This window comes from Streptomyces sp. NPDC046215, from assembly GCF_040646215.1.
In the GTDB taxonomy this organism is placed as follows: domain Bacteria; phylum Actinomycetota; class Actinomycetes; order Streptomycetales; family Streptomycetaceae; genus Streptomyces; species Streptomyces stramineus.
Genome location: NZ_JBEYZW010000011.1, coordinates 68,629 through 124,575, shown reverse-complemented (window position 1 = coordinate 124,575; position 55,947 = coordinate 68,629). Strand labels below are relative to the sequence as shown.

Sequence of the window (55,947 nt, the reverse complement as noted above, 5' to 3'; positions counted from 1 at the left end):
TGGCAGGAATGCGGCGGACCAGGGACATGGACCTCACTGCGGGGTTCGGGCCGCGCGTTCCCCCGACTGCGGCCCGTACTTGGAGGCCGTGTCCTCGCCGGGGGAAGCGGCTCTCCCCCCGACGCCGCTTCCCCCGACCTGCATCCCACGCCGCGGCCCGGTCCGACCGTCACGTCCGTCCCGCCCGACGCGCCCCGCGCGCCTCCCGCACCGCCCGCGCACACCACATGGCTCCGCGACGCGCCTGTGCCCCTCAGTGCCTCAGCGGCCCGCTCCCACCCCGTCCGCGCAGGCGGAGATGCGATCACAGCTTTGCGTCGAAGGTGAGATTCGGGTACTGCCGGGGCACCAGAAAGGCATACCGGCATATGCGGGCGTGGGAGGTCGGTGAGAGACCTATGGGAGTGGACGAGCCCGCCTTCGCCATGCGGGAGCGTGTGGCGTTCGGCGCGATCATCATTGAACTGCACGGAGAAATAGACATCTTGGCGGAGCAGCGGCTCCGGCCGCGGGTCGATGCCCTCACGGAGAGATTCCGGGCCGACATCGTGATCGACCTCCGGCGGGTGACCTTCCTGGACGCGAGCGGCTTACGGCTGCTGCTGAGGGCGCGGCACCGGATGATCTGCCGGGGCGGGCGGCTCCGGCTGGTGCGGGGCGTGCCGCAGGTGTCGAAGGTGATGCGGATCGCGGGGGTCGACGGCGGGTTCACCTTCGTGGACACCTTGCCCTCCGCCGCTTCCGCAGCCTCCGCTGCCTCCGCCGCTGCCGCGCGGGCCGAGGAGGCCGGGCCGCGGGACGGGAGCGTGCCGGCCTGAGCGCTCCGCCGGACGCCGGGCGCGTCAACCGGGGTGCGTCGTGGCTGGTCGCGCGGTTCCCCGCGCCCCTTCGGGGCCGGCTGAACCGCACAGGACTTCGCCGAGCACGCTCAGTCGGGCTGGGGCTGCGGCTCGGGCAAGGGGATGTCGTCGAGGCTGCGGTACAGCGGCATGACCTCGCGAAGCCCCGTGAGGGCGAAGACCTTCCTGGTCAAGGGGGCCGGGGCGACCACGTACAGCGCCATTCCGCAGTCCTGTGCGAGCAGCCTGGCCTCCACGAGGACCGACAGCGTGGTCGCCGTCGCGAAACGGGAAGCGGAGAGATCGGCGATCAGGGCGTGACAGGTGGGCCCGTGGGCCTGGATGATGCCGCGCAGGGCGTGCCTCATGCCGGGCGCGTTCTCGATGTCGACCACATCGGGAAACGTCACCACGCAGTGCACGGCCATGATGCGTGTGGGCACCTTCATGAGGTCCTCTTCAGGGAACTGCGAGCTGACCCGGAGAAGGTCGCTGTTCGACCCGCTTCTCGATCCGAGGAAATTCCACCACAAGCGCTGTCGGCCTGAAGCAAAAGCGAGGAGACAAGGCGGAAAGACGTGCCATAGGGGTAGAATTCCCGCCCGCATGTGGGACGTTGGGGCGGTGAGGTTGACCGCGCCGCCGGGATCGCCGTCCGTGCCTCGCCGGGATCGCGGGGATCGCCGTCCGCGCCGGGAGGGGCTTCCGGCGCGCCGGGCGCGCAAAAAACCGCCCCCGACCTGCTCGCGCAGACCGGGGGCGGTTCCATGGCGGTAGCGGTGGGATTTGAACCCACGGTGGAGTTGCCCCCACACACGCTTTCGAGGCGTGCTCCTTAGGCCGCTCGGACACGCTACCGAGAGAGAGCTTAGCGGACGTTTGGCCGTGCCCTGAAATCGGTTCCCGCGAGGAGGGCGCAGGGGGCCTGAGCGGGGCCTCGGCGGGACCTCAGCGGGTACGGAAGAAGTCCGTGAGCAGCGCCGCGCACTCCTCGGCCAGGACGCCGTGGACGACCTCGGGGCGGTGGTTGAGGCGGCGGTCGCGGAGGACGTCGAAGAGGGAGCCGGCCGCGCCCGCCTTCTCGTCGACCGCCCCGTAGACGACGCGGTCCACCCGGGAGAGCACGATCGCGCCCGCGCACATCGTGCACGGCTCCAGCGTCACCACCAGGGTGCAGCCGGTCAGCCGCCACTCGCCCACGGCCCGCGCGGCCTCGCGGATCGCCAGGACCTCGGCATGGCCCGTCGGATCGCCCGTGGCCTCGCGTTCGTTGCGGCCACGGCCGATGACGGAGCCGTCCGGGCCGAGCACCACGGCACCGACCGGCACGTCTCCGGTCCCGGGGGCCGAGGCGGCCTCGGCCAGGGCGGCCCGCATGGGGCCGCGCCACGGGTCGCGCACGGGGTCGGGGCTGCGGTCGGGGGCGGCGTCGCTCATCGCACCAGTGTGCGGGTCAGCGGACGGCCTCCAGGACCTCGGTGCAGCCGAGCATGTCCGCGATCTCGCCGAGGGCGTCCTCGCTGAGGGCGGCCAGCTCCCGCTCGCTCATGCCGAGGTCGGCCAGGATCTGGGCGTCGCCCAGCGGCCCGGCCGGGGCCGGCGGCGAGGCGTCCGCGGTGTCCGCGACGGCCCCGTCCTCCTCCGGCTCGCCGTCCTCCGTGCCGTCGAGGTCGACCAGGCTGTCCAGATCGCCCTCCGGCTCCTCGCGGCCGAGGAGCTCGTCGGCGAGCAGCGCCCCGTACGAGCTGCGGCGGGCGGCCGCGGCGTTGGAGAGATAGACGCGGGGGTCCTCCTCGCCGTCCACCCGGACGACGCCGAACCAGGCGTCCTCCTGCTCGATGAACACCAGGACCGTGTCGTCGTCGACGGAGGCGTCCCGGGCCAGGTCGGCGAAGTCGGACAGGGTTTCCACGTTGTCGAGGTCTGTGTCGCTCGCTTGCCACCCGTCTTCGGTGCGCGCGAGCAGTGCGGCGAAGTACACCGTGACTCTCCCACTGGTCATAGGCGGTGCCGGGCCGGACGGGGACCACCCCGCCCACTCGGAATCGTGGCAGAAACCTCGCCGATGCGAGAGGTCTTCCGCGCTGCGTCGTGCAGCAGTCCGAGAGATGTGGCTCACCCGGGGCCCGGACGGGCATCTTCCGGGCGGGCGTGTCACCAGCGGAAGGTGCGCATCCGCATCTGCTGCCGCATCCGGGCGGCCCGGGCCCGGCGGGGCTGCACCCGGTCGCGGAGCTCCTTGGCCTCGTTCAGTTCGCGGAGGAACTGGGCGCGTCTGCGCCGGCGCTCCATGTCGCTCTCCTCCCGGCTGCCGCCGGGCGCGCCCGGCGGCTCCGCCGCGGGCACCGTGTCGGTCGTGCGGGTGTTCTCCTGGATGTCCCGGTCAGCCATGGGCTGCACCACCTCGCGCCGAGGTCCTCGCCCGGAGTAGCAGGCCGGGCGTACGTGCCCACTTTCCCCCTAAGTGGTGGTTTGATGCCAGTGCGGCGACAGACTGTCGAAGGCACCCTTTCGAGGGCGCTCCCGGCGACCGCGCGGGAGCTGGCGCCCGAAAGCTCGGTTAATGTCGTTGTCATGCGGATCCACGTCGTCGACCACCCGCTGGTGGCGCACAAACTCACCACGCTGCGCGACAAGCGCACGGACTCCCCCACCTTCCGGCGTCTCGCCGACGAGCTGGTCACCCTGCTCGCGTACGAGGCGACGCGCGACGTGCGCACGGAGCAGGTGGACATCGAGTCCCCGGTCACGGCGACCACCGGCGTCAAGCTGTCCCACCCGCGGCCCCTGGTCGTGCCGATCCTGCGCGCCGGGCTCGGCATGCTCGACGGCATGGTCCGGCTGCTGCCGACGGCCGAGGTCGGCTTCCTCGGCATGATCCGCAACGAGGAGACCCTCAAGGCGGAGACCTACGCGACGCGGATGCCGGAGGACCTCTCGGGTCGCCAGGTCTACGTCCTGGACCCGATGCTCGCCACCGGCGGCACGCTCGTCGCGGCGATCAACGAGCTGATCGAGCGCGGCGCGGACGACGTCACCGCCATCACGCTGCTGGCCGCGCCCGAGGGCGTCGAGGTCATGGAGCGCGAGCTCGCGGGCGCCCCGGTCACCGTGGTGACGGCCTCCGTGGACGAGCGCCTCAACGAGGACGGCTACATCGTCCCGGGCCTCGGCGACGCGGGCGACCGCATGTACGGCACCGCGGGCTGACCCGCACCGGGAACTGACGCCTACGGGCCGGCCACCGGCCGGCCCGTAGGTCGTTCCACCCCGCCGCGACCGTTCAGCACTCCGCGGCCGGAGCCGGCCGCGAAGGCGTCGGGGCGGGCTTGTCCCCCGGCTTCTCCGGGTGCGGCTGTCCGCCGATCTCCGTCAGGGCGCGGTCGGCGTCCTGCTTCGCGGCCAGCTCCTTGAACTCCGCGCCGAGGATCAGATCGACGTCACCCCCGGTGCGCGCGTCGTTCTTGACCTGCGTCCCGGCGAGCTGGGTGCCGAGCACCTTCAGGGCCCCTTCGGCGGCTTCCGGGGGGCCGAGCAGCAGCCCGGTGTTGGCGACCTTCTTGTCGTACAGGGGCGGGGCGTTCCCCACCTTGCCGATCTTGAAGCCGCGCTTGGCGAGCTCGTCCGCGGTGATCTTGGCGAGGCCGCCGCGCGGTGTGGCGTTGTAGACGTTGACGGTGATGGTGTCGGGCTTGGGCAGTGCTTTCGGCGCCGCCTTGCAGTCGCCTTTTCCGGCCTTCTCGGCCTTCGCACCCTTGCCGTGGGCCTGCTGCGACGTGTCGTCGGCGCTGCCGCCGGTGAACACGTCGACGAGCTGGAGCGTTCCCCACCCGGCCAGGCCGAGGGCGACGGTCGCGGAGGCCACGGCGAGCACGATCCTGCGGCGGTTTCTGGGGCGGCGCATGTGCGGGAAGCGATTGCCCGTGATGCGATATTTTCCGCCCATGCCGGGAGGGGTGAGCATGCTCATGGGCGCAGCGTAGTGCGGGCCGGGGCCGCTGCCTACTAAATGATCAATGGGTTCGCCCGGCCCAACCCGAAAGGCCGAACAACGGCCGGAAACGGCCCCCGGATCAGTCCAGTTCGAGCACGCGGGCGTGCAGCACCTGGCGCTGCTGGAGGGCCGCGCGCACCGCGCGGTGCAGGCCGTCCTCCAGATAGAGATCGCCCTGCCACTTCACGACGTGGGCGAAGAGGTCGCCGTAGAACGTCGAGTCCTCCGCGAGCAGGGTCTCCAGATCGAGCTGCCGCTTGGTGGTCACCAACTGGTCGAGACGCACCGGGCGGGGGGCGACGTCCGCCCACTGCCGGGTGCTCTCCCGGCCGTGGTCGGGGTACGGCCGCCCGTTTCCGATGCGCTTGAAGATCACACGGAAAGCCTACCGGGCAACCGGCCACGGGCGCAGCCACGGCACGGGAGTGCGAAGGCGACAATCGGCCGCATACCAGGAGCGATGTCCGGTGCCCGGTCCTTTTATTTACCGGCCACTCGGCCTGCGTACCGAGGTTATGCACAGCCTGTGGAGGAAAACCGCCCGCACCTGCGGGCGGTCGGCGGCTAGCGCCCGGCGCCCGCGTTCGGCGGTACGAGCACCACGCCGGTGTACTCGGCGAGCGACGGGCCGCGGTTGGCGTAGGAGTGCGGGTGGTCCCCCGCCATCCGCAGGCCGTGCCCGGCCGGAACCTCCGCCTCCTGCCCGCCGACCGTGACGGTGAGGGCACCCCGGAGCACGTGGATCAGCTCCACCGTCCCCGCGACGTGCGCCTCGCTGTGGTGCTCCTCGCCGGGGGCGAGCCGCCAGTGCCACAGCTCGGCGCCCGCCGGCTGCGTGGCGCCCGTCACCAGCCGGCCCGCGCCGCCGTCCGGGCCCGCCCACAGCTCCGGCTGGTGCTCCGGCGGCGACGGCTGGAGCAGCGGCGCCGCGGGCTGCCGGAGCAGGTCCGTCAGGGGGACGGCGAAGGCGTCGCAGAGGCGGACGAGGGTGGCGAGGTTGGGGTTGGAGCGGCCGTTCTCCAGGGCGACGAGCATGCCCTTGCTGACGCGGGCGCGGGCGGCCAGCGCGTCGAGGCTCCAGCCGCGCTCCTTGCGCAGGGCCCGGGCCCGCGCGGCGACGGCCTCCATGACGGACCGGTCGTCCATGGCCGCGGGCCCGACCTCCTGCCGGTCCGCCTTCGCCGTGCCGTCGCTCATCCCGTCCGCCCGCCTCTTTCCGCCGCTCGCTTGTGTCGGTCGTTCGATGCTACCGTCCATCGCACTTGAATGACCGACCGAGTGACCGACCGAAGTGACCGACTGAACGACGACTGCGCGGGAGCGTGACGGCATGGTGCCTCTGTCCATGGAACTCGACGCGGTGGCCGCGAGCGTACGAGTGGACGACGCCGTACGCGAGCTGCGCCCCGACTTCGCCGTCCTGGTGATCGCCGCGGAGGGCCTGCCCACCGGCCCCACCGACGCCTGGTCGCGCGGCCTGCTCAAGGAAGCCGCCGCGAGCGCGGCCGGCCTGGACGCCACCGCCGAACCGCACATCGCCGCCTGGCGCGAGGCGTACACCGCCTTCGGCGCCAAGCCCGGCCGCACCCGCAACAGCGCCGAGGCCCTCGTCCGCCGGGCCGCCGCGGGCCTGCCCGAGGTCAACCTCCTCGTCGACGTCTACAACGCCGTCTCCGTCGCCCACCGGCTCCCCGTGGGCGGTGAGGACCTCGACGCCTACGCGGGCGCGCCCCGGCTGATCCGCGCGACCGGCGCCGAGCCGTTCGACACCGTCGCGAGCGGTGCGGCCGCGGTCGAACACCCGGAGCCGGGTGAGGTCGTGTGGCGTGACGACCTCGGGGTCACCTGCCGCCGCTGGAACCACCGTCAGTGCGTCCGCACCCGCATCACCGAGGAGACGACCCGCGCGCTGTTCCTGTTCGAACGGCTCGCGCCCATGCCGCTCGACGCCCTCGACGCGGCCGCCGGCGACCTGCTCGCCCGGCTGCGCGAACGCGCCCCCGGCCTGCGCTCCGCCTCCCGCCTGGTGCGGTGACCCCCGGCGGATCCGCTCAGCCCTTCTTCGCGGCCGCGGCCGCCTTCGCGGCCCGCTTCGCCTCCTGCTTGTGGGCCCGCACCTCGGCGAGGGATTCCGGCCCGGTGATGTCGGCCACCGAACGCCGGGAGCCGTCCTCGCCGTAGGCGCCGGCCGCCTCCCGCCATCCCGCGGGCCGCACGCCGAGCTGCTTGCCCAGCAGCGCCAGGAAGATCCTGGCCTTCTGCTCGCCGAACCCGGGCAGCGCCTTCAGCCGGTCCAGCAGCTCCTTCCCGGAGCCGGCGTCGCTCCACACGGCGCTCGCGTCACCGCCGTAGTGCTCGACGAGGTACTGGCACAGCTGCTGGATCCGCTTGGCCATCGACCCCGGGTAGCGGTGCACGGCGGGCTTCTCGGACAGCAGAGCGGCGAACGCCTCCGGGTCGTGGGAGGCGATCTCCTCCGCGTCGAGATCGTCGCGGCCCATCCGCTGCGCGATCGTGTACGGGCCGGCGAACGCCCACTCCATGGGGATCTGCTGATCGAGCAACATGCCGACGAGAGCGGCGAGCGGACTGCGCCCGAGCAACTCGTCGGCGTCGGGCTGCTGGGCGAGGCGAAGGGTGTGGTCCATGCCTCGATGATCACCTGCCGGCGGCGGAGGGGACGCGCGGCACGCCTTGGGCCTCCGGCCGGGGGTGTGGGGTTGTGGGTGCCGTTTGCCTGGGCGCCCCGCCCCGGGGCTCCTGCCTGGGCGCCGTGCCCCGGGGCCCCTGCCCCGAGGCCCCCCCGCCTGGGGTTAGGTGTCTGGCGCCGCCGGCTGGGGCCGGTGCCCGGGGCAACCGCCTGGGGTTGGTGCCTGGGGCCCCCGCCCGGGCCCCCGCCCGGGGCCAGCGCCTGGGGGCCCGCCTGGGTCGGTGCCTGGGGCCCGCCTGGGGTCGGCGCCTGGAACGCCCGTCTGGGCCTTCGCCCGGGGCCAGCGCCTGGGACCCACCTGGGGTTGGTGCCTAGGGCCGGTGCCCGGCGCACCCGCCTGGGGACGGCGCCAACAGGTCACCGCCCGGGGCCGGCGCCGGGCGGGGGCGGGTCTCTGTCGGTGACGGTGAGCCCGCCGTTTCAGGGGGCCGTCGCCCCCGCGCCGGAAGCGGTACGCCTGGCGGCCATGTACACCCGGGGTGCGCGCGCCCTCGGTCGGGACGCGTGGCGCCGCCGCGGTGACGGCGAACCCGGCCGTCACCGCGGCGGCGGGCGGTAACCGAAGCGGTGCGCCTGCTGTTCGGTCGGTGGCCGGTGGCCGGTGGCCGGTGGCCGGTGGCCGGTGGCCGGTGGCCGGTGGCCGGTGGCCGGTGGCCGGTGGCCGTGGGGCGCCCGGCGCGCGGTCCCGTCGCCTCAACCGGCCGTCACCGTGACCACGCCCCCGTCGCCGCCGTGCGCGTCACGTACTCCTCGAAACCCGACGGCTCACGGCCCAGGACCCTCTGAACGCCGTCGGCGGGGGCCGACGTGTGGCCCGCCCGGTGGAGGGCGAACATCGTGTCCAGGGCGATCACGAACGGCTCGGGCACCGCCGCCGCGCGCAGTTCCGCGCGGTACTCCTCCGGGGTCAGCTCCACGTACTCCACCGGGCGGCCCGCCGCCTTCGCCACGGCGTCCGTGACGCCGGCGAAGGTCACCCCGCGCGGCCCGGACACGTCGTAGACCCGGCCGGCGTGCCCGTCCCGGGTGAGCAGGGCCGCGGCGACCTCCGCGACGTCCTCGACGTCGACGAACGGCTCGGGGACGTCCCCGAGCGGCAGGGCGAGGCGGCCCTCGCGGAGCGGCTGCCGCCACAGGTCCTCGTCGAAGTTCTGGCTGAAGTGGTTGGCGCGGATGATCGACCACTGTGCCCCGGAGGCCCGGACGGCCCGCTCGGCGGCGGCCATGCCCGGCCCGAAGCCCTCGCCGACCAGGTCCATGCCGCGGCCGGACAGGACCACGAAGCGGCGCGCGCCCGCGGCGACCGCCTGCTCGGTGAACGGCGCCACCGCGTCCGCGTGTTCGTCGGACGCGATCAGGTACACGGCCGCGACCCCGCCCGCCAGCGCCCCCTCCCACGTCTGCGGCGCGGCCCAGTCGAAGCGGACCTCGCCGGAGCGGGACGCGGCCCGCACGGGCACGCCCGCCTCCCGCAGGCGCCGCACCACGCGGCGCCCGGTCTTGCCCGTCGCCCCCAGCACGAGCACGTCGCGGGGGGCGGTGCGGGCCTGGACTGCTGTCTGTGTCGTCGTCATGTCCCCAGTCAATCCACGGGCGGAGCCGGCGACCATGGGCACCCGTCCGGCCGACATGTCCGTGCGTACAAGCGGCCCTCGGGGCCCGCATATCGTGGCGCCATGGACCCGTTCGACGATCTGTTGCGAGGCGTGCGCGCGAGCGGCGCCGTCTTCAGCGAGTCGGTGCTGTCGGCGCCCTGGGCGCTGCGGTTCGCCGGCGACGCCTTCCTGACCCTGTGCATACCCCTGCGGGGCGAGGGGTGGATCGTCCAGGGCGAGGGGCGGCCGCGGCGCGTCCGGGAGGGCGACGCGGCGATCGTGCGCGGTCCCGAGCCGTTCTGGTTCACGGACGAGCCCGCGTCGGCCGGGCGGCCCGGGCTCGCGCGCGAGGCCCGCTGCGGAGCCGTGGACCCGGTCCCGCCGCCGGAGGCCACCGAGGCCGGCCGCACGGTGCTGGTGGCCGGCGCGTACCGGCTCCGCGGCGAGATCCCGCAGCGGCTGCTGCGGGTGCTGCCGCCCGTCCTCGTCGTCACCGACGGCGAGGACTGCTCGGGGATGCGCGACTACCTGGAATCGCAGCTGTGCAAGGCCGTCCCCGGCCGGCAGATCGTCGTGGACCGGCTGCTGGACTGGCTGCTCGTCTGCACCCTGCGGGAGTGGTTCGACCACCCCGAGGCCGCACCGCCCGCCTGGTACCAGGCGCTCGGCGACGACGTCGTCGGCCCCGTCCTGCGCGCCATGCACCAGGCGCCGGCCGAGCCCTGGACCCTCGCCTCGCTGGCCGCCGAGGCCGACGTCTCCCGCTCCACCCTGGCCAAGCGCTTCACCGACCTGGTGGGCGAGCCCCCGCTCGGCTACCTCACCGACTGGCGCATGGCCCTGGCCGCGGACCTGCTCACCGAGCCCGGCGCGACGATCGCGGGCGTCGCGCGCCGGGTCGGGTACGCGGACGCGTTCGGTTTCAGCGCGGCCTTCAAACGCGTCCGCGGCGTGAGCCCGAGCGCCCACCGGGCGACGGTGACGCTGCCCCAGCCGGCCGGCTCCTCGTCAGGAACGCGCCCCTGACGAGGAGCAGACGCTCACGTGCCGGCCGCCCCGGCCGCCCCGGCCGCACGGGGCCGCAGCCGTCCCGTGCGGTGCAGGCCCAGGACGGCCAGGGCGCAACCGCCCCCGACCCCGGCCAGAACGGCCCAGGGCAGGGCCGGGGCCCCCGCCGACCGGGCGGCGTCCAGAGCCGCGCCGGTGAGGAGATTGCCGACGGTGATACCGATGCCGCAGATGGTGTTGTAGAGGCCGTAGTGCGTGGCCACGTACCGGTTCCCGGCCAGGGCGACGATGGTGTCCATCTCGAACGGGTAGGCCAGCATCGTGCCCAGCGCCAGCAGGAGCGCCGACGCCAGCGGCGGACCGACCGCCAGCGCCCACAGGCCCGGCCCCCCGGCGGGCACCGGCACCGCCGTCGCCGCCAGCAGGGGCAGGAACGCGGCCCCGAGCGCGGCCATCCCCGCCACCAGCGACGGCCCGGCGCCGAGCCGCCGCGCGCACCAGGCCGTCAGCCGCGTCTGGCCCGCGATCGCGGCCAGCCCGGACGCTGCGAACAGCAGCCCCACCCCCACCGTGCCGACGGGCCCCTCGCCCCCGGAGAGGCGGCGGACCTCCAGCGGCAGGGCGAGGTAGACCTGGAACGACAGGGCGTACGAGCCGATCATCGCGAGGGAGAACAGCAGGAAGGGCCGGTTGGAGACCACGGTGCGCCACTGCGAGAGCACCGAGGCCACCGACTCCCCGCCCTCGCCCCGCGGCCTCCCCCGGGCGGGCAGCGCCCGGATCTGGACGAGGGACAGGACGGCGAAGACCCCCGCGGCGACCAGGCACGTCAGCCGGAAGCTCACCCCCGTCAGCAGGACGCCCACGAGGGGGCCGAGCAGGATCCCCGCCTGGTAGAAGACGTTGAACAGGGCGAACGCCTCGACCCGGCGGTCTCCCGCGTCGTGCGCAAGACAGGCCCGGACCGCCGGGTTGAACAGGGCCCCCGCCAGCCCCGTGGCCGCCGACGCGGCCAGCAGCGCCGGCAGGGTGTCGACGAGCCCCAGGACGGCGAAGCCGGCGACGCGCAGGACCAGCCCGGCGATGATCAGCGGTTTGTAACCGAAGCGGTCGGCGAGGGTGCCGCCCACGAAGAACATGCCCTGCTGGCTGAAGTTGCGGACGCCCAGGATCAGCCCGACGGTCCAGGCGGCCAGCCCCAGGGTGCCCGCCAGGTGCTGCGCCAGGTAGGGCATGAGCATGTAGAAGCCGAGGTTGATGCTGAACTGATTGATCATCAGCAACTGGACGCTGCGGTCGAACGTACGCGCCCGGGCCAGCGGGCCGAGCGGGTTCAGCCGCCTCACGGAGGTCGTCACGGCCGGGCGGCCTCGCTCTCCGGCACGGCGGCACTGCTCTCCGGCGCGGCGGCGGGCGCGGCGGCCGGCACGGCGGGCGTCCGTCTCACGGCCATCGGGTCGACCACCGTCGCGCACCGGGTCCACCGGGTGATCTCCCGCTCGTCGGGCCTGGCCACCTCGTCCGGCTCGGCGGCCGGGGGAGCGCCGCACAGGCCGTGCGCGGCGCAGTAGTCGTCGTCGAAGACCGTCGTGAGGTAGCGCTGCGGGCCGTCGGGGAAGATCGCCACGATCCGGGTGCCGGCCGGCCGGGTGCGCGCCAGCCAGCCCGCGACCAGCGCGACCGCGCCGACGCTCCACCCGCCGGTCGCGTAGTGCGAGGCGGCGAGCTGCCGCGACGCCCACACGGCCTCGGCCGGGGCGACCCAGTGCACCTCGGCGAAGCTGCCGTAGGCGACGTTGCGGGGGTAGATGCTGGAGCCGAGACCGCGCATCAGCCGGGTGCGGGCGGGCTGCCCGAAGATGGTGGAGCCGATGGTGTCCACCCCCACCAGCCGCAGGTCGGGGTAGAGCTGGCGCAGCACGCGGGAGACGCCCGCCGAGTGGCCCCCGGTGCCCACGCTGCACACCAGGACGTCGATGTGGCCGAGCTGCGCGGCCAGTTCGAGGGCCAGCGGGGTGTAGGCGGCGACGTTGTCGGGGTTGTTGTACTGGTCGGGCACCCAGGACCCGGGATGGTCATCGCGCAGCCGGGCCACCCGGTCGCAGCGGGCCTGCTGCCAGCCGCCCGACGGGTGCGGTTCGGGGACGATGTCGACCCGGGCGCCGTAGGCGGTCAGCAGCCGGGTCATGGGCGGTTCGAGGCCGGGGTCGGTGACGAGGGTGACGGGGTGGCCGTGGACCATGCCGGCCAGCGCCAGGCCCAGGCCGAGCGTGCCGCTGGTCGACTCGATGATCATGTCGCCGGGGCGCAGCTCGCCACGGGCGCGGGCCCGTTCGACCATGTGCAGCCCCGGACGGTCCTTGATGCCGCCGGGGTTGAACCCTTCGAGCTTCGCCCAGAAGCCCTGCCCGGCCGGGGTCAGGGGCTCGGAGCGGATGTGCAGGACGGGGGTGTCGCCCACCAGGCCGGACAGGCTGGGGCGCTCAGGGGTGACGGGAGACATCGGTGCCTCTCAGGTGAAGAAGAGTGGTGGGGGGTTCGCGGGCGTGGCGGGGCGCGCGGGCAGGGGAAAGTCGGCCCGGCGGGTGGTGACGAGGTGTCAGCGGTAGGTTCGGGACGCGGAAAGCCCGCTGTGGCGCCCGTCGGCGTCCCCAACCCACCGCTGGCGGACTCCGGCGGCTAGATGCGCAGGGCCGGGGTGACCGGGCAGGGCAGGGTGGTCGGGCCGTGGTTCCTCAGGCGGGCCGCTGCCCAGGGGGAAACCGACAGGGGCGGCACGGCCCGCGTGGCGGTGTCGCCGTGGGCCGGCAGGTCCGTACCGTCCTTGAGGGCGCCGGACAGGCAGTCCTGGGCCGCGTCGGCGGAGTGGTGACTGCTGTGGTCGTGGTGAGCGTCGTGCGGGTCCGCCGCGGGCATCACCACGGCGGCCGGGTGGGCCAGATTGGCCGGGCCGCTCTCCGTCGTCATGCCGTGGCTCGCGAGCAGTGCGAGCAGGAGCGTCCCCAGCAGAGAAAGGCACCGGGAGCCCGCCCGGGAAAGGCGGGCTCTGAGCACGCCGACAGTCGGCGGAGCCGTGGCCATGCCGTCATCGTGCCGTACCGGAATGCCCTCTGGGAACTCCCTGGGCTCAACCGACTCGCTGAACCTCTTTCACCGCGCGGAGTCCCGGGGGACTGGTCTAGCGTGAGAAAAGGGCCGTCCACGCCGCATGCCGTGCGGGTGCTCCGGCCGGGACGCCCGCCGGGGGCCCCGGCCGGGGACCGTCGCGCGGGCGGCCGGCCGGGAACACATCTGGAAGGAGCCGGGCCATGGCCGTGCAACCAGAGGGCACACCGTGCTGGGCCGACGCGATGTTCACCGATCTCGACGGCGCGAAGTCCTTCTACGGGGACGTACTGGGCTGGACCTTCGGGGAGAGCTCGACCGAATACGGCAATTACACGGAGGCGTACGCGGACGGCAAGGCCGTGGCGGCGGTCGTCCCGCCGATGCCCGGCCAGGAGACCGTCTCGGCCTGGTGCCTGTACTTCGCCTCGCCGGACGCGGACGCCACCGCGAAGAGGATCCGCGAGAACGGCGGCGAGGTCCTGATGGGCCCGATGCAGGTCGGCGACTTCGGCACGATGGTGCTGGCGCGCGACCCCAGCGGCGTCGCGTTCGGCGTCTGGGAGGCGGGCTCCCACGAGGGGTTCGGCGCCATGGCGGTGCCCGGCGCCTACTGCTGGAGCGAGGTCTTCACCCGCGAACCCGAGAAGTCCGACACCTTCTTCACCGCGGTCTTCCCCTACAGCGCGCAGCGCATGGAGGGCGAGGACATGGACTTCAAGATCTTCAACGTCGGCGGTGAGACCGTCCTGGGCCGGATGGCGATGACGGAGGACTTCCCCGCCGACGTGCCGCCGCACATCAACGTCTACTTCGCCGTGACGGACTGCGACGCGGCCTGCGAGAAGGCCGCCGAGCGCGGCGGCGAGGTGAAGCTCGGCCCCACGGACACCCCGTTCGGGCGGCTCGCGACACTGCTCGACCCGCAGGGCGCCGTGTTCTCCGTCATCGATCTCCAGGCGGCGAAGGGCGAGATGCCGCAGTGGTCGGACGTGTGACGTGTGACGTGTGACGTGGACTCGGGGGAGGGGGCGGGCAGGAGTCCGGCGCGCTCGCTCCCGTGATGCCCCCCCCGCCGCTGCTGGGCGTCCGGCCGGCCCGGCGCTACTCGGCGATCTCCGTCCGCTCCCACCACTGGTAGACGGCCAGCCGCCCCTCCGGGGTCTCCTGGTGCCGTGACGTGGCCTTGAAGTGCTCGTATCCGCCACGGAACGGGATCTTCAGCTCGATTCCGGGCGGGGTGATCGGGACGACCCGGTCGGTCAGGTCGTCCGGGCCGCCCTCAAGGAATGCTTTGGCAGAACTACTCATGCGCAGAGTCTCCCCATAGACCGCCGCATCCCCGGCCTCCGGCGCGCCGGAGGCGCCCGCCCCGTCCGTGGCCCGGCCGGGCCCCGCCTTGACGAGCGCGGGGCGGGCCGGTGTCCCCGCCGCCCCGGTCGGCGGCCTCGCGGTCAGACCCCCTCCAGCCGGTTCGGCGACGGGCGCAGGTAGACCGCCCACGTCAGGGCCAGGCACAGCGCGTACGTGGCGAGGAAGGCGAGGTAGGCGGCGTCGCCGTTGTGGGCGCCGGCGAAGGACTGGCGGAAGGCCACGTTCACCAGCACCCCGCCGAACGCCCCGACCGCCCCCGCGACCCCGATCAGGGCCGAGGACCGGCGCCGGGCCTCCCGCTCCGCCGCCGCCTCGTCCGCCCCGGCCGCGACCGCCGCCCGGGCCCTGGCCCGGAAGATCGCCGGGATCATCTTGTACGTCGAGCCGTTGCCGACGCCGCTGAAGACGAACAGGGCGACGAACCCGGCCAGGAACAGCGGCAGCGAGCCCTGGCGGGACGCGGCCAGGACCACCGCGGCGCCCGCGGCCATGGCCCCGTAATTCCATAGGGTCACCCGTGCCCCGCCCCACCGGTCGGCCAGCAGCCCGCCGACCGGCCGGACCAGCGACCCCAGGAGCGGGCCGAGGAAGGTGAGCGAGGCGGCCTTGGCGGGGGTGTCGAACGTGTCGTGGAACTGCACCTGCAACACCTGGCCGAACGCGAAGCCGAAGCCGATGAATGAACCGAACGTGCCGAGGTACAGCAGCGACATCACCCAGGTGTGCGGCTCCCGGCAGATGTCGCGCACGGCCCGCTTGTCGTTCCGCAGCGCCGTGAGGTTGTCCATCCGCAGCGCCGCGCCGAGCGCCACCAGGACGATCAGGGGCAGGTACACCAGCGGCAGCAGCCGGGGGTGGGCGCTGCCCGCGACGGCCAGGACCAGCAGGCCCAGGAGCTGCACGGCGGGCACGCCCAGATTGCCGCCGCCGGCGTTGACGCCCAGGGCCCAGCCCTTGAGGCGCTGCGGGTAGAAGGCGTTGATGTTGGCCATGGACGACGCGAAGTTGCCGCCGCCGACCCCGGCGACGCACGCCACCGTCAGCAAGGTGGTGTAGGAGACGCCGGGTTCGAGGACGGCGCCGGCCAAGGCGGTGGGCACCAGCAGCAGGAGTGCGCTGAACACCGTCCAGTTGCGGCCGCCGAACTTCGCGACGGCGAAGGTGTACGGCAGGCGGAGCACCGCGCCCAGGGCCGTCGGCAGGGCGGTGAGCAGGAACTTCCCCGCCGCGTCGATGCCGTACTCGGGGCCGAGGAAGAGCACCAGGACCGACCACAGGCTCCACACCGAGAACCCGATGTGCTCGCAGAGCACGGAGAACAGCAGGTTGCGGCGGGCGACCGCGGCGCCGGTCTCCCGCCAGAAGACGGGGTCCTCCGGCCGCCAGTCGTCGATGTCCCGCCCCGGCCGGGCGGACGGGCCGGAGGGGCCTGGTGGTTCCGGTGGGCCGGGTGTGAGTACGGGGGCGGGGGAAGCTGCGGGGTCCGCCCGTACCGTCCACACCCGCAGGGCCGTCTCGCTGCCGTCCGGTGCCGTCGGCTCGTCCAGGCACGCCCCGGTCCGCAGGTCGAACGCCTGCTTGTACATGGGGGACGCCACCACCGGCACCCCGCCGCGGCTGCCGACGATGCCGCGCGAGAGGACGTACGCGCCGCTGAACGGGTCCCGGTTGGCGACGGCGTACACCTGACCGTCACGGTCGCGGAAGACCGCCACCTGCTCCTCGCCGACCAGTACCGCGACGCCGCGCCCGGGGGTGAGCGCCGACCAGTCGCAGACGGCCTGCCAGCCGGTGCCGTCGTGGATCTCCACAGTCATCGGGTACGGACCTCCAGTTCGGGCCCGGAGACCAGGGCCGGCGCGTGGACCGGCTCCGCCTCCCGGGGGCGGGCGGGGCGGATCTGGCCCCGCTCGGGGACGAAGCGCACCGTCGGGTCGGGCGTGCCGGGCGCGTTGGCGAACGAGACGAAGCGGCGCAGCCGTTCGGGGTCTGCGAGCGTGGCGGCCCACTCGTCCTCGTAGGTCTCGACGTGCCGGGCCATCAGCTCGTCGAGGTCCGCGCAGATGCCCAGCACGTCGTCCTCGATCACCGCCCGCAGGTGGTCGATGCCGCCCTCCAGCCGCTCCAGCCAGGCGGCGGTGCGCTCCAGCCGGTCGGCGGTGCGGATGTAGAACATCAGGAACCGGTCGATGGTGCGGAGCAGGGTGGCGCGGTCGAGGTCGGTGGCGAGGAGGTCGGCGTGGCGGGGCGTCATGCCACCGTTGCCGCCGACGTAGAGGTTCCAGCCGGCGGACGTGGCGATCACCCCGAAGTCCTTGCTCTGCGCCTCGGCGCACTCGCGGGCGCAGCCGGAGACGGCGGACTTCAGCTTGTGCGGGGCGCGCAGCCCCCGGTAGCGCAGCTCCAGTTCGATGGCGAGGGCCACCGAGTCCTGGACGCCGTAGCGGCACCACGTCTCGCCGACGCACGACTTCACGGTCCGCAGGGCCTTGCCGTAGGCGTGCCCTGACTCGAACCCCGCGTCGACCAGGCGGCGCCAGATCACGGGGAGCTGGTCCACACTGGCACCGAAGAGGTCGATCCGCTGACCACCAGTGATCTTTGTGTAGAGGCCGAAGTCGCGGGCGATCTCGCCGATGGTGATGAGGCCCTCGGGGGTGATCTCGCCGCCGGGGACGCGGGGGACGACGGAGTAGGAGCCGTTGCGCTGGAGGTTGGCGAGGAAGTGGTCGTTGGTGTCCTGGAGGGCCGCCTGCTCGCCGTCCAGGATGTGGCCGTTGCCCAGGCTCGCCAGGATCGAGCCGACGACGGGCTTGCAGACGTCGCAGCCCGCGCCGGTGCCGTGCTCGTCGACCAGCCGGGAGAACGTGGTGATGCCCTTGACCCGGACGATCTCGTAGAGCTCGGCCCGGGTGAGGTCGAAGTGCTCGCACAGCCCCCGGGTGACCTCGACGCCGCCGGCCGACAGCTCCTCCGACACGATCGTGCCCAGGAGCTTCACGCAACTCCCGCACCCTGTGCCCGCCTTGGTGCACTTCTTCACCTCGGGCACGGAGGCGCAGCCGTCGTCGTGCACGGCCGCTTTGATCGCGCCCTTGCTGACGTTGTGGCAGGAGCAGACGACCGCGTCGTCGGGCAGCGGCAGCGGGCCGGAGGGCGCCCCGGCGCCGGCGGGCAGCACCAGCTGCTCGGGCGGTACGGGCAGGGGCGCCCCGCTCACCGAGAGCGGGCGCAGCGTCCCGTACGCCTCGGTGTCCCCGACCAGCACGCCGCCGAGCAGGGCGCCGTCGGCGCCGATCACCAGCTTCTTGTACACCCCGTCCCGGCTGCTGGAGTACAGCACGTCGAGGGCGCCCTCCGTGGTGCCGTGCGCGTCGCCGAAGCTCGCCACGTCCACGCCGAGCAGCTTGAGCTTGGTGGAGGTGTCGGCCCCGGTGAACGAGCCCTCGCCGCCCAGCAGTCCGGCCGCGGCCGCCTCCGCCATGGCGTAGCCGGGGGCGACGAGCCCGTACACCCGGCCGTCCACGGCCAGGGCGCACTCGCCGATGGCCAGGACGGCCGGGTCGGCGGTCCGGCAGCGCGCGTCGACGACGATGCCGCCGCGCTCGCCGACCGGCAGCCCGCAGTCGCGCGCCAGCTGATCGCGCGGGCGGACGCCGGCGGAGAAGACCACCAGGTCGGTGGCCAGGTCCGTGCCGTCGGACAGCGCCATGCCCCGCACCCGGCCGTCCGTGCCGGTGTCGATCCGCTCGGTCCCGGCGCCGGTGTGCACCACCACGCCCAGCGCCTCGATCTTGCGGCGCAGCACCTCGCCGCCGCCCGCGTCGACCTGGAGCGCCATCAGCCGCGGCGCGAACTCCACCACGTGGGTCTCCAGGCCCATCGCCGTCAGGGCCCCCGCCGCCTCCAGGCCCAGCAGCCCCCCGCCGACCACCGCGCCGACCCGGGCCCGGCCGGCGTCCGCGCGGATCGCCTCCAGGTCCTCGATGGTGCGGTAGACGTGGCAGCCGTCGGCGCCGTGGCCCGGGACCGGCGGCACGAAGGGGTACGAGCCGGTGGCAAGGACCAGGGCGTCGTAGGGGAGTTCCCGCCCGGCGGCGGTGGTGACCGTGCGGGCGGCCCGGTCGATCGCCGTGGCGCTCTCGCCGAGGCGCAGGTCGATGCCGTGCGCGTCGAGGAAGCCCGGCGGGCACAGGGACAGCTCCTCCGCCGTCGTTCCCGAGAACCAGGACGTCAGCTGGACGCGGTCGTACGCGGGGCGGGGCTCCTCGGCGAGGACGGTCACCCGCCACCCGTCCGCGGCACCGGGCTGTTCGAAGAACGCCTCCAGGAACCGCTGGCCGACCATGCCGTGGCCGACGAGTACGAGATTCTTCACCGCTGTCATCGGGGCGCTCCTTGGATGGTGAGCAGGTCGAGGGGGTCGGCGGGCAGCTGTTCGTCCCGCTCGAAGACCCGGGTGAGGGCGCCGACCGCGGCCAGGTCGCCCAGGAGGATGCCGCCGACGAGCCGGTCGCCGCGCAGCACGAGCTTCTTGTACGAGCCGCGGGTGGCGTCGGACAGCCGCAGCACGTCCGTGCCACCGGCCGGCCCGGGGTCGGCACAGTCGCCGAACGCCGCGTACTCCAGGGGGCCCGCCGTCAGCCGGGCGTACGGGCGGGTGCCGGTGTACCGCGCGGCCGGGTCCGCGCCGGAGAGCCGGGCGGCCAGCACGTCGGCCTGTTCCCAGGCGGGGCCGGCCAGCCCGTGCACGGCCCCGCGGTGCTCGGCGCAGTCGCCGATCGCGTAGACGCCCGGCGCGCAGGCCAGGGTGTCGTCGACGGTGATGCCGGCGGCCACCGGCAGCCCGGCCGCGCGGGCGAGCCCGGTCCGGGGCGCCACCCCGCAGGCCAGCACCACCAGGTCGGTGTCCAGGACGTGCCCGGTGGCCAGCTCCACGCCGGTGACGCGGCCGGTGCCGCGCAGGGCCCGGGCCCGGTTGCCGGGGTACGACTCGACGCCGAGCTCCGCGAGGCCCCGGCGCAGCACCGCGCCCGCCTCCTCGTCGAGGTGCCGTTCGACCAGGTGCGGCGCCTGGTGGACGATCTCCACGGGCAGCCCGGCCGCGGCCAGCGCGCGGGCGGCGCTCACCCCCAGCACCCCGCCGCCGACGACGACGGCGCGGGAGGCGTGGGCCGCGTCGGCGGCCAGCCGCCCGCAGTCGGCGACGGTACGGAAGGAGTGCACGCCCTCCTTGAGACCGCCGTCGGGGGCGTGCAGCCCGCGGATCGGCGGCAGCACCGGGTTGGCGCCGGTGGCCAGGACGAGCACGTCGTGGGCCGCGGTCGTGCCGTCGGCGAACCGCACGGTGCGGGCGGCGGGATCGAGGGCGGTCACCTCCCGGCCGGTGCGCACTACGGCGGCGCCGGTGGGGAGGGCGATGGCCTGCGCGTCGTACCGGCCGGTGAGCACGTCCGCGAGCAGCACCCGGTTGTACGGGGCACGGGGCTCGGCCCCGTACAGGACGATCTCCCCGGCGCCGCCGAGCGCGGAGAACTGCTGGGCGAACCGGGCGGCGGCCATCCCGGCACCGACGACGGCGATGCGGGGGGCGGTGGCCGGGGCCGGCACGGCCATGGACGCCCCCTCGGCGTGGCCCGCGGTCACGACCGTCCCTCCGGGGCGGCGGCGGCCCGTTCCACCCTGACCGCGCACACCTTGAACTCCGGCATCTTCGACGTCGGGTCCAGCGCCGGGTTGGTCAGCGAGTTGGCGCGGCCGACGCCGCCCCAGTGGAACGGCATGAAGACCGTGTCCGGCCGGATCGTGTCCGTCACCCGTGCCGGGGCCACCGCCCGGCCGCGGCGGCTGCTGACGGACAGCAGCTCGCCCTCCACCACCCCCAGCCGGCCGGCCAGCCGGGGGTGGAGCTCGACGAACGGGCCGGGCGCCGCCCGGGCGAGCTCCGGCACGCGCCGGGTCTGCGCCCCGCTCTGGTACTGCGCCACCACCCGGCCCGTGGTCAGAAACAGCGGGTACTCGGCGTCCGGCTCCTCCGCCGCGGGCCGGTGCGACACCGCGGTGAACCGGGCCCGCCCGTCGGGGGTGGCGAAGCGGTCCAGGAACAGCCGGGGCGTACCGGGGTGCGCCTCGTCGGGGCACGGCCAGAACACCCCGTCCTCGGCGCCGATCCGGGCGTAGCTGATGCCCGCGTAGTCGGCCTGCCCGCCCGCCGAGGCCCGGCGCAGCTCCTCGAAGACCTCCTCCGCGTCCTCGGGGAAGCCGTGCGGCACGCCCAGCCGCCCGGCCAGCCCGTGCAGGACCGACAGGTCGCTCCGCACCCCGCCCGGGGCGTCGACGGCCCGGCGGCGCAGGATCACCCGCCCTTCGAGGTTGGTGGTGGTGCCGGTCTCCTCGGCCCACTGCGCGGCGGGCAGCACCACGTCCGCGAGCTCCGCCGTCTCGGAGAGCACCACGTCGCTGACGGCCAGGAAGTCCAGGGCCCGCAGCCGTTCGGTGACGTGCCCGGCCCGGGGCGCGGAGACCACGGGGTTGGAGCCCATCAGGAGCAGCGCCCGGGCACCGTCCTCGCGGCCGAGGCCGTCCAGCAGCTCGTAGGCCGAGCGCCCCGGCCCCGGCAGCGCCTCGGGGTCCACGCCCCACACCGAGGCGACGTGCGCCCGGGCGGCAGGGTCCTCGATCGACCGGTAGCCGGGCAGCTGGTCGGCCTTCTGGCCGTGCTCCCGGCCGCCCTGCCCGTTGCCCTGGCCCGTCAGGCAGCCGTAACCGGAGCGGAGCCGCCCGGACTTGCCGGTCGCCAGGCACAGATTGATCCAGGCGCTGACGGTGTCCGTGCCCTTGCTCTGCTGCTCGGGGCCGCGCGCGGTCAGCACCATGCCTTCCGGGGCGCCGGTGAACATCTCGACGGCGGTGCGGAGCTGCCCCGCGGGGACGCCGGTCAGCCGCTCGACGCGCTCGGGCCAGTGCGCCATCGCGGCGGCCCGCGCCGCCTCGAAGCCCGTCGTCCGCCGGGTGACGAACTCCTCGTCCACACGTCCGTCCGCGACGACCAGGTGCAGCATCCCCAGCGCGAGGGCCAGATCGCTGCCCGGCAGGGGCTGCAGGTGCAGATCGGCCTGTTCCGCGGTCCGGGTCCGGCGCGGGTCGACGACGATGAGAGTGCCGCCGTTCTCCCGCAGCTCCCGGAAGTAGCGCAGGGCGGGCGGCATGGTGTCGGCGGGGTTGGCGCCGACGAGGATCACACAGCCGGTGCGGGCGATGTCCTCCAGCGGGAACGGCAGCCCCCGGTCGAGCCCGAACGCCCTGCGGTGCGCGGCCGCCGCCGAGGACATGCAGAACCGGCCGTTGTAGTCGATGTTCGCGGTCCGCAGCACCACCCGGGCGAACTTGCCCAGCAGGTACGCCTTCTCGTTGGTCAGCCCGCCCCCGCCGAACACGCCCACCGCGTCCGGGCCGTGCGCGTCCCGCACGGCCGACAGGCCCGCCGCGACCCGGTCCAGCGCCTCGTCCCAGGACGCCTCCCGCAGCTCGCCGCCCCGCCGGTCGCGCACCAGGGGCGCGGTGAGCCGGGCCGCGGGGGAGAGCACGGCCGCGGCCGTGCGGCCCTTGCCGCACAGTGCCCCCCGGTTCACCGGGAAGCCGGGCCGCTCCAGCACCTCGACTTCCCCGGCGGCCTCCGGGGCGGGGCGCAGCCGCATGCCGCACTGCAGCGAGCAGTACGGGCAGTGGGTGTCGGTCGTCGTCATGCCCCGAGCCTCGGCCCCGCCCGTTACGCACCCGGGTCGGCCGCGTTGCGCCCGCGGTACGTCGCCTTCACACCCCGCGCCGGGCCCGCGTGGGCTTTACGACATCTTTCGTAACACCGCCCGGGAATCCCCTTACTCCAGCGTGATCGCGGCGCAATGAGGCCGAAACCCGCCGGACGGACGATGCGCGCATGGCAACTGGCACCACGGACCGGACCGGACCGCTCGCCGGCTTCGTGGTCGGGGTGACCGCGGACCGGCGACGCGACGAACTCACCGCCCTCCTGCGGCGCCGCGGCGCCCGGGTGGTCGAGGCCCCCACCATGCGGATCATCCCCGTCGACGACGACATCGCCCTGCGCCGCGCCACGGAGGAGTGCCTCACCGCGCCGCTCGACTACGTGGTCGCCACCACCGGCGTCGGCTGGCGCGGCTGGCTGAGCGCCGCCGAGGGCTGGGGCTGCGCCGCCCGCCTCGCCGAGGTCTGCCGGGACGCGGTGGTGCTCACCCGGGGCCCCAAGGCCACCGGGGCAGTGCGGGCCGGCGGCCTGGCGGAGACGTACTCGCCCCGCTCCGAGGGCTGCGACGAACTGCTCACCTGGCTGCTCGCCCGGGAGCTGCGCGGCCGCCGCGTCGCCGTGCAGGAACACGGCGCGCCGCTCACCGGCTTCACCGCCGCGCTCCGCGAGCGCGGCGCCGAGGTGATCGAGGTGCCGGTCTACCGCTGGGCGCAGCCGGAGGACCCGGAGGCGGTACGCCGCCTGGTCGCGGCGACGGCCCGCCGTGAGGTGCACGCGCTGACGTTCACCAGCGCCCCGGCGATCACCTTCTTCCTGGAGTCCGCGCGGGAGGCCGGCTTGTACCCGGACGTCCTCGCGGCCCTGCGCGAGGACGTCGTCCCCGTCTGCGTCGGCCCGCTCTGCGCCCGGCCCCTGGAGGACGTCGGGGTACCGGCCCTGTGGCCCGAACGCGGCCGTCTCGGTGCGCTGGTGCGCACCCTCACCGAGACCCTGCCCGGCCGGGACCGGTGCGAACTCCGCTCGGGCGGCCGGACGTTGGTGCTCCAGGGCAGCGCGGTCCTCGTCGAAGGGGAGGGCATCTGGCTGTCCCCGGTATCGGCGGCGCTGCTGCGGGCCCTGGCGGAACGGCCCGGCCGGGTGCTGAGCCGGCCCGACCTGCTGCGCCGGGTCTGGGCCGGCACCGGCACGGACGAGCACGGCGTGGAGGCCGCCGTCGCCCGGCTGCGCGGCGCGCTGGGGCCGGACGCGGGGCTGATACGGACGGTCCCCAAGCGCGGGTACCGGCTGGCGGTGGACGCCTGAGGGCGGCCGCCTGAGGGTGGACGACCGGCGGCGGACGTACCGATGGGGGCGGGGCGACCGGCGGTGGACGTACCGATGAGGGCGGGACGACCGGCGGCCGACGTACCGATGAGGGCGGGAGGACCGGCGGCCGACGTGCGGAGAAACCGCAGCGCGGCGGGGAATGGAATTCCGCGGCCACGGAAATAATGTCCTCCGCTCAACAGGGAAAACCTACTGCGGCTGCGGTAGACATGCCCGCTGCCCGGTGGCTAGAATTTCTCGCATCAGCGAGAGGTGCAGATGCCCCCGGAAACCCAGCCGCACGCCACCGACAGGCTCGATGACGACGACTTCCCGGCCTACACGATGGGCCGTGCCGCGGAGATGATCGGAGCCACGCCCGGCTTCCTCAGGACGATCGGCGAGGCGGGGCTGATCACGCCCCTGCGCTCCGAGGGCGGCCATCGCCGCTACTCCCGCTATCAGCTGCGCATCGCCGCCCGGGCCCGGGAGCTCGTCGACGGCGGCACCCCGATCGACGCCGCCTGCCGCATCGTGGTCCTGGAGGACCAGCTGGAGGAGGCGCTGCGGATCAACGAAGAGCTCCGGAGTGCCGCCGACGAGGACGCCGGCGCCTGACCACCGGTGCCCGCCGCCCCGCAATCGAATATCTATTGCCGCAGGCGCAGAAATCAGCCCAATGTGCGGTGAGAATTTATGGCCCGACGGGAGAGGTGACATTAGTCGCCCTGCCCGGCCGGACCTTCCGTGCTAGGCTGAATCTCAGTTGCAGTTGTGGTTTCCCAAGGACTTCAAGTGCTCTCGCTCGGCCCCCGGGTCGGATGAGTGCGCTTTTGTATTTCCGGTGCTTTTACCGACCGGGGCAATCATCACGGCGACGCGAGTACCGCACAGTGCGGTGCTCGGGCACTGCCCCGAAGGAGATATGACATGGCTACTGGCACCGTGAAGTGGTTCAACGCCGAAAAGGGTTTCGGCTTCATCGAGCAGGAGGGTGGCGGCCCCGACGTCTTCGCCCACTACTCCAACATCGCCACCCAGGGCTTCCGTGAGCTTCAGGAAGGCCAGAAGGTGAACTTCGACGTCACGCAGGGCCAGAAGGGCCCGCAGGCGGAGAACATCGTTCCCGCCTGACGCTGAAGCGTTCGGCGTAGCTGGGGCCCGCACCTTGGGTGCGGGCCCCAGCTCGTTGCTTTTCAGGATCCGCCCGGCGCGCCGCAGGACCGTTCGGTCCCCGCGTACGGCGCGCGGCAGATCCCCGTATTCCCCCTATTCCCGCACCGCATGGCGGGCGCCCTGTACGCCCCGCCCATGGCCCCGGCCGGAGACAGCTCCGCCCGCGCCATTTCTACGTATGCGATGTACCGGCCGCGGCTGAATTCCCGCCGGCCGGCCCGGGTTTTTCGTTTTCTGTTTTTCTCCGGCTCGTTCTTGCGATCCTCTGTGCGGCCACCGCCGCCGGGAATTCCTCGATACGTGCCGCATCGAGGAAGGTTCTGCATGAACCGCACCACTCGCACGAACGACCGCTCCTCCCGCGCCCGCAAGGGCGGCGGCGAGGGGGCCTACGCCGGCCGCGGCTACCGCGCCCAGGCCCAGGGCCGCCCCGGCGGCCCGGGCCGCTCCGGCGGCGGCGGGCGCCGCCCCGCCGCCCGGCAGGGAGAGTTCGCGCTGCCCGTCACCCTCACCCCCGCGCTGCCCCCCGCCGCGACCTTCGGCGAGCTGGACCTGCCCGCCGAGGTGCTGACGGCCCTCAGCGGCCTCGGCATGAACGAGCCGTTCCCCATCCAGGCGGCGACCCTGCCGAACTCGCTGGCCGGCCGGGACGTCCTCGGCCGCGGCCGCACCGGCTCCGGCAAGACCCTCGCCTTCGGCCTGGCGCTGCTCGCCCGCACCGCGGGACAGCGCGCCGAGCCCCGGCAGCCGCTCGCCCTGGTGCTCGTCCCCACCCGGGAGCTGGCGCAGCAGGTCACCGACGCCCTCACCCCCTACGCCCGGGCGCTGCGGCTCCGGATGGCGACCGTGGTCGGCGGCATGTCGATCGGCCGCCAGGCCGGTGCCCTGCGCACCGGCGCCGAGGTCGTCGTCGCGACTCCGGGCCGGCTCAAGGACCTCATCGAGCGCCGCGACTGCCGCCTGGACCGCGTCGGGATCACCGTCCTGGACGAGGCCGACCAGATGGCCGACATGGGCTTCATGCCGCAGGTCACCGAGCTGCTCGACCAGGTGCGCCCCGAGGGCCAGCGGATGCTGTTCTCCGCGACCCTCGACCGCAACGTCGACCTCCTCGTCCGCCGCTACCTGCACGACCCGGTGGTCCACTCCGTCGACCCCTCGGCGGGCGCGGTCACCACGATGGAACACCACCTCCTGCACGTCCACGGCGCCGACAAGTACGCCACGACGACGGAGATCGCCGCCCGCGAGGGCCGCGTGATCATGTTCCTGGACACCAAGCACGCCGTGGACCAGCTCACCAAGCACCTGCTGCACAGCGGGGTCCGCGCGGCGGCGCTGCACGGCGGCAAGTCCCAGCCCCAGCGCACCCGGACGCTCGCCCAGTTCAAGACCGGGCACGTCACCGTCCTGGTGGCCACCAACGTCGCCGCCCGCGGCATCCACGTCGACAACCTCGACCTCGTCGTCAACGTCGACCCGCCCAGCGACCACAAGGACTACCTGCACCGCGGCGGCCGGACCGCCCGCGCCGGGGAGTCCGGGGTCGTCGTCACCCTCGTCCTGCCCAACCAGCGCCGCGAGATGACGCGCCTGATGTCCGACGCCGGCATCACCCCGCAGATCACCCAGGTGCGCTCCGGCGAGGCCGAGCTGAGCCGCATCACCGGCGCCCAGGCCCCCTCGGGCGTGCCCGTCATCGTCACCGCGCCGGTGGCCGAGCGCCCCCAGCGCAGGCCCTCCTCCGCCCGGGGACAGCGCAGCCGCCCCGCGCAGGCCCGCCGCTCCTCGCCCGCCGTCCGGGGCTCGGGCTCGTCCGCCGCCCGGGGCACGGGCCGCGCCGCCTGAGACCCGGGGCACCCGCCCGCTCCCGTCCCCCCGCTGTTCCCCCGTTTCCTCCCACCCTGTTGAGGCACTATGCGCTGCGTCATCGCCCGCTTCCCCTTCGACCTGGTCAAGAGCGAGGTCGAGCACTCGATGAAGGGCATCAAGCCCGAACCCGTCACGGACGCCTCCGTGACCATCGGCCGCCGCACTTACCCCGTCAAGCAGGTGGGCGAGGTCATCACCCGGCAGGACCGCCGCGACTTCACCGCCGCCGAGGTGACCCGGGCCCTGACCCGCCTGGGCTTCACCTGCCGGACCCCCGTCGCCGAGGTCCCCGTGAGCCCCACCGCGCCCACCCCGCTGGAGACGGCGTCGGCCCTGCTCGGCATGCCGACCCCCATGTAACCCACGCTTCGCGCACGAAGGCCCGTACCGCACCGCGGTACGGGCCTTCTGCCGTGGGCCCCCGGAAGCGGCGCCCCACGAACGTCACCCGGGCACTCTGGCGCCATGCCTCCCGCCGTCCTACCTTGACCGCGATGGGAACTCGAACACCAGAACACCGGAACACGACAGCGCAGTTCGCCCCTCGGCGCCAGGTGACGTCCGGTGTCTTCAGGTGACTTCAGACAAGAGGTGAGTCTTGTTCCTCCGCCGCACACGCGCCCGCCGGCCGGGCCGGTTACGCACGCCGGCCGTCGTCGCCCTGCTGCTCGGCGTCCTGGCCGCCCTCGCCGCCGGACCCGCGCAGGCGATACCCGACGGCAAACCCCGGCCGCGCCCGCCGCTCGTCCAGCCGGTCGACCCGCAGCGCTGGCGCAACCCCGACGACATGACCTGGGCCGAATACCGCTCGGTGCCCGGCACCCGCTGGGCCGACCCCGGCCTCAAGCCCACGCAGCGCAAGTTCAAGGGCGCCCTGGTGCTCCTGGACTACCCCGATGAGGAATTCTCGGTCAGCAGAGCGCCCGGCACCGGCGTCTTCGGCAACCCGCTGCCCAGCGCCTCCGGCATCCCCCGCGAGCGCGTGCCGAAGTTCTACCAGGACTTCCTCAACAAGCCCGGCACGCTCAACCACGGTCACACCATCAACGAGTACTGGATGGAGGACTCCGGCGGCCGCGTCGGCGTCGACCTGACCGCCTTCGGCGTCTACCGGATGCCGTGGAAGTCCTACCAGTACGGCATCGAACCCGGCATGAACCCCGGCGCCTGCCCGGTCGGCGACTCCTGCGGCAAGGACATCCGCGCCGACGGCAAACGCGCCTGGACCGCGGCCGAGGGCGCCGGGAAGCCGGGGGAGTTCGACTTCATCTTCTACCTCACCGCCGGAGTGGACGAGTCCTCCGCCTGGCAGGAGTTCGGCCAGATGAAGTTCGCGGCCCCCGGGGACGTACCGGCCGCCTGGGGACCGCCGTCCCCCGTACCCGGCGGCGGCAACGCGGCGAAGACCCGCTACGTGCCGTGGACGTCCTGGCAGGCGGCCGCCCGCATCTGGCCCAACGCCTCCAACGGCTCCTCCACGCAGGCCGAGAGCTCCGGCATGGCCACCTTCGCCCACGAACTCAGCCACATCCTGGGCATCGCCGACAACTACAACAACCCCTACGGCACCCCCCTCAGCCGCTCCTACACCGGCATCTGGGGCATGCTCTCCCGCGGTTCCTTCAACGGCCCCGGCGGCCCGCACACCCGCTGGCAGATACCCGCGGCGGCCGGCGGCTCGATGGGCGCCCAGCACGTCCTGCGCGACAAGCTCAAACTCGGCATCGTCGACGAGAAGAACGTCCTGCGCCTGGACCGCGACGACCTCAAGAACTCCGGCCTCGTGACCGCCCGCGTCACCGCCCGCTCCGCGCCGCCCGGCGAGAAGGGGCTCGCCGGCGTCAACATCACCATGGGCCGCGACCTGTCCGCGCCCTGCGACCGCGAGACCGACCCGCTGTGCGACGGCGGCGGCTACGACAACTACACCGTCGAGGTCGTCGACCGCATGGGCATGGACTCCTTCACGCCCGACAGCGGCGTGCTGCTCAGCAAGACCAAGAACGCCGACCGGGCCCCGTTCGCCTGGGTGATCGACGCGCACCCCGAGGACATCGACCTCGTCGACTTCAAGCGCCCCGACGGCACCCCGCAGAAGATCACCATGGGCGACTACCGGCAGCTCAGCGACGCCCTCTTCCACGCGGGCGCCGACTCCGGCAGCTCCTACGAATACGTCGACCGGGCCAACCGGCTGCACTTCTACATCCTCGACGTCCGGCGAGACGCCTCCGGCATCCTCTCCTACGACGTCGGCGTGAAGTCCCTGGACGGCGCGGGCCCGCAGGACCGCGGCCTCGCCCTCGGCCGGGGCACCGCCAAGGGCGACCCCGGCGACGGCCGCGCCCTGTGCACCTTCGACCTCGCCAACACCGGGCGCGCCGCCGCCACCGACATCTACCGGCTCTCGGCCACGGCCGCGGGCCGCGGCTGGTCCGCCTGGCTCCCGAGCCGGCTCACCGCCGCCGCGTCGGGCACCAAGGTGCCCGTCGACGTGGCCGTGACCGCGAAGAAGGGCGCCGACCGGCACGGCAGGATCACCCTCACCGCCCGCTCGGAGAGCGACCCCGGCAAGACGGCACAGGCCACCTGCTCGCTCAAGAAGTAACCGCGGCCGAACAGCCCCGACAGCAGCCCCGACAGCCCCGGCCGGATCCCCGGCCGGGGCCTACCGCGCCACGAACTGCGTCAGGATGGCCTGCACCTCGTAGATGTCGACGCCCTTGGTGAAGGTCTTCTGGATCGGCGTGGGGTTGCTGGAGATCCAGATCTTGAGCTCCGCGTCGAGGTCGAAGTGCCCGGCGGTCTCCACCGCGAAGTGCGTGATGCCCTTGTACGGGATGGAGTGGTACTCCACCTTCTTGCCGGTGATCCCCTGCTTGTCGACGAGGATCAGCCGCCGGTCGGTGAAGAGCATGGTGTCGCGGATCAGCGTGTAGGCGGCCTGCACCTGCTCGCCGGGGCCCAGCAGCCGCGCGTACTCCTGCTGCGCCGAAACCGGATTAACGGTGTGCGCATTCCCGAACAGCCCCATAACGGCCCCCTCTTATCCCTATCGGATCATTCTTAGCACTGTATCGCCGTGCCCCCGCCCGGAGGATCGTTCCGCCGGAGCGTGCCGCGCGGACCGGTACCCCGCGAGGGTATGGACGCCGGGCGCGGCCGCGCGGTTGAGGCGTCCGGGGGACGCGGCCGCCGCGCCGCGCCGTTCCCCTGGGCGACACCCCTACCATCAAAACGCCTATATCGGGCAAAGAGGAAAAACTCATCGGTGGAGTCCGTATGTCATCAGCCGTCACCCGGAGCCGGACCAGAGCCCGGACCCGAAGCCCTCTCCTGGGAGCCCTGAGCCTGCTGCTGGCGGTCGGCGTCACCGCGTCCGGTTTCGCCGAGGCGGCCCCCGCAGGCCGGCACGGCGATCTCGACCCGCGCATCTCCACGGTCATGCAGAAGCCCGAATACCGGCACGCCCGCTGGGGCCTGTTCCAGCAGAGCCTGGATACGGGGCAGGTGACGCACGCGCAGAACGCCGACGAATACTTCATTCCCGGCTCCACCGCGAAACTCTTCAGTGTCAGCGGCACCTGGGACACCCTCGGCAGCGGACACCGCTTCGTGACCCCGGTGCGCGCCGTCGGAAAGCGCCGGGGCGCAACCCTGAAGGGCGACCTGGACCTGATCGCCCAGGGCGACCTCACCCTCGGCGGCAGGACGCGCGCCAACGGCACCGTCGCCTACACCGACCTCGACCACACCTACGCCAACGATGTCCCCGGCGCGACCCTCACCCCGCAGAACCCCCTGGCCGGCATCGACCGCCTGGCCCGGCAGGTGCGCGCCTCGGGGCTCCGGAAGATCGACGGGGACGTGGTCGTCGACGCCCGGCTGTTCCGCACCGACCCCGGCCTCGACCCGGCCCCCACCCCGATGATCGTCAACGACAACGTCATCGACCTGCTGACCACCCCCGGTCCCCGCGCCGGCGCCCCGGCCCGGCTCTCCTGGCGCCCGAAAGTCGCGCCCTACCGCGTGACGTCGTCCGTCCGGACCGTCGCGGCGGGCCGGCCCTCCGGCATCAAGGTGACGACCTCCGCCGACGGCACCCGCATCCGGCTGTCCGGCACCATCGCCGCCGGCGCCGCCCCGGCCCTGCGGGTATCGCCCGTCAAGGACCCGAACGCGTTCGGCCGCACCGCCCTGATCGAGGCACTGGAGCGGGCCGGCGTCGACGTCCGGGCCAAGGCGGCCGGCCCCAACCCGGCCGGCAGGCTGCCCCACACCTACCGGGGCGCGCCGACGGTCGCCCGCTACACCTCCCCGCCGTTCGAGCAGTACGCCAAGCTCGTCCTCAAGGTGAGCCACAACCTCGGGGCGAACCTCGGGATCTGCCTCATGGCCGTCCGGGCGAAGAGCACGGACTGCGCGGACGGCTTCCCCGTGCTCGCGGCGTTCCTCGACCGCGCGCACGTGGACCGCAAGGCCGTCCAGCTCGCCGACGGCCGGGGCGGGGACCCCGATGACCGCGCGACGCCCCGCGCCCTGGCGCAGATCCTGACGTACTGGCACCACAGCGCCGAGGCACGGCGGTTCCGGGAGGCGCTGCCGATCCTGGGCGTCGACGGCAGCATCGCGCACTCCTGCCGGAACTGCCCGGCACGCGGCAAGGTCTTCGCCAAGCCCGGCACCTTCGCCGGCGGTGACCTGCTCAACGACCGCCTGTCCATCGGAGCGCAGAACCTTGCCGGCTACCTGGAGACGAGCAAGGGGCACTACGACGTGTTCTTCGTCGGGGCGAACGGGGCGTCGACACAGGGCACCGACACCCAGGGCATCTTCGCCACCATGAACGACATGGCCGACATCGCGGCCTACCTCCAGCAGGGGGCGCGCCGCCGCCCCTGAGCGGTGCCGGTGCCGACCGCCCGGGCTCGGTCACGGCTGATGCCGTGGCCGGGCCGGCGCTTTTACGCGCCTGCCGGTGCCTCCTCCGCCCCGGCGGGAGTGCCCCACTCGACGAGCTGGACGACTATCCCGTTGGGGTCGGTGACCTGGAACAGCCTCTCGCCCCACGGCTCCTCGCGCAGGGGCATGGTGACGGGCGCGCCCTCGCGGCGCAGCCGCTCCTCCTGCGCCGCGAGATCGGTGACGGTGAGCGCGAGGATCAGGCCGGACGCGTGCTGGTCCCGCTGGTCGGCCGGGAGGACCTCGGTGCCCCGGCGGAGCAGGACGACGTCGACGGCGGCGTCGTCACGGGTCAGGGAGGCGAAGCCGTCGGCGGCTATGGCCACCCGGTAGCCGAGGTGGGTGGTGAAGAAGTTGCGGGAGGCGTCCACATCGGCGACGGTCAGCGAAAGGGTGGAGACGGAGACGTTCACGGGGCTCCTCGGCGGGGTGTGCGGCGGGACGGGCGGGGCTTGCGTGCGCGGGTCAGTAGGTACGGCGGGGCGCCTGGTACCGCGTGCGGACGGCTGCCGCGCGGCCGGCGCGGGGCAGATCGCGAATCAGACGCTGGGCGACGGGCACGGGGCCGGTGCCCCGGCCGGTGGCGTACTTGGCGGTGCCGAGCTGGGCGGTGGCGAACTTGGTGGTGCCGAGCTGGGCGGTGTCGAGCTTTCGCAACGCGTCTCCTTCTGGTGGGAAATCTTGCGACGGACGTAACTTTACGCACGACGTACCGAGGTGGTCAAGGGTAATTTTGCTACGGGTGTAACTTCTTCTCATGGGTATCGAGACACCGGGGCTCCGCGAGTCCAAGAAACGGGAGACCAGGCAGCTGATCTCCGACCACGCCACCCGGCTCTTCATCGAGCAGGGCTTCGAGCAGACGACCATCGCCGAGATCGCCGCCGCGGCCCGGGTCGCCAAGAAGACGGTCACCAACTACTTCCCGCGCAAGGAGGACCTGGCCCTCGACCACCACGAGCAGTTCACCGCGAGCCTGGCGCGCGCCGTCGCCGGCCGGGCCGAGGGCGAGTCGGCGCTCGCCGCGCTGCGGCGGGAGTTCGACGCCGCCCTGGAAGCCCGCGACCCCGTCGCCGGCTTCGCGGGCCCGGCTTTCGCCCGCATGATCGCCGAAAGTCCCACGCTCACGGCCCGGCTGCGCGACCTGCACGACCAGCGCGAGGAAGCCCTCGCCGGGGCCCTGGCGGAGGCGGCACCGTCCCCGACCATCGCCCCGAGGGCGGCGGCGGCCCTTCTGACGGCGGCCGAGCGCCTGCTGTTCGAGCGCATCCAGGAACTCACGCTGGCAGGTCGCACGAACGACGAGATCGCGGTGGAGGTGGCGCCGGAGGCGACCCACGCCTTCGACCTGCTGGAGGCGTCTCTCGGCGACTTCGCGGTGGCGGGCGCGGAGGCGGAGGCGTGAGCGTCGGCTGACGCAGGGCCCGGAAAGCTGAGGCAGGGCCCGGAAACACGAAGACCCCGGCCGGTTTCCCGGTCGGGGCCTTCCTGGTGCCCGGTGAGGCGCTGTGCGTGGAGCGGAACGGAGGGAGTCGGCGCGTGTGCGGGGCCGGCTCGGAGGAGCCGGTGACAGAGCCCTGTCACTCACCGGCAAGCTGCCGGTCCCTCCTGCGCCGCCTGATGGACGCCAGGTAAGAGGCCAGTGAGAGGACGACGGCTGCGATGCTGATGCCGAGCAGCAGCCGGCTGATGTCCGTGACCGCTATCCGGGTCACGGTGAAGGCGATGACCGCGATCACCGCGAAGACCCCCAGGCCCTTGAGGGAATTCATTGCACTCCTCGATTCACTGCCATGCGTCGGTTCACTTCCACGCGGACACGCGCGTCACGTACGACTTCACGATGGACGACACCAGCCAATAGGTCCGCACCACGGTGTAGACGAGCTCCGGGATCAGCAGGCCCTCGACGAGCATCGCCTTCCAGCCGAGATTCCGGACGCGTAGTGCCGGATAGACGATCCAGAAGCTGAAGAGCAGCCAGAACAGGGGCTGTTGCGCGAAGCCGTGTTTCGCTGCCACTACGAGCTGCGTCGAGCCCCACCCGAGAATGTAGGCGGCGCCGATGAGCCCCAGAATCATGGTGGTGATGGAGTGCCAGGTGAACTTCGTCCAGCCCCGGCCGCGCAGCGTGTCCACGGTGCCCCGACTCCACCGTTCACGCTGCTGGATCAGTTCGCGCAGCGTGGGCATGAGGTCGGTGTAGGCGATGCAGAGCTGGTTGGCGGTCACCTTCCAGCCGGATTCCTTGAGCGCCAGCGTGGTCTCGTAGTCCTCGACCAGATTCCGGTGGTCTTCCCAGAAGACCTGACCGCGCCAGTCGAGCAGACTCTGCAGGGCCTCGCTCCGGTAGAAGGAACCGGCCCCCGACATGGTGTGGACGTCACGGCGGTAGCGGGAATTGGCGGCCCGGCCGTATTCGATGATCTGCATGCCGAGGAGGTACCGCTGCCAGGGATTGCGCCATAGGTCGGTGCGGCCGAGACAGGCGGCGCTGACTCCGCCGAGCTCCGGGTCGGACGCGATGACATTGCGGGCACGCTCGATGAACTTCGGGTGCAGCTCGGTGTCGGCGTCCATGACGAGGACGTGCCGCACCGTGTTGGTCAGCCGTCCGCCGACCGCTTCCCTGAGCCAGTTCAGGCCGTAGTTGAGTGCACCGGCCTTCTTGTGCGGGTTGTCCTCGAAGTTCAGGACGACGGTCTGCGGCGTGCTCTCGTCGTCCGCGAACTGCCGCGCGAACTCCTCGGTCCGGTCGGTCGAGTTGTTGACCACCACGACGATGAGATCGGGGCGCCGGCTCTGGCGGGCCAGGGAGTCGAGCGACGTGAGCACGCCGACTTCCTCGTTCCGGGCCGGAACGAGGATGACGGTGTCGTAGAGGGCGGCACCGTCGAACTCGGCGAGGGACCTGCGGCCTCTCCGGTGCCGGCTGCGCGACACGTGCGGTGCTACGTCGTGTGTGCGTCTGCGACCACGACGGCGCGCACGACGGCCCCTGCGCGCAACAGTGCTGGACACGGCCTTTTCCCCCACCAAAGGTCAAGCTAACGGGAATCACACTTTGTATGGATTGTGTGAAGATGTATCGAGAAGGTACCCCAGCGGATGATGGCCGTCTCATCCGTTTCACTGTGACCGCCGCCACTTGGGAGCCGTGAGGTCGAGGCGCGGAGCGCCTCTCTGCGGTTAAAACCGGCAAAGCGGACATTTGCTCGGCATTGAATGCGCCGAGTAGTGACCAAGAGCACGTTCGGTGACGGTCCGGTCGGCTTTCCCGTAGGCCGCGAGGCCCCCGGCGAAGATTTTATCGGCAAAGTGAAGGTAAATTACCGGAATTGGTGATTCCGTCAGGACTGCCCGGTTTCCGATGAAGCGTGGTTACGATGACGGTGCAGACCTGATGTGAAGTGTGCGCATCACACCGCCCTAATGTCCCAGCCAGGAGCATTCGTGAGTCATCCCCGCCGCAACCCTCGTCGTCGCGGGTGGCTCATGCCGTTGCTCCTGGTCGCAGCCGTGCTCGCCGGCGTCGGCACCGCGCTCTACCCCCCGTGGGGCTCCTCGAGCTCCTCGGATTCCGGCTCGGCGGCGGAGCTCAAGGTCCGCTACCGGAACGACGCCGCGGCCGCGGCCACCGCGGCCAAACCATGGCTGGAAATCGTCAACACCTCCAAGAAGCCCATCGCCCTGAGCGATGTGGTTCTCCGGTACTACTTCACCGCGGACGACACTTCCGCGTACGGCTCCAATTGCGTCCAGACGTACGTCGGCTGCTCCAACGTCACGCAGCGGACCGGGGCGCTGGACGATCCGGCGCCCACCGCGAGCCATTACCTCGAGGTCGGTTTCACGGCCGGGGCCGGAAGCCTCGCACCCGGTAAATCCACCGAGGCGATCGGACTTCAGCTCTACCGCCTCGACCACAAAGCGCTGAACCAGAAGAACGACCGCTCTTTCGACGCCGAGGCCGGCCACTTCACGGAATCCAAGCTGGTGACCGCGTACCTGAAGGGTGCGCTGGCCTGGGGCGAGGAACCGGGCGGTGCCAAGGCGCCCTCGGCGGGACCGGCGGCCGCCGCCCCGGCCGGCGTGCTGTTCGACAGCTTCCACTACACCGGCGCCGACGACCCCGCGCTCGCCGCCAACGGCTGGCAGGCGCGCACCGGCGAGGGCGGCCCGGGCATCCGCAACACCTGGTCGGCGGCGGGCATCAGCTTCCCGGCCGACGCCAAGGCCCAGGAGGGCCAGGCGCTGCAGCTGCGGGTCACCACCGACGGGACCAAGCAAGGCACCCGGCAGTCCGAGCTGCAGAACACCAAGGCCGGATTCTTCACGGGGACCCTGGCCGCCCGCATCTACTTCAGCGACAAGCCCACCTCGGGCCGCGGCGGCGACCACATCAACGAGTCCTTCTTCGCGATCTCGCCCAATCATGCGTCGTCGAAGTACAGCGAACTCGACTACGAGTACATGCCGAACGGAGGGTGGGGCGCGCCCGGCCCCCGGCTCGACACCACGAGCTGGGGTGGCAACAAGCAGGGTGACCAGGTCACCCGCGCCACGAAGCAGCGCTTCCAGGGCTGGCACACCTTGATGATCACCGCTCTGGACGGCAAGGTCACCTACTCGATGGACGGCCGGGAGCTGTTCAGCAGCCGCGGCAAGGGCTTCCCGCGTGAGCGCATGGGGATCCACTTCAGCACGTGGCTCGTCGATCTTCCTTTCAAGGGCCCGCGCACCTGGGACATGCGAGTCGACTGGGTCTACGGCCAGGCCGGCCGGGCCGTACCCCTGGCGGAGGTCCAGAAGGCCGCGGACGGCTTCCACGGCGCCGGCACCCACTACGTCAACACCCTGCCCAAGCCCTGACCGCGTAGCGGCGCAGCTCGCCCGGGGGTGCTCCGCCCTCGGGGGGAGCTGGTGGAGCCGGGGCGCGCTTCCCGATGTCGGCGCCGCTCGGCTTCCTGAGGCCGGCTGCGGCCGGAACTGAGGCCGCACCACACGAAGGCCCCGGCCGGTTTCCCGGTCGGGGCCTTCGTTAGTGCCCGGTGAGGCACTGTGCGGAGGATACGAGATTCGAACTCGTGAGGGGTTGCCCCCAACACACTTTCCAAATGTTCGCTTGGAGGTTCGGCGAGGTACGGGTTCGTACTGACCTGCAGAGAAGCAGAGGCACATAGGGCTTCTGAACGGTGCCGAACGTCGGTGAAAGCAACCAAAACTGCAACCACGGAGCCGCCCCTTGCGGCATGGCTGCTGCCTACCCGTGCTTACTCGTCGACCGAGTCAGTGCGCCCGGAGGCGGTGTTCGACGTCTGAGGTTTTCCAGGGCCCCAGAGAGCTTCAGCGCTCTCCCGAGAGCGCGGCGGTCAGCCCATGGGCACCGGTGCGATAGAGGGCGTCGATGATGTCGAGGCACTGCGCGCGGACCTCCGCATCCCCTTGCCGGTACAGGCGGAGTACCGCCTCGATCAGATGCCGCTGGGTCAGCGCGTATCCGCGGCGCCCCTGTCTGCTGTCCCGCTCGGAGATCGCGGTCAGTGCCCGGCATGCCTCGATCGTCCGGGAGGGCAGCCGCGCGGCCGATTCGGCGAGGGCACGGGCCAGCGTCTCGGGGTGCTCAGCAAGGCCGGGGCTGCCGAGGAATGCGCCGATGAGGCCGTCTGCGGCAGTGGGCGACAGGGACATCACGTCGGTCATCGCGCGTGCTGCCACCGTGCGTACCGCTGCATCGCTGTCATGGAACATCCGTGGGAGCAGCGATGTGCCATACGCGGGGTCCCCGGCGACCATCTCGGCGGCGCCCCGGCGTGCCGCCGTCGCGAGCCCGGCCGGGTCGGTCGGTAGTCCAGGAATCAACCGCCCCTGCATGCTCAGGACCGCCCAGGTCGCTCCGGCGTGCCAAGCCGCCTCCTCCGGGCCGGCGAGCGCCCGGAGCAGTTCCGGGGCGAAGCGCCGGGTGTCGCGGAGCAGGGCCCAGGTGAGGAGCCAGTGGGTGGTCCGGGCCCTGTGGATGTCGACGTGAGTATCGGTAAAGAGGCCTTCCGCCAGGTCGAGGGCGGCCTCCGGGGCGTGGCGGAGCAGGGCGGCCACGGCCTCCGCCGCGCAGGCGCGGACCGCCATGACCGGATCCACGGCGAGTCTTCCGAGTAGGGGGATGAGCCCCGGGGCAACTGTGTCCGACGCCCTGAGCAGAGCGCCGATGGCGAGCGCGGCCTGCCCTCGTGTGGAGTTCAACCCCGCGGTCAGGGGGTCCCCGCCGTAGGGGCCCTGTCCTGGACCGGCGCCGGGTCGCGCCGCTTCGACGGCGGGGTCCGGGTCGTCGACACAGTCAGCCAACAGGTCGACGAGGGCGGCATACCCTACGACATCCGAGGCGGCGGTCTCTATGGCCTGGCAGATGGTTCTGGCGAGGCTCTCCCCCACCAGGCGACGAGCGTGGGCACAGAGCTGGAGCAGGACATCGGCGTCGGCCTTCCCCGCGACCGCGTCGATCACAGCTGCGAAAGCAGGAGCCGGAATGGTCTCGTCGAAGGTGAGTGCCAGCCGAACGAACCGTTGCGGCTCCTGCCCAGCCACGGCACGCAGCATAGAAGCCAGCTCGGTCGCTCCGCCTGTCGGTACGTCACCTTCCCAGTTGGTCCCTTCTGCGGCGTACTTGCGTAGGGCGCGCAGCCACTGGCCATCCGTCATGGACTCACCTGCGGTACGGGGCACCGGAGGGCCCACCCAGTGGGCAGCCTCTGAGTTCCGAGGTCCGACCGGAGGATGCTGTCCAAACTTTCGTTCCAACTCGCCGAGGCGCCTTTCCACGGCAGCGCTGCGGCGCTTCTCGTCGACCGCGCCCAGGAGCACGTACTGCGCTCGCCCGAACAGGTGACGGCCCTCGGAGAGTCGCTCCCAGCAGGGAAAGTGGTTGAGCAGAGATTGGACGAGCCGCTCCACAGTGGCCTCCTCGCACCGCTGCGTCATCGCGGCGATGAGTTCACGTGAAGCCCAGCACGCACTGTCCGCCCAGCCGATCCGCAAGTGCTCGGGGTCGCTCATCAGCCAGGCGAGTGCTTCGTCCGGGCGGTTCCAGACCATGTAGGTCCGGCAGGCAAGGAAGCGCAGGGCCCGACAATCGCCCGCCGCCGTCAGGGACCCCATGGCCTCGGTAACGGAGGAGGGGTACTGCTGGGCCAGGGTGCGCAGCGTCTCGTGAGCCGTCCAGTACAGAGCCTCATCGAGGTTGGGTTGGAGCTCGGAAGGGGGAAGCGCCCACCGGGGGCGTAGAGGGGAGACGTTGGATAGGGCCGCGTGGCTGGCCCTCGCGACGGCGATGACGAACGGCAGGACATGTTCGAGCGCTGCTGCGGGGGCCGCCTCAGCCGCCTCGATGACGAGCGTGCCCGGGCTGGAGCCTGTGGGCGTGGGCAGATGGCCGGAGGCGAAGGGGTCACCGTGCTCTGTTGTGGTGGCTTGCCGCAACGCGCGGGTGAGAAAGGCTCCCAGTATCTGGAGTGCGGCAACCGCGTCCTCTTCGGCGAGCTGCCCGAAGAGGTGCCAGAAGTCCGCCCCGGTGTCGGAGGACCCGCCCGGTGTGGCATCGAAGTCACCACGGTCGATGAGCGTGTGGATCAGCCCAAGGGCGTGCGCCGAGGGCCGGGACTGGGCCCAGGAGAGAAGGCGCTGACGCCACGGCCCCTCGGCATCCCGATACGGCTCGAGGAGTTCCGTCACGCGCGCCGGATGGTGCGCGGTGCTCCACTCCAGTTGGGGGAAGATCAGCGGTACCGCTTCGGGTGCGGCGAGCCATCCTTCCCATCTCCCGGTGTCGGCCGCCTCGAACCAGGACGGCAGGGCTAGCAGGCGGCGCAGGTTGCCCGAGGTCACGTCCTCTCCCCATGCATGGGGTTCCAGCGCTGCCCAGTCCTCGCTGGTGGCGTCGAGCTGCTCGAGTACGGCCACGACCACGAACCGCAGGTGCGGGCGGACCAGGTCCGAGGTGAGCAGACGAACCGCTGTGTGCCGGAAGGCCGCGCGGTCAGTGTCCCGCAGATGTTCCAGGACCTGACGGGTCTGAGCCCGGCGGAACAGCGCCTGTCCGCTCGCCGCGAGGAAGTCATGGAGGTCGTGGCCCGCCAGGACGAAGGAGCGGGCGAAGAGGTAGTCGAAGTACGTCTCGTGGAAGAACCCGACACGGCCGTTCTCCGCGTGAACAAGGGTTCCGGCTGAGGAGAGCACCGCCAGGTCGGTTCTGGCGAACCGGTCCAGGAGTACGTAAGGAACGGTGACGGTCTCGCGTCGGCTCATCTCCTCGACCAGCTGTTGGGTGATGGTGGGCCAGGCCTCACGGGGGAGCGACCGCTCCGCCTCATGTCGCCTGTCGTCCGTGTACTGGGCGTAGAGGTCTTGCAGACTCCGGTAGGCCGTTGTCCGTGCACCCTTCGTCAGTCTGCTGAAGACGGCGAGGTGCAGGGGCGTCCGCAGCAGGACCAACGTCTCCGTGTCGAGCTTCTCCGGGGGCGTGCCGCCCTGTTCGAGTACTGCGCGAACGGCCTGGTCGTCCAGCAGCCCCAGCGCGAACCGCTCGACTGTGTCTTCCTGGCTGACCAGACTTGTGAGCCGTGGATCTTTCTCGACATCGACCGTCCGTGCCACCAGCACGACCTTGACGTTCGGTGAGTCGGCCAACGCCTCCAGCATCTCGTCGACGGCTTCGAAGACCTCCGGGATGCGCCCGCTGTAGCTGCTCACAGCGTCAAGCTGGTCCACGACCAGCAGAGCGGGACCGCCCTGCGCCACCTGGGCGATCAGCGTGGCAGGGGAGCCGGGGAGCCCCAGCCGTGAGCCCACTTTTTGTGCGGTGCGGTCGTCCGCCTCCACCTCGTCCATCCGGAAGGGCAGGACCGGCCACCCCCGGTTGGCCGCCAGGCCGATGACCTCCTCGACGACGGCGGACTTACCCATGCCCGCAGGGCCTTCGCAGACCACGGTGGCCGGCCCGTCCTCCGCGACCAGACGGCCCAGCAGTTCCTGTGCGTGGGGCCGTGCGGCCAGCCCGAACGGAGGGCGGACTCTTCTGCCGCGCCGCAGAAAGCGTTGCCGAGCGGCGTGAACGGCCTCTCGGGCGGTGTCGGCCGCGTCCGGGCCATGCGGCGTGCTGCCTGTTGCTTGCGACGCTTCGACGATCACGTACTGGGTCCAGGAGCCGACGGCGAAGCCATGGTCGGATGCCTGTACGAAGTTCGCTCGGGCGCATGGCATGGTCTCGTCTCCGGCGGGGAGCGGCGCCGCCCGAGTGACCCGTTCGGAGGGGGGTGGGCCTGAGTCACCCGGTCCGTTCAGCCCTGTGCCGGACCCGGGCGGAAAGGGGAAGTGAAGTGCACATCCCCGTTCGCCACGCCCACCACGAGCGAGCCGTGGTCGGCCTGGAGCCGCACGTTCTCCCCGGCGATGACGCCGGGGGCAGCGCCCGCCGGGGCGTCGCCGCTGGCGTGGTCGCGCACGAGACGCTGGAGTTGTGCTGCCGCGGGGTGGCGTTCATCAGCGCTCAGCTGCTCCAGCACGGCGGTGAAGCGTTCTTGCCAGACCATAGCGTGGCGGGCGGCGACGGCCCGGGAGGAGGAGTCGATGGCCGTGCGCAGAGCTGCCTCGGTCTTGGCCAGGCGGGCGAGATCGGCCCGCTCGGCCTGCTTGCCCCGAGCGAGCCAGCAGGCCACCTGTTCCCCGAAGAGCTGCCAGTGATCGGTCCCGGCCGTTTCCACCACGGCCACACCGGCCTCTGCCGCGATGCTGCTCAGTGCTTCCGATAACACCTGACCCCTCCCGCTCAGCCTTGGGCTCGTCGACACGATAGTCATGCGGTGCGGTCGGCAGGGGTAATCACGGAAATCGTGTGATGCGGAATCCGATATTTCGCATCCCCGACGGGCGGAGGTGCGGAATCGGCGTCAGAAGGGTCCTGGCACGTCGAACGCCTGCTTCCTGGTCGCAGTCACACCACGGTGCCATGGGTTGCACATCTGTTTCTCGCGCCCGAACAGAAGGAGGAAACATGAAACTTCGCTTCCCCCGACAGAACGACGCGCGGCCGTGCCAGAATCTCCTCAAGGGGGCGACCGAGGGGTAATTCGGCTGTCCAGGATGTTGGAAGGGGTAGGGGTATGGACGTCCCGTTACGTTTCGGTGCGGAGCTGCGCCGACTACGTGAAGAAGCCGGAATGACGCTGAAGCAGCTGGCGGAAGTCACGACCTACAGCACAGGGCATCTCTCCAAGATCGAGCGGGGTGTAAATCCCCCCACGATGAATCTGGCCCAGCGCTGTGACGCCCACTTCAATGTCGGCGGGCGGTTGCGCCGCCTGTTCACCGCTGAGGATCAGTCGGACGGGAACAGGCCGAGGCCCGCGCGGCGCCGGGTGATCGTCACGGGGGTGGGCTCCCTGCTCGCCGCCCGCATGGCGGACGGGAGCTGGGCTGGCCATGTAGGCGACAAGGACCTGCCACCGGGCGCCCTCTTCCAGGAACAGCTGCACCAGATGAAGCGATTGGGTCAGAGCCTGCCGCCCGCTTCGATGCTGCCCGTTCTCCGCTCACAGGCATCCACCATCACCACGCTGGCCTCCCGCACCACGGGATCCGCCCGGCCCGGCCTGCTCATCACCGCATCCCGCTTCGCCGAGTACACCGGGTGGATGGCCCAGGAGAACGGGGACGAGACCACCGCGCTGCGCGCCACGGCCGAGGCGGTGGAGCTGGCAGAGGCCGGTGGGGACACGGACCTGGCGGACTACGCGCTGGTCCGTCGTGCGCTCGTCACTTACTACGACGGGGACGCACCCCGGACGATCGCGCTCGCCCGACAGGCTCAGCGCAGCGCCGCGCCCCCCAGGATCAGGGGGCTGGCGGCCCAGCGCGAGGCCCAGGGACATGCTCTCGACGGTGACGAAAGGGCTTGCGGAAGAGCGCTGGAGCGGGCGCGTGATCTCTTGGCGGCCGACGTGGACCCATCGGGTGGCCCGGTGCTCGGCACCACCCAGCTCAAGGACTCGGTATCGATGGTGGAGGGGTGGTGCCTCTACGACCTGGGCCGCCCCCGGCAGTCTGTCGACATGTTGGAACACCAGTGCCGGCGCATCGCACCCCACGCGCTGAATACCCGCGCGCGGTACGGCATCCGGCACGCCCTGGCGCTCGCCGCGTCGGGTGAGATCGAGCGGTCCTGCGAAACGGCCCGCGAACTGCTGGCTTTCATGAGCGTCGTTCCCTCGGCCACCGTCCGTACGGACGTGCGCCGACTGGACGTTGAATGGTCACGGTTCCGTGGAAACCCGGCGGTGCGCGGGCTCCGGCCCGTACTCGCCAACGTACTCGGCGCTGGTCGCTGAGGGCTGTTTTCGGTCACAGGGGGGTCTCGGCGGCACAGTAATTCGGCCGCTTTTCGCCATGCTGGGGAGTTTATCCGGCGCGGCCCCTTCGAATCCGACCCTTCGAGCCTTCGGTATTCCATCAGGATCGTTTTGCCTTTCCGTCGCAAGATGAAACATCGCACAGAAATGGAATTTCGCATGCCTTTGATCTTTGTGAACTACCGGACCAATGACGAGGAAGCCGCCGCCACGCTCGTGGAAAGAGAACTTTCCAGGGTGTTTGGCAGTGGCAATGTCTTCCGGGCCAGTAAGTCCATCCGGTTGGGAAGCCGGTTCCCCCAGGAACTGCTCACTGCGGTCCGGCGCAGCAGCGTGCTGCTGGCCGTCATGGGGCCCCGGTGGCTGGAGCCGGGAGGCCCCGGCGGCCGGAGCCCTCTGGAGGACGAGGACGAGGACGACTGGACCCGGCGGGAGATCCGGGAAGCGCTCGAAACCGGGGCCGTGGTCATCCCTCTGCTGGTCGGTGGGGCGAAGAGGCTGCGCCCCGACGATCTTCCCGGCGACATCGAGGCCCTGGCCTCCTGCCAGTACCGGCGGCTCAGTCACCGCAACGCGGACGCTGACCTGACGGGGCTGGCCGACGATCTCGTGGAGCTGCTGCCCGAACTGGGAGCCGCCGCGCGGAGCAACGGCTACCGGGCCCGTTCGGCACCGTCGGCCGACGACCACGGCACGAGTAGGGACGGGGCCAAAGACGCCCGGATGCAGGCCAGGGTGATCAAGCACCGCCAGCGCGGGGGGATCGGCAATCTCAACGGGGACTTCTCCGGAACCTTCGTCAGCGAGCCCCAGGGCCCGGTCCACACCGGAAGCGGGCACTTGTATCAGGCGCGTGAGCAGTACCTGGGCCCACGTATTTCCGGCGACGGAGGCGGTGTGCAGTACGTGGGCGAGAACCATGGGGAAGTCCGGCAGAGGGCGGACGGGAACGGGCGGCCTGCGGACGAAGAACGTTGACCGGCACAGGTGGCACGTCGATCAGCGACCCCCAGGGACCGGTGCACAGCGGTGGAGGTGACCAGAACAACACCTATTACTACTCGGTCGGCCCCCGAGAACCCCTGGTCAGGGCCGGGGTCGATCGGCGGGAGATCGTACGTGAGCACCGGCGGCGGCTCGCCAAGTGCTTCGTATGGCCGGGCGGATACACCCGGGCGGCCGATCGGCTGGCGCGGTCCGGTGCGGTGGTGCTCCTGGAAGGCCCGCCCGGGATCGGCCGGCGCTCCGCGGCAACCATGCTGTTGGTGGGGGCGTCGGTGGCGGGCAGCCGCATCGAGGAACTGCCAACGGTCAGGGAGGAGGAGCCCCTCGACCCATCGCCGGACGACCGCTATCTGCTGGACCTGTCGAGCATCGGCGACAGCGACTACCCGGCCGCTCAGCGCACGCTCATGTCCTACCGCGCGCTGGCCGAGGAGAGCGGTGCCCGGCTGGTCGTGGTGACTCCGTCCGGCCTGGAATGGATGCTCGATGTGGAACTCGCGCCCTTGGCCGTGCACCTTGAACGGCCGGGCGGCCGGGCGGTCTTCAGCCGGCACTTGAGGGTGCGGGGTGTGAGGTTCGAGCACGAGCACTTGGACCACGGCGATCTGCCCCGTCTGTTCGGGACCGCTCCTATGCGGGAGCTGGACCGCTTGGCGGGCCTGGTGGTCCAGGCCCGGGACAGGGCCGGCCGCGGCACGAACTTTGAGCACTGGCGGGACGAAGCCGTGGCCGCCGCGACCAACTGGTCGCAGCAGGTGGCCGGAGACCTGCGACAGCACCGAGGCGCAGAGGAACGAGCACTGCTGCTCGCGGCGAGCATGACGAGTGGCGGACCGGCGGACACGGTGCTGAGCGCCGCGCACAGCCTCCTGGCCGTCTTGGGACACCCTCAGGACGAGACGCCCAGACTGGCTCGGGCGGGTCTGGGCGAGCAGTTGGAGGAGTTGTCCCTCGCCCGGGAGGATGACGGACGGGTGCGGTTCGTCAGGCTCGCTTACGACGACGCGGTCAGACGGCACTTTTGGGAGAACTTCCCCGACCTGCGTGCGGACTTCCGGGACTGGGTGGGGACGTGCATGGAGCTCCCCGGCCTCGGAGCGGAGGACCGCGCGCGTCTGGTCGCCCGCTTCGCGGAACAGGCCCTGCGGACCGATCGACCAGATGATCTGCACCTGCTCATCGAGAAATGGACCCACGCCTCGGCAGGAGGACGGCTGCGGGCCGAGGCCGCGGCGGCGCTCGAACTGGGCCTCAGCCACGAACGGTACGGGTGGCTGTTCCGTTCGTATGTCTACCAGTGGGTGACGACGGCGCGCACAGCGCCCGATCTCGCACGGGTGCTGACAGTCATATGCCGGCAGGTGATGGCCGTCACCCATCCGGAGCAGGCCATGGTCCGGCTCAGGCACCTAGCCCTGCGCCAGGAGAACTCTGAGGACATCAAGGCGACGGCCCGCTCCGCCCTCCTGGAGCTGGCGCACGGCAACCGTCGGCTGTACGGGCGGCTGGTGCGCCGCCTTCTGCCGCGGGGGAGACCGGCGGACGGCAGCCTGGAGATACTCCTGGCGCTGCTCGACCCTGCCGAACTGCGCGTCCACCCGCCCTGGCAGGCGTTCGTCTTCGCCTGGCGTGCCGTTATGGCGGGGAAGCCGGCGCGTACCTGGTCCCCGTCGGTGCAGCGCTGGCTCGCCGTCCTGACGCTTCGTCAGGCGGGGGAGGAGGTCCTGAACGCGCTGCTGCTCGCTGCCTACGGTGACCGGGGCCTGTTGAACCAGCTCTATGTGACGACGTGTGACTGGGCCGAGTCGGAGCCCGCCGACATGCCTGAGCACCTCCGGGCCCAGCGCGACGAGCGTGTGCGGACCGCCGACCGGTTCTGCCGGGAAATCGACCTTGCACAAGGAGTCGGAGGCCTCGCCTCGGCTTCGGGTGCGCGAGGAACAAGGGAAGGACCATGAGTACTCAGCACATCACGCGCCTCATGTCCGGTGGAGTCGTTGTCACCGTCCTGGCGGTGGGAGTCGCGCTCGGTCGTCCGCTCTGGATGTGGTTCCTCGTGCCTGCGCTCATCGCCGGTGCTCTGCTGATCGATATGAGGGTGCCGCGTAGGGAGGTCACGCACCCCACGGCCTCTGGCCCGGACCTGGACGAGTCTGTTCCCGAGCCTCCGGCCGAAGTCCCTTACCGAGAGACGTCGCTCGTGGTGGTTCCCGTCCAGAGCGCCGTCGAGGACTGCCCCTTCCTGTTCTCCGCCTCCGTCTGGTGGCGGCCCGCCGGGAGGTTCGGCCCCTCTTCGCACGGCAATCCGACTGCCCTGGCCGCTACGTCCGTCCTGCAACGTGTGGAGAGCGTGACGCTGACCGAGAACCCCGGCCGGTGCACGTTCCTGGAGCGTTCGCTGGAGGGAACGCTGGGAACACCGGTCCCCGACGGTTCGGGGCTGGTGGAGGCATTCGCCACGGATATCCGGCTGGTCCTGCGGCCCAGGGATCGGGAGCACCTGGAAGAGCTGGACGAGCTGCGCAAAGCCATGGGCAGCTGGGAGAGTCGGCGGCAGCACGAGCGCAACCTTCGGGAGTACCTGGGGGAGGACGTTCTGCGGAGTCCCGGCAACGCGGTGGTCTGGTGGATGGCGCGCCACGACGACCAGATCGAGCGTGCGGTGGACATGATCGTTCCTCTGACAGTCCTGTCCGCCGCTGCCAACGACGAGGAGATCCCCGAGGAGTACCTGGATCTGTTACGGGGCTGGGGGCAGCCGGTGGAAGGGGAACGGATGAGCGGATTCGACCACCCGGAGCCGGGCGGTGGCCAGACCCCGCCGGACCATGGCCCCATCCGTCCGGCAGCGGGACAGGAACCTCCGACCGATCTCCTGGCCGCCTGGCTGGACAGCGAGGGGTTCACCGAAGGGTCGGACGAGACCAGGGTCTTCCTGGACCGCCTCGCGCGTACGTCGGACGCGGCGGGCCGGCCGGAAGCCGCGGAGAACATCCGCAGGTACATGCGCCGGACCGACTACGGGGGCGGACGCCCCTCTGCCGGCCCCTCGGAGACCGGCACGGAGGATCCGCCGCCGGTCACACCCGCCTCCTGGCCACCGCCTCCGCAAGGCGGAGATGCGGCTGGCCACCCGTCCGACGCGGCGGAACCGTCGAGCACCGGGAACTCGCGGACGGTATCGGAAGGCACGGCCGCTGAAGTAGGCGATACCTACCGGCAGTTCGACCCCGAGGCATGGGCGCAGAGCGGTCCCGACCCGGAGTGGCCCGGGGGTGCGCGATGACCCCGCGTCCAGCCCTCGATGTCTTTACCCGCATCTGCAGGTCCGTGGAGCAGCGGTACGCCCAGGGGCAGCCGCTGTGCAGTGGCTCGGACACACCCATGGAGCCGCACTGCGGTCGAGTGGGCATCGTGCTGGACGATCTGCGCTCCCAGGCCCTCGGAGCTAAACCGGGTCACCCTAACCGGGTCGCTCACTGGCGGCACATTGCCGGCCATATCCGGCAGGAACCGGAGGGCGAGGGCGGACGGAGTTGGATGCTTGTGGCTGTGTGGCTGCTCGCGCCCCGCTTGAGAGGAGCGGCGTACTCGCTTTCTCGGCGTACCGGAGCCGAGCACGCCGACGTGTGTTCTGCCTTGTTGCAAGGGACATTGGAGGGCGCTCGGACCCTTGGCCGGGCGGACACATCGTTCGCTGAGCAGCACCTGGTCGACGCGGCCTTCGCCGCCGGGTGGCGGACGGGCCGCCGCAGTCCGGAGGAGACTCCAGTGGGGGAGTGGGGAACGGTGCAGGAGCCGGTAGAGCCCGGTCCGTTGGTGATCACGGCGGATGAAGTCGTATGCGTCGATGGGATGTCCAGGATCCTCGCCCAGCGGGCACAGGGCGAACGGCTGGGCTCGCTGGCGTACCGGCTGGGCCTGCTGGACCACGTGCGCCAGGTACGTCAGCGTGGGCGCCAGCGAGCGAGCCCTCGCGTCCAGACCGCAGTGAGCGAGCAGTTGGGTCTGTTCGGGACGCGGGGGACTGCCCGGTGAAGCGCCATCGTGATGAGTCCGTCGCCTTCTCCGCCGTGTTCGGACTTCCGGCGGAGGTGGGGATGCGCATGGCGGCGGACGCGCTGAGCCTGGGGCTGAGCACGGCGTACACGCGGGCGAGAAGTGGTGAATTTCCGTGTCCTCTAAGGAAAGTCGGGTGCCGGTACGTCGTGCGGCTGACGGACCTGATGCGGGCTCTCGGAATCCAGGACGTGCGCGTGCACTACGACGACTTCGAAGCGGGTGCGCGCATCGCGAGTGGTCGGTCCGACACCTGGCACTGAACAGGGGAGGGACCGGGGTGGCGCATGGGATGAGCCGTGCACCACCCCGGCCCGTCCCACGCCGTTGCTCCGGCAGCCGGACCCCGTTCACGGCGGCGTCGATGGCGGGACGGAACTCGTTCCACTGGGCGCTCGGTACGGACAGGTAGATCACGTACTGGGTCCCGTCGGAGGTGATGAACGCCGGTTCCGCCGCGTAGAGCGCGTACGCGGCCCTTGAACGTGAACTCCCAGTACTCCGCGCTGTCCCGGAAGGTCGTTTCGTCCATCCGTATCCGCTTCTAGCCCGGGGTGGTCGCGCCGGGTCTGGGCCTCGGTCTCACGCCAGTGCCGGAGCGGGTCAGCCCCGGCATGGCGACGTCGACCCGGCCCGCTAGCTCGGTGGGGCCGATGTAGACGACCTCGTTGTCGGGCCGCTCCTGGGGGCCCAGCGGCTCGGGCGGGAACGAAAAGACCTTGGTGGCCCTCCTTCGGCCGATATCCGGCGGGCGACGGGGGCTGGGGCGAGACGCTTTTAGGGTCCGGTGCGAGGCGTCGGCCTTCGGCAGGGCGGCGGAGGGGGCGTCGCCCGGGCCGCAGCACGACGCCCGCCGTCACGGAGGCGGTGAGGGCCACCACTAGGACCGCCAGGCAGTACGCCGACGGCGCCCGCCCTTCCGTTCGATAGCGGGAGGCTAGTCCCCTTCGCCGGAACGTGTGGCGACGGCCGGGAACGCGTTCGCGAGCACTCGCGTACGTTCCCGCCGGGTGGGCTGATCGTCGGACCCGCTTGCTCCGGTGCTGCCCGCCCGTGTTCCCTCCCACTGCGGTGCGGTCCGGCAGGAACGTGGCCCGGATCACGATCATGCCCTCGGCGGGGGTCCTTCACGAGCAAGCTGTCGATCACTTGGGTCAGGTCCCCGGTGCGACGCAGCGGATCATACGGGTCCGTGGCGATGGCCACAGGTCGCTCGTGGTACCGGGCTCGACTATGCCGCTCCGGAAACGTTCGGGGCGGGGTGGACCGACCCCACGAGCTCGCCGAGCAAGGAAGAGTGCCGTTCTCATCTGACGTCGGAGACATGTGCGGAAAAACGACGAAGGCCCGGACCGTCGAGCGGTCCGGGCCTTCTGCCTGCGGAGGATACGAGATTCGAACTCGTGAGGGGTTGCCCCCAACACGCTTTCCAAGCGTGCGCCCTAGGCCACTAGGCGAATCCTCCGCGGCAAACAATACAAGACGTTGAGGGGTGCTCGCGAACGCCTTCTCCGGAGGTGGGGGAGGGGGCACGAGCACCGCCCGGGATCGGCTAGGCTGAGGGCAAGCCCCTCACGTGGCGCTATCTCACCGAACTCCCCCAGGGCCGGAAGGCAGCAAGGGTAAGTGGGCTCTGGCGGGTGCGTGGGGGGCCCTTGTGTTTCCCGGGGCGTGCTCGGGCGGGGCCGGGCCGGGGTCGGCAGTGATCGGGATTGTGATCGAGACCACTTGTCAGTGCGGCCCGATAACCTCGTAGGCGTGTCGTCCCTCGCGCTCTACCGCCGCTACCGCCCCGAGTCCTTCGCCGAGGTCATCGGGCAGGAGCATGTCACCACCCCGTTGCAGCAGGCGCTGCGCAACAACAGGGTCAATCACGCGTATCTGTTCAGCGGGCCGCGAGGCTGTGGCAAGACCACCAGCGCGCGCATCCTCGCCCGCTGTCTGAACTGCGAGCAGGGCCCCACCCCCACCCCGTGCGGTGCGTGCCAGTCCTGCCAGGACCTCGCGCGCAACGGCCGCGGCTCCATCGACGTCATCGAGATCGACGCCGCGTCCCACGGTGGCGTGGACGACGCCCGTGACCTGCGCGAGAAGGCGTTCTTCGGGCCCGCCTCCAGCCGCTACAAGATCTACATCATCGACGAGGCGCACATGGTCACCTCGGCGGGCTTCAACGCCCTGCTGAAGGTGGTCGAGGAGCCGCCGGAGCACCTCAAGTTCATCTTCGCGACCACCGAGCCCGAGAAGGTCATCGGCACGATCCGGTCGCGTACGCACCACTACCCCTTCCGGCTCGTCCCCCCGGGCACCCTCCGCGACTACCTGGGCGAGGTCTGCGGGCAGGAGAAGATCCCCGTCGAGGACGGCGTGCTGCCGCTCGTCGTCCGGGCCGGCGCCGGCTCCGTGCGTGACTCGATGTCCGTGATGGACCAGCTGCTGGCCGGTGCCGCCGAGGACGGTGTGACGTACGCCATGGCGACGTCCCTCCTCGGGTACACGGAGGGCTCCCTTCTCGACGCCGTGATCGACTCCTTCGCGGCGGCCGACGGCGCCGCGGCCTTCGAGGTCGTCGACCGCGTCATCGAGGGCGGCAACGACCCGCGCCGTTTCGTCGCGGACCTGCTGGAACGGCTGCGCGACCTCGTGATCCTCGCCGCCGTGCCCGACGCCGTGGAGAAGGGGCTCATCGACGCCCCCGTCGACGTCGTGGAGCGGATGCAGGCCCAGGCGTCCGTCTTCGGCGCCGCCGAGCTCAGCCGCGCCGCCGACCTGGTCAACGAGGGCCTGACCGAGATGCGCGGCGCGACCTCCCCGCGCCTCCAGCTGGAGCTGATCTGCGCTCGGGTGCTGCTGCCCGCCGCCTTCGACGACGAGCGTTCCGTCCGCGCCCGGCTCGACAGGCTGGAGCGGGGCGCCGCCGCCGGGCTGACGGCCGCCCCGCAGGCCGCTTACGTACCCGCCGGGCCGCAAGCGCCCGCTCCGGCCGGGTACGCGCCCGGCCCCGACGCCCACGGGGGCCCCGCCGGCCTCTCCGGCCCGGAAGCCGCGCGCGCCGCGGTCTCCGGCGGCCGGCCCGCCCCCGCCGAGGCCCCGGCAGCGCCCGCCCCCGCGGCCCAGGCCCCCGCCCCGGCCGCCGCACCCGCGGCCCCGGCACCCCAGCCGGGCGCCTGGCCGGGCGCGAGCACCCCGGCGGCACCCCCCGCAGCCCCGGCCCCCGCCGCACCCGCACCCGCGGCCCCCGCCCCGGCTCCCGCCGCCAAGGCCGGCGCCTGGCCCACCGCCACCGCGCCCGGCTCGGGCCAGCAGCAGAGCCCCGCCGCCGGAGCCTGGCCGTCCGCCGCCGTCCCCGGCACCCCGGCCGCGGCTCCCGCCCCGGCCCGGCCCGCCGCGCCCACCCCCCAGGCCGCCGCCCCGCAGCCCTCCGGCGACCCCTCCCAGGTCCGCCAGATGTGGCCGAACATCCTGGAGGCGGTCAAGAACCGCCGACGTTTCACGTGGATCGTCCTCAGCCAGAACGCCGACATCGTCGGCTTCGACGGCACCACCCTCCAGGTCGGCTTCGCCAACCCCGGAGCGCGTGACAGCTTCGCCAACAGCGGCAGCGAAGAGGTCCTCCGCCAGGCGATCACCGACGCGCTCAACGTCCAGTGGAAGATCGAGCTCGTCGTCGCCCCCGGCGGAGGCGGCGCCGCTCCGGCCGCCGGCGGCTTCGGCGGCGGCTTCGGCGGCGGCCAGAGCGCCCCGCCCGTCGCGTACAGCCCGCCCCCCGCCCACCGCCCGCAGACCCCCGCGGCGCCGCCCGCCGCCGCCCCCGCGGCTCCGGCGGAGCCCCGCCAGGCGCCGCCCGCGCCGTCGCAGGCGTACCGGGAGCCCGAGCCGCCCGTCGTCTCCCCCGAGGACGACATGCCCGCCGAGGACGACGCGGATCTCGTCGAATCCGCCCTGACCGGCTACGACCTCATCGTGCGGGAGCTGGGAGCGACCGTCATCGAGGAGATCCCGAACGAGTAGCCGGCCCGGCACGGCCCGTCGCGGGCGGCCGGGTGCCGCGGGGCACCCGGCGAGCAGCCGTGCGGGCGCGGGCCCGGTGCGCCGCACGCGCCCCTGGACGCTCCCGCGGTTCTTTCCCCGGCATGGGGCGCCGCGAGCGGCGACCACGTAGGCTCGGGCTACCGAAACAGTCGTCGACAGCCAGGAGCGAACACGTGATCCCCGGTGGCGGTCAGCCCAACATGCAGCAGCTGCTTCAGCAGGCCCAGAAGATGCAGCAGGACCTCGCCGCGGCCCAGGAAGAACTCGCGCGGACCCCGGTCGAAGGCACCGCCGGCGGCGGCCTCGTCACGGCCACGGTCACGGGCGCGGGCGAGCTCCAGGCCCTGGTCATCGACCCCAAGGCGGTGGACCCCGAGGACACCGAGACCCTCGCGGACCTCGTCCTGGCCGCCGTGCGCGACGCCAACGCGTCCGCCCAGCAGCTCCAGGCGCAGAAGCTCGGCCCGCTGGCCCAGGGCCTGGGCGGCGGCGGCATCCCCGGCCTGCCGTTCTGACCAGGCCCCGGCCGGTCTGAGCCGGGTTCCGCCGGGCCCGCACGGGCCCGGCGCCCGACAGCCCCACCCCGGCGCCCGACAACCCCACACAGCGCAGAAGGAGAACCCGATCCGTGTATGAAGGCGTGGTCCAGGACCTCATCGACGAACTGGGCAGGCTGCCCGGCGTCGGTCCCAAGAGCGCGCAGCGGATCGCCTTCCACATCCTCCAGGCCGAGCCGGCCGACGTCCGCCGGCTCGCCCACGCGCTGACCGAGGTCAAGGCCAAGGTCCGGTTCTGCGCCGTCTGCGGCAATGTCGCCCAGGACGAGCGCTGCCGGGTCTGCCTCGACCCGCGCCGCGACCTCGCGGTGATCTGTGTGGTGGAGGAGTCCAAGGACGTCGTCGCGATCGAGCGGACGCGAGAGTTCCGCGGCCGCTACCACGTACTCGGCGGGGCGATCAGCCCCATCGAAGGCGTCGGCCCGGACGACTTGCGGATCCGGGAGCTGCTCGCGCGGCTCGCGGACGGCACCGTCACCGAGCTGATCCTCGCCACAGACCCCAACCTGGAAGGGGAGGCCACGGCCACGTACCTCGCGCGCATGGTGAAGCCCATGGGTTTGAAGGTCACGCGGCTGGCCAGTGGTCTTCCCGTGGGTGGCGACCTTGAATACGCCGACGAGGTCACGCTCGGGCGTGCCTTCGAAGGGAGACGACTTCTCGATGTCTGACGCAACGCTGCACGACGCCAAGCGCGATCCTGACGACTTCGCGGTCCAGATCGCGGACTCGGTCGAGAGCTTCATCGTCGCCGTCGCCGAGGTGTCCCGTGGCGACGAGCCCGACAGTGCCGTGCCCTTCCTGCTGCTGGAGATCTCCCAGCTGCTCCTGACCGGCGGCCGGCTCGGCGCCCACGAGGACTTCCTCCCCGACGAGCGGTACGAGCCGGACGTCGGCCCGGAGCCCGACGTGGACGAGCTGCGCGAGCGGTTCGCCGTCCTCCTGGACCCGGTGGACGTCTACTCGGAGGTCTTCGACCCCTACGTGCCGCGCAGCGCGCCCGTCGCCTGCCGGATCTCCGACGACCTCGCCGACATCATCACCGACCTCCGCCACGGCATGGCGCACTACCGCGACGGCCGCGTCAGCGAGGCCCTGTGGTGGTGGCAGTTCTCCTACCTCTCCAACTGGGGCCCGACCGCCTCGGCCGCGCTCCGGGCGCTGCAGTCGCTGGTCGCCCACGTCCGCCTCGACCAGCCGCTCGGTGAGCTCGACGGCCTCGACACCGACGCCGACGCCACGGACGAGCAGCTGGCGGAGGAGGCCGGGAAGGTCATGGCCGCGGAGATCGCCGGTCCGCTGGGCCTGCGGTCGGTCTAGGGCCTGCGGTCGGTCTAGGGCCTGCGGTCGGTCTAGGGCCTGCGGTTGGTCTAGGCCGCCTCCGGTCCGCGCCCGCGGGCCCTGGGCGGTGGGTCAGCCCTGGCAGTTGGTGACGGTGCCGCCCAGACGGTTGTCGGCCTTGCAGGTGTTCAGACCGGCGCCGCCGTCGACCTGCGACTGCGGGCCGAGCGTGAGGACGGTGTCGTTCAGCCCGCGGATGATGTCGTCGTCGGCGTCCCCGTGGAGGGCGCCGATCAGGGGCTGTGCGGTGGTGTCCGCCTCGATGACGTCCTCCCCGGCGCCTCCCCGCACCGAGCCGGGTGTGGCCGCGCCGCCCAGGGGGCCGGTGCGGATGATGTCGTGCCCCGCGCCCCCTTCGACGCCGGCCCCCTGGGCCCCCTGGTCGTCGACCCTGCCGACGGTGATCTCGTCGTCGCCGTCGCTGCCGCGGACGGTGCCCCCGGCGACGCCGCCCGCGGTGACGGTGTCGTCCCCCGCGCCGCCGTCGATCTCACCGGCGACGCCGCCGTCGCCCTGACCGGTCACGACGATCTCGTCGTCGCCCTCGTCCCCGTGCACCCGGCCCTTCGACTGCTCGCCGCGGGCGACGCGGGCCACGCTGAGGGTGTCATCGCCGCCGAGGCCGCGGACCAGTCCGTGGAGCTCGGCGGTGATCTCGATGAAGTCGCCCTGTCCGGTGCCGGTGACGACGTCGTCCGGGCCCAGACTCTGGGTGCAGACGATGTGATCGCCGCCGCCGGGGATGGCGCTGCGCGTGCAGCCCGCCGGGTCGGCGGCGGGGTCCGCGGCGGTGGCGGCGGGTGCGAGCCAGGCCGTCCCGGCGAGCAGGAGGCCGCTGGAGAGGGTGCCGGCCGCGAGGGCCGCTAAGCGGGGTCTGATGGCCATTGCTGGTGTCCTCCGCATGCGTATGAGGGCTCCGGAAGGTCTTCCGGCCCGCCTCAGCGTCCTCGTACGCCCCGGCCGGTACAAGGACGGAAACCGGCCCGGGCCGTGACCCGGCTCACGATCCGTGTGCCCGGCCCGCTCCTGGGCAGGGAGGATCAAGGAAGGGCACGGTGCGACGGCGCACCGGGCCGATCATGGATCGATCATGAAGCGGGCGTCGCGTCTCACCATCCGGTATCGGCATGGCTGATTCCGGCCGCTCGTTAGACTGAGTCGACCGCATTACACATAGTTGCGAGGAGCGCACGTGGGCCTTGTCGTGCAGAAGTACGGAGGCTCCTCCGTTGCCGATGCCGAAGGCATCAAGCGGGTTGCCAAGCGAATCGTGGAAGCCAAGAAGAACGGCCACCGTGTGGTCGTCGTGGTTTCCGCGATGGGCGACACGACGGACGAGTTGATCGACCTCGCCGGGCAGGTTTCGCCGATCCCTGCCGGGCGCGAGTTCGACATGCTGCTGACCGCCGGAGAGCGGATCTCCATGGCGCTGCTGGCGATGGCGATCAAAAACCTCGGGCACGAGGCACAGTCGTTCACCGGCAGCCAGGCCGGAGTCATCACCGACTCGGTCCACAACAAAGCGCGCATCATCGATGTCACGCCGGGCCGGATCCAGCAGTCCGTCGACGCGGGCAACATCGCGATCGTGGCCGGTTTCCAGGGTGTGTCCCAGGACAAGAAGGACATCACCACCCTGGGGCGGGGCGGCAGCGACACGACCGCCGTCGCACTGGCCGCCGCGCTGAACGCCGAGGTGTGCGAGATCTACACCGATGTCGACGGGGTGTTCACCGCCGACCCGCGGGTCGTGAAGAAGGCCCGCAAGATCGATTGGATCTCGTTCGAGGACATGCTGGAGCTGGCGAGCTCCGGCTCCAAGGTGCTGCTGCACCGCTGTGTCGAATACGCA

General features: G+C 72.0%; 49 protein-coding genes, 2 tRNA genes, 1 other RNA gene and 1 pseudogene (1 of these 53 only partly in view). 25 read left to right on the top strand and 28 right to left on the bottom strand.

Going from position 1 to position 55,947, the window contains the following annotated elements; genetic code table 11:
* Window positions 1-398 precede the first annotated feature (398 nt).
* Entirely contained in the window at window positions 399-818 is a 420-nt protein-coding gene (locus ABZ951_RS07735; RefSeq protein WP_344094863.1) for an STAS domain-containing protein, read from the top strand.
* A 110-nt stretch (window positions 819-928) separates the two neighbouring features.
* On the opposite strand, the gene ABZ951_RS07730 is transcribed toward ABZ951_RS07735, so the two are convergent.
* The 5 genes from ABZ951_RS07730 to ABZ951_RS07710 form a co-directional block, all read right to left on the bottom strand.
* Window positions 929-1,288 (bottom strand): STAS domain-containing protein, encoded by a 360-nt coding sequence (locus ABZ951_RS07730; RefSeq protein ID WP_344094861.1) that lies wholly within the window; start codon window positions 1,286-1,288, stop codon window positions 929-931.
* 319 nt (window positions 1,289-1,607) lie between these two features.
* Window positions 1,608-1,697 (bottom strand) — tRNA-Ser (locus ABZ951_RS07725).
* 90 nt (window positions 1,698-1,787) lie between these two features.
* Window positions 1,788-2,276 (bottom strand): tRNA adenosine(34) deaminase TadA, encoded by a 489-nt coding sequence (tadA, locus tag ABZ951_RS07720; protein ID WP_344094859.1) that lies wholly within the window; start codon window positions 2,274-2,276, stop codon window positions 1,788-1,790.
* 16 nt (window positions 2,277-2,292) lie between these two features.
* A complete protein-coding gene (locus tag ABZ951_RS07715) occupies window positions 2,293-2,820 on the bottom strand; it encodes a hypothetical protein (protein WP_361279386.1) in 528 nt (175 codons plus the stop codon).
* Between the two features lie 173 nt (window positions 2,821-2,993).
* The gene (locus ABZ951_RS07710; protein ID WP_344094855.1) at window positions 2,994-3,230 is read right to left on the bottom strand and encodes a hypothetical protein; all 237 of its coding nucleotides are present in this window, start codon (window positions 3,228-3,230) and stop codon (window positions 2,994-2,996) included.
* 183 nt (window positions 3,231-3,413) lie between these two features.
* Between ABZ951_RS07710 and upp the strand changes: the two genes are divergently transcribed.
* Complete coding sequence (gene upp, locus ABZ951_RS07705; protein ID WP_344094853.1) at window positions 3,414-4,049, top strand: uracil phosphoribosyltransferase; 636 nt, start codon at window positions 3,414-3,416, stop codon at window positions 4,047-4,049.
* Window positions 4,050-4,122: 73 nt separating this feature from the next.
* On the opposite strand, the gene ABZ951_RS07700 is transcribed toward upp, so the two are convergent.
* The 3 genes from ABZ951_RS07700 to ABZ951_RS07690 all read right to left on the bottom strand — a co-directional run bounded on the left by ABZ951_RS07700 (window position 4,123) and on the right by ABZ951_RS07690 (window position 6,030).
* Complete coding sequence (locus ABZ951_RS07700; protein ID WP_344094851.1) at window positions 4,123-4,809, bottom strand: LytR C-terminal domain-containing protein; 687 nt, start codon at window positions 4,807-4,809, stop codon at window positions 4,123-4,125.
* Between the two features lie 103 nt (window positions 4,810-4,912).
* Window positions 4,913-5,209, bottom strand: a complete 297-nt coding sequence (locus ABZ951_RS07695; protein WP_344094849.1) for a type II toxin-antitoxin system VapB family antitoxin — start codon at window positions 5,207-5,209, stop codon at window positions 4,913-4,915.
* A gap of 188 nt (window positions 5,210-5,397) precedes the next feature.
* Window positions 5,398-6,030, bottom strand: coding sequence for an XRE family transcriptional regulator (locus tag ABZ951_RS07690; RefSeq protein WP_344094847.1), 633 nt, complete (start codon window positions 6,028-6,030; stop codon window positions 5,398-5,400).
* A 133-nt stretch (window positions 6,031-6,163) separates the two neighbouring features.
* Between ABZ951_RS07690 and ABZ951_RS07685 the strand changes: the two genes are divergently transcribed.
* On the top strand, window positions 6,164-6,868 hold the full coding sequence (locus ABZ951_RS07685; RefSeq protein ID WP_344094845.1) for a phenylalanine--tRNA ligase beta subunit-related protein: 705 nt from the start codon (window positions 6,164-6,166) through the stop codon (window positions 6,866-6,868).
* Between the two features lie 16 nt (window positions 6,869-6,884).
* On the opposite strand, the gene ABZ951_RS07680 is transcribed toward ABZ951_RS07685, so the two are convergent.
* Window positions 6,885-7,481 (bottom strand): HhH-GPD-type base excision DNA repair protein, encoded by a 597-nt coding sequence (locus tag ABZ951_RS07680; protein WP_344094843.1) that lies wholly within the window; start codon window positions 7,479-7,481, stop codon window positions 6,885-6,887.
* A 766-nt stretch (window positions 7,482-8,247) separates the two neighbouring features.
* Window positions 8,248-9,117: an NAD(P)H-binding protein gene (locus ABZ951_RS07675; protein WP_344094841.1), complete on the bottom strand. Its 870-nt coding sequence runs from the start codon at window positions 9,115-9,117 to the stop codon at window positions 8,248-8,250.
* A gap of 102 nt (window positions 9,118-9,219) precedes the next feature.
* Between ABZ951_RS07675 and ABZ951_RS07670 the strand changes: the two genes are divergently transcribed.
* Window positions 9,220-10,164, top strand: a complete 945-nt coding sequence (locus tag ABZ951_RS07670; RefSeq protein WP_344094839.1) for an AraC family transcriptional regulator — start codon at window positions 9,220-9,222, stop codon at window positions 10,162-10,164.
* Window positions 10,165-10,178: 14 nt separating this feature from the next.
* Here ABZ951_RS07670 and ABZ951_RS07665 read toward each other — a convergent pair whose 3' ends face one another.
* The 3 genes from ABZ951_RS07665 to ABZ951_RS07655 all read right to left on the bottom strand — a co-directional run bounded on the left by ABZ951_RS07665 (window position 10,179) and on the right by ABZ951_RS07655 (window position 13,227).
* Entirely contained in the window at window positions 10,179-11,423 is a 1,245-nt protein-coding gene (locus ABZ951_RS07665) for an MFS transporter (protein ID WP_344094881.1), read from the bottom strand.
* A 77-nt stretch (window positions 11,424-11,500) separates the two neighbouring features.
* Complete coding sequence (locus ABZ951_RS07660) at window positions 11,501-12,649, bottom strand: PLP-dependent cysteine synthase family protein (RefSeq protein ID WP_344094837.1); 1,149 nt, start codon at window positions 12,647-12,649, stop codon at window positions 11,501-11,503.
* Window positions 12,650-12,825: 176 nt separating this feature from the next.
* Entirely contained in the window at window positions 12,826-13,227 is a 402-nt protein-coding gene (locus tag ABZ951_RS07655; RefSeq protein ID WP_344094835.1) for a hypothetical protein, read from the bottom strand.
* A 227-nt stretch (window positions 13,228-13,454) separates the two neighbouring features.
* Here ABZ951_RS07655 and ABZ951_RS07650 point away from each other — a divergent pair, with 227 nt between their 5' ends.
* Window positions 13,455-14,249, top strand: coding sequence for a VOC family protein (locus tag ABZ951_RS07650; protein WP_344094833.1), 795 nt, complete (start codon window positions 13,455-13,457; stop codon window positions 14,247-14,249).
* A 106-nt stretch (window positions 14,250-14,355) separates the two neighbouring features.
* Here ABZ951_RS07650 and ABZ951_RS07645 read toward each other — a convergent pair whose 3' ends face one another.
* From ABZ951_RS07645 to ABZ951_RS07620, 6 genes and pseudogenes are all read right to left on the bottom strand, one after another.
* Window positions 14,356-14,562 (bottom strand): DUF5988 family protein, encoded by a 207-nt coding sequence (locus tag ABZ951_RS07645; protein WP_344094831.1) that lies wholly within the window; start codon window positions 14,560-14,562, stop codon window positions 14,356-14,358.
* Window positions 14,563-14,705: 143 nt separating this feature from the next.
* Entirely contained in the window at window positions 14,706-16,019 is a 1,314-nt protein-coding gene (locus tag ABZ951_RS07640) for a nitrate/nitrite transporter (RefSeq protein WP_344094879.1), read from the bottom strand.
* A 102-nt stretch (window positions 16,020-16,121) separates the two neighbouring features.
* Window positions 16,122-16,442, bottom strand: a pseudogene (gene nirD / locus ABZ951_RS07635) (nitrite reductase small subunit NirD); the annotation flags it as partial.
* Complete coding sequence (gene nirB, locus ABZ951_RS07630; protein WP_344094829.1) at window positions 16,439-19,012, bottom strand: nitrite reductase large subunit NirB; 2,574 nt, start codon at window positions 19,010-19,012, stop codon at window positions 16,439-16,441. The pseudogene nirD and the gene nirB, both read right to left, overlap by 4 nt.
* Window positions 19,009-20,271, bottom strand: coding sequence for an FAD-dependent oxidoreductase (locus ABZ951_RS07625; RefSeq protein ID WP_344094827.1), 1,263 nt, complete (start codon window positions 20,269-20,271; stop codon window positions 19,009-19,011). The genes nirB and ABZ951_RS07625 overlap by 4 nt, the downstream gene beginning before the upstream one ends.
* A complete protein-coding gene (locus tag ABZ951_RS07620) occupies window positions 20,268-22,370 on the bottom strand; it encodes a molybdopterin oxidoreductase family protein (protein WP_344094825.1) in 2,103 nt (700 codons plus the stop codon). The genes ABZ951_RS07625 and ABZ951_RS07620 overlap by 4 nt, the downstream gene beginning before the upstream one ends.
* Window positions 22,371-22,561: 191 nt before the next feature.
* Here ABZ951_RS07620 and ABZ951_RS07615 point away from each other — a divergent pair, with 191 nt between their 5' ends.
* The 6 genes from ABZ951_RS07615 to ABZ951_RS07590 all read left to right on the top strand — a co-directional run bounded on the left by ABZ951_RS07615 (window position 22,562) and on the right by ABZ951_RS07590 (window position 29,351).
* Window positions 22,562-23,692 carry a uroporphyrinogen-III synthase gene (locus ABZ951_RS07615; RefSeq protein WP_344094823.1) on the top strand — a complete coding sequence of 377 codons (1,131 nt, stop codon included), beginning with the start codon at window positions 22,562-22,564 and terminating at the stop codon, window positions 23,690-23,692.
* A gap of 282 nt (window positions 23,693-23,974) precedes the next feature.
* Window positions 23,975-24,313: a MerR family transcriptional regulator gene (locus ABZ951_RS07610; protein ID WP_344094821.1), complete on the top strand. Its 339-nt coding sequence runs from the start codon at window positions 23,975-23,977 to the stop codon at window positions 24,311-24,313.
* A 312-nt stretch (window positions 24,314-24,625) separates the two neighbouring features.
* The gene (locus ABZ951_RS07605) at window positions 24,626-24,829 is read left to right on the top strand and encodes a cold-shock protein (RefSeq protein WP_018536328.1); all 204 of its coding nucleotides are present in this window, start codon (window positions 24,626-24,628) and stop codon (window positions 24,827-24,829) included.
* Between the two features lie 366 nt (window positions 24,830-25,195).
* Window positions 25,196-26,719, top strand: coding sequence for a DEAD/DEAH box helicase (locus ABZ951_RS07600; RefSeq protein ID WP_361279372.1), 1,524 nt, complete (start codon window positions 25,196-25,198; stop codon window positions 26,717-26,719).
* A gap of 69 nt (window positions 26,720-26,788) precedes the next feature.
* Window positions 26,789-27,103 (top strand): SCO5918 family protein, encoded by a 315-nt coding sequence (locus ABZ951_RS07595; RefSeq protein ID WP_344095674.1) that lies wholly within the window; start codon window positions 26,789-26,791, stop codon window positions 27,101-27,103.
* Window positions 27,104-27,341: 238 nt separating this feature from the next.
* Window positions 27,342-29,351 (top strand): M6 family metalloprotease domain-containing protein, encoded by a 2,010-nt coding sequence (locus tag ABZ951_RS07590; protein WP_344095672.1) that lies wholly within the window; start codon window positions 27,342-27,344, stop codon window positions 29,349-29,351.
* A gap of 60 nt (window positions 29,352-29,411) precedes the next feature.
* Here the strand turns inward: ABZ951_RS07590 and ABZ951_RS07585 are convergent, their stop codons facing one another.
* Complete coding sequence (locus ABZ951_RS07585) at window positions 29,412-29,777, bottom strand: PH domain-containing protein (protein WP_344095670.1); 366 nt, start codon at window positions 29,775-29,777, stop codon at window positions 29,412-29,414.
* Window positions 29,778-30,025: 248 nt separating this feature from the next.
* Between ABZ951_RS07585 and dacB the strand changes: the two genes are divergently transcribed.
* A complete protein-coding gene (dacB, locus tag ABZ951_RS07580) occupies window positions 30,026-31,645 on the top strand; it encodes a D-alanyl-D-alanine carboxypeptidase/D-alanyl-D-alanine-endopeptidase (RefSeq protein WP_344095668.1) in 1,620 nt (539 codons plus the stop codon).
* Window positions 31,646-31,707: 62 nt separating this feature from the next.
* Here dacB and ABZ951_RS07575 read toward each other — a convergent pair whose 3' ends face one another.
* Window positions 31,708-32,118 (bottom strand): VOC family protein, encoded by a 411-nt coding sequence (locus ABZ951_RS07575; protein ID WP_344095666.1) that lies wholly within the window; start codon window positions 32,116-32,118, stop codon window positions 31,708-31,710.
* Between the two features lie 52 nt (window positions 32,119-32,170).
* Entirely contained in the window at window positions 32,171-32,362 is a 192-nt protein-coding gene (locus ABZ951_RS07570; protein ID WP_344095664.1) for a hypothetical protein, read from the bottom strand.
* 100 nt (window positions 32,363-32,462) lie between these two features.
* On the opposite strand from ABZ951_RS07570, the gene ABZ951_RS07565 reads away from it, so the two are divergent.
* The gene (locus ABZ951_RS07565) at window positions 32,463-33,110 is read left to right on the top strand and encodes a TetR family transcriptional regulator (protein ID WP_344095662.1); all 648 of its coding nucleotides are present in this window, start codon (window positions 32,463-32,465) and stop codon (window positions 33,108-33,110) included.
* 175 nt (window positions 33,111-33,285) lie between these two features.
* Here ABZ951_RS07565 and ABZ951_RS07560 read toward each other — a convergent pair whose 3' ends face one another.
* Together ABZ951_RS07560 and ABZ951_RS07555 are read right to left on the bottom strand one after the other, a co-directional pair.
* On the bottom strand, window positions 33,286-33,477 hold the full coding sequence (locus ABZ951_RS07560) for a hypothetical protein (protein WP_344095660.1): 192 nt from the start codon (window positions 33,475-33,477) through the stop codon (window positions 33,286-33,288).
* 31 nt (window positions 33,478-33,508) lie between these two features.
* Complete coding sequence (locus ABZ951_RS07555; RefSeq protein ID WP_344095658.1) at window positions 33,509-34,648, bottom strand: glycosyltransferase family 2 protein; 1,140 nt, start codon at window positions 34,646-34,648, stop codon at window positions 33,509-33,511.
* A 510-nt stretch (window positions 34,649-35,158) separates the two neighbouring features.
* On the opposite strand from ABZ951_RS07555, the gene ABZ951_RS07550 reads away from it, so the two are divergent.
* The gene (locus ABZ951_RS07550; RefSeq protein WP_344095657.1) at window positions 35,159-36,577 is read left to right on the top strand and encodes a cellulose binding domain-containing protein; all 1,419 of its coding nucleotides are present in this window, start codon (window positions 35,159-35,161) and stop codon (window positions 36,575-36,577) included.
* Between the two features lie 474 nt (window positions 36,578-37,051).
* Here ABZ951_RS07550 and ABZ951_RS07545 read toward each other — a convergent pair whose 3' ends face one another.
* Together ABZ951_RS07545 and ABZ951_RS07540 are read right to left on the bottom strand one after the other, a co-directional pair.
* Window positions 37,052-40,660: a hypothetical protein gene (locus ABZ951_RS07545; RefSeq protein ID WP_344095655.1), complete on the bottom strand. Its 3,609-nt coding sequence runs from the start codon at window positions 40,658-40,660 to the stop codon at window positions 37,052-37,054.
* Window positions 40,661-41,034: 374 nt separating this feature from the next.
* Window positions 41,035-41,508, bottom strand: coding sequence for a hypothetical protein (locus ABZ951_RS07540; protein ID WP_344095653.1), 474 nt, complete (start codon window positions 41,506-41,508; stop codon window positions 41,035-41,037).
* A gap of 348 nt (window positions 41,509-41,856) precedes the next feature.
* Between ABZ951_RS07540 and ABZ951_RS07535 the strand changes: the two genes are divergently transcribed.
* The 5 genes from ABZ951_RS07535 (at window position 41,857) to ABZ951_RS07515 (ending at window position 48,144) form a co-directional block, all read left to right on the top strand.
* Window positions 41,857-43,080: a helix-turn-helix transcriptional regulator gene (locus tag ABZ951_RS07535; RefSeq protein WP_344095651.1), complete on the top strand. Its 1,224-nt coding sequence runs from the start codon at window positions 41,857-41,859 to the stop codon at window positions 43,078-43,080.
* A 180-nt stretch (window positions 43,081-43,260) separates the two neighbouring features.
* Entirely contained in the window at window positions 43,261-44,079 is an 819-nt protein-coding gene (locus tag ABZ951_RS07530) for a toll/interleukin-1 receptor domain-containing protein (RefSeq protein WP_344095678.1), read from the top strand.
* On the top strand, window positions 44,076-46,064 hold the full coding sequence (locus tag ABZ951_RS07525; RefSeq protein ID WP_344095649.1) for a hypothetical protein: 1,989 nt from the start codon (window positions 44,076-44,078) through the stop codon (window positions 46,062-46,064). The genes ABZ951_RS07530 and ABZ951_RS07525 overlap by 4 nt, the downstream gene beginning before the upstream one ends.
* A gap of 242 nt (window positions 46,065-46,306) precedes the next feature.
* A complete protein-coding gene (locus ABZ951_RS07520) occupies window positions 46,307-47,392 on the top strand; it encodes a hypothetical protein (protein ID WP_361279360.1) in 1,086 nt (361 codons plus the stop codon).
* 569 nt (window positions 47,393-47,961) lie between these two features.
* Window positions 47,962-48,144 (top strand): hypothetical protein, encoded by a 183-nt coding sequence (locus ABZ951_RS07515; RefSeq protein WP_344095645.1) that lies wholly within the window; start codon window positions 47,962-47,964, stop codon window positions 48,142-48,144.
* Window positions 48,145-49,545: 1,401 nt separating this feature from the next.
* On the opposite strand, the gene ABZ951_RS07510 is transcribed toward ABZ951_RS07515, so the two are convergent.
* A tRNA-Ser gene (locus ABZ951_RS07510) sits at window positions 49,546-49,630 on the bottom strand.
* Between the two features lie 99 nt (window positions 49,631-49,729).
* Here ABZ951_RS07510 and ffs point away from each other — a divergent pair.
* The 5 genes from ffs to ABZ951_RS07485 all read left to right on the top strand — a co-directional run bounded on the left by ffs (window position 49,730) and on the right by ABZ951_RS07485 (window position 54,074).
* Window positions 49,730-49,824, top strand: an RNA gene (gene ffs, locus ABZ951_RS07505) — signal recognition particle sRNA small type.
* 99 nt (window positions 49,825-49,923) lie between these two features.
* On the top strand, window positions 49,924-52,176 hold the full coding sequence (locus tag ABZ951_RS07500) for a DNA polymerase III subunit gamma and tau (RefSeq protein WP_361279356.1): 2,253 nt from the start codon (window positions 49,924-49,926) through the stop codon (window positions 52,174-52,176).
* Between the two features lie 194 nt (window positions 52,177-52,370).
* Window positions 52,371-52,712, top strand: coding sequence for a YbaB/EbfC family nucleoid-associated protein (locus ABZ951_RS07495; protein WP_344089407.1), 342 nt, complete (start codon window positions 52,371-52,373; stop codon window positions 52,710-52,712).
* Window positions 52,713-52,825: 113 nt separating this feature from the next.
* Window positions 52,826-53,425, top strand: a complete 600-nt coding sequence (recR, locus tag ABZ951_RS07490) for a recombination mediator RecR (RefSeq protein WP_344089408.1) — start codon at window positions 52,826-52,828, stop codon at window positions 53,423-53,425.
* Complete coding sequence (locus tag ABZ951_RS07485) at window positions 53,418-54,074, top strand: DUF5063 domain-containing protein (RefSeq protein WP_344089409.1); 657 nt, start codon at window positions 53,418-53,420, stop codon at window positions 54,072-54,074. Before recR ends, ABZ951_RS07485 begins: the two co-directional genes overlap by 8 nt.
* Window positions 54,075-54,167: 93 nt before the next feature.
* Here the strand turns inward: ABZ951_RS07485 and ABZ951_RS07480 are convergent, their stop codons facing one another.
* Entirely contained in the window at window positions 54,168-54,980 is an 813-nt protein-coding gene (locus tag ABZ951_RS07480; RefSeq protein WP_344089410.1) for a hypothetical protein, read from the bottom strand.
* A 307-nt stretch (window positions 54,981-55,287) separates the two neighbouring features.
* Between ABZ951_RS07480 and ABZ951_RS07475 the strand changes: the two genes are divergently transcribed.
* Window positions 55,288-55,947 carry the 5' portion of an aspartate kinase gene (locus tag ABZ951_RS07475; protein ID WP_344089411.1) on the top strand. Its footprint extends 612 nt past the window's final position, so only the first 660 of its 1,272 coding nucleotides appear in the window; the start codon lies at window positions 55,288-55,290; the stop codon falls past the right edge of the window.

Excerpts from the sequence above, each read along its gene's own strand:
- upp (WP_344094853.1), top strand. The coding sequence starts at position 3,414 with ATGCGGATCCACGTCGTCGACCACCCGCTGGTGGCGCACAAACTCACC.
- ABZ951_RS07700 (WP_344094851.1), bottom strand. The coding sequence starts at position 4,809 with ATGAGCATGCTCACCCCTCCCGGCATGGGCGGAAAATATCGCATCACG.
- ABZ951_RS07660 (WP_344094837.1), bottom strand. The coding sequence starts at position 12,649 with ATGTCTCCCGTCACCCCTGAGCGCCCCAGCCTGTCCGGCCTGGTGGGC.
- ABZ951_RS07615 (WP_344094823.1), top strand. The coding sequence starts at position 22,562 with ATGGCAACTGGCACCACGGACCGGACCGGACCGCTCGCCGGCTTCGTG.
- nirB (WP_344094829.1), bottom strand. The coding sequence starts at position 19,012 with ATGACAGCGGTGAAGAATCTCGTACTCGTCGGCCACGGCATGGTCGGC.
- ABZ951_RS07650 (WP_344094833.1), top strand. The coding sequence starts at position 13,455 with ATGGCCGTGCAACCAGAGGGCACACCGTGCTGGGCCGACGCGATGTTC.
- dacB (WP_344095668.1), top strand. The coding sequence starts at position 30,026 with ATGTCATCAGCCGTCACCCGGAGCCGGACCAGAGCCCGGACCCGAAGC.
- ABZ951_RS07655 (WP_344094835.1), bottom strand. The coding sequence starts at position 13,227 with ATGGCCACGGCTCCGCCGACTGTCGGCGTGCTCAGAGCCCGCCTTTCC.
- ABZ951_RS07645 (WP_344094831.1), bottom strand. The coding sequence starts at position 14,562 with ATGAGTAGTTCTGCCAAAGCATTCCTTGAGGGCGGCCCGGACGACCTG.
- ABZ951_RS07610 (WP_344094821.1), top strand. The coding sequence starts at position 23,975 with ATGCCCCCGGAAACCCAGCCGCACGCCACCGACAGGCTCGATGACGAC.
- ABZ951_RS07560 (WP_344095660.1), bottom strand. The coding sequence starts at position 33,477 with ATGAATTCCCTCAAGGGCCTGGGGGTCTTCGCGGTGATCGCGGTCATC.
- ABZ951_RS07485 (WP_344089409.1), top strand. The coding sequence starts at position 53,418 with ATGTCTGACGCAACGCTGCACGACGCCAAGCGCGATCCTGACGACTTC.
- ABZ951_RS07730 (WP_344094861.1), bottom strand. The coding sequence starts at position 1,288 with ATGAAGGTGCCCACACGCATCATGGCCGTGCACTGCGTGGTGACGTTT.
- ABZ951_RS07545 (WP_344095655.1), bottom strand. The coding sequence starts at position 40,660 with ATGGGTAAGTCCGCCGTCGTCGAGGAGGTCATCGGCCTGGCGGCCAAC.
- ABZ951_RS07710 (WP_344094855.1), bottom strand. The coding sequence starts at position 3,230 with ATGGCTGACCGGGACATCCAGGAGAACACCCGCACGACCGACACGGTG.
- ABZ951_RS07585 (WP_344095670.1), bottom strand. The coding sequence starts at position 29,777 with ATGGGGCTGTTCGGGAATGCGCACACCGTTAATCCGGTTTCGGCGCAG.
- ABZ951_RS07595 (WP_344095674.1), top strand. The coding sequence starts at position 26,789 with ATGCGCTGCGTCATCGCCCGCTTCCCCTTCGACCTGGTCAAGAGCGAG.
- ABZ951_RS07565 (WP_344095662.1), top strand. The coding sequence starts at position 32,463 with ATGGGTATCGAGACACCGGGGCTCCGCGAGTCCAAGAAACGGGAGACC.
- ABZ951_RS07680 (WP_344094843.1), bottom strand. The coding sequence starts at position 7,481 with ATGGACCACACCCTTCGCCTCGCCCAGCAGCCCGACGCCGACGAGTTG.
- ABZ951_RS07620 (WP_344094825.1), bottom strand. The coding sequence starts at position 22,370 with ATGACGACGACCGACACCCACTGCCCGTACTGCTCGCTGCAGTGCGGC.
- ABZ951_RS07530 (WP_344095678.1), top strand. The coding sequence starts at position 43,261 with ATGCCTTTGATCTTTGTGAACTACCGGACCAATGACGAGGAAGCCGCC.
- ABZ951_RS07690 (WP_344094847.1), bottom strand. The coding sequence starts at position 6,030 with ATGAGCGACGGCACGGCGAAGGCGGACCGGCAGGAGGTCGGGCCCGCG.
- tadA (WP_344094859.1), bottom strand. The coding sequence starts at position 2,276 with ATGAGCGACGCCGCCCCCGACCGCAGCCCCGACCCCGTGCGCGACCCG.
- ABZ951_RS07515 (WP_344095645.1), top strand. The coding sequence starts at position 47,962 with ATGTCCAGGATCCTCGCCCAGCGGGCACAGGGCGAACGGCTGGGCTCG.
- ABZ951_RS07605 (WP_018536328.1), top strand. The coding sequence starts at position 24,626 with ATGGCTACTGGCACCGTGAAGTGGTTCAACGCCGAAAAGGGTTTCGGC.
- ABZ951_RS07670 (WP_344094839.1), top strand. The coding sequence starts at position 9,220 with ATGGACCCGTTCGACGATCTGTTGCGAGGCGTGCGCGCGAGCGGCGCC.
- ABZ951_RS07535 (WP_344095651.1), top strand. The coding sequence starts at position 41,857 with ATGGACGTCCCGTTACGTTTCGGTGCGGAGCTGCGCCGACTACGTGAA.
- ABZ951_RS07600 (WP_361279372.1), top strand. The coding sequence starts at position 25,196 with ATGAACCGCACCACTCGCACGAACGACCGCTCCTCCCGCGCCCGCAAG.
- ABZ951_RS07665 (WP_344094881.1), bottom strand. The coding sequence starts at position 11,423 with ATGATCAATCAGTTCAGCATCAACCTCGGCTTCTACATGCTCATGCCC.
- ABZ951_RS07685 (WP_344094845.1), top strand. The coding sequence starts at position 6,164 with ATGGTGCCTCTGTCCATGGAACTCGACGCGGTGGCCGCGAGCGTACGA.
- ABZ951_RS07735 (WP_344094863.1), top strand. The coding sequence starts at position 399 with ATGGGAGTGGACGAGCCCGCCTTCGCCATGCGGGAGCGTGTGGCGTTC.
- ABZ951_RS07675 (WP_344094841.1), bottom strand. The coding sequence starts at position 9,117 with ATGACGACGACACAGACAGCAGTCCAGGCCCGCACCGCCCCCCGCGAC.
- ABZ951_RS07480 (WP_344089410.1), bottom strand. The coding sequence starts at position 54,980 with ATGGCCATCAGACCCCGCTTAGCGGCCCTCGCGGCCGGCACCCTCTCC.